Below are 56,877 nucleotides of genomic sequence, written 5' to 3'. Positions count from 1 at the left end.
CGGCTCCGGCGGTACTGGGAAGCGTCACTGCTGATGAACTGGGTGCCTTCGCCCTTGATGGGGTTATCCCGGCGCCGACCAAACCAGGCGAGCACCGTGTCGTCGTGCTGCACGAAGGCCAGGAGGTGGCGTCGGCTCGTGTCGACATTGCCGGTAATGGCAACGGCGGTGGCGGTGGCGGCGATAACAACAGCACGCTGTCGGGACACCTGGCTAGCACCGGCGTCGACAGCGCATTCGTCGGCTGGATGGCCGCACTTGCCCTGCTGGTGGCGGCCGCTGGAGGCGGCCTGTTGATCGCTCGGCGACGACGTCCGCTCCCGCGGCACTAGTCACCCTGCAACGGCGCCCCATTCGACATCATTGGGGCGTCGTTGCAGAGGTGCAGTTGGGTCGCAGCTGAGAATGACTTGCTCGACGCAATCGGCGCCGACTGGGACCGCCGCCACGGCGCGATCAGGGAGATCGCGGAGTGACCTCCAACGGGTCGGCCGTTCGTCATCCGTTAACCCGCGCGCCACCTCACGCTGGCAGGGTAAAACCACCCCCGCTCGGGGGCCACCAGAATTGAGGAGTCGCAATGACGCTGTCTATCGATCCGGAACGCAAGCTCCTTCCGCTTCTGCCGATGGCGGGTCATACCCTCGGCAAGCGGAGCGCGGTGACCTGTCACCTCAAGTGTGCGGATGCGTGCTTCCACCCTGTGCCGAACACCAGCACGAACGAGTACTTCCGCGACATCGCCGGCGTGGCGCTGAGCCGCCGCAGCCTCCTCATCGGCATGGGCGCCGGCGCGGCCGCACTCCTGATCGGCGCCGACCTGGGCACTCCCGCTCCCGCGACGGCCGCTCCCGCCACCGGCGGCAGCCTTCCCTTCTCCCCCATCGCCCCGGTGCCCGCCGCAATCGATGAGTTCGTCGTGCCGGCCGGCTATGACTGGAGCGCCCTCATCCGCTGGGGCGACCCGATCTTCTCCGCCGTCGACCACTTCGACCCGGCCCATCAGAGCGCCGACCTGCAGTCGCGCCAGTTCGGCTATAACAACGACTACATCGACATCATCGAACGCAACCGCTCCGGGAAGAGCGCCTTCCTGGTCGCCAACCACGAGTACACCAACGAAGGCATCATGTTCCCGCCCGCCCTCACCGACGAGGAGGCGGATGAGCAGCGCCGCATCGCCATGATGGCGCACGGCATGTCGGTCGTGGAACTTCGTCGCCACCGTCGCGGTCAGCCGTGGGAGTACAGGGTGGGCGCGCCGCGGAACCGGCGTGTCACGGCATCCACGCCGTTCACTTTCACCGGCCCGGCCGCCGGGAGCCCGTCATTGCAGACGATTGACGACCCCACCGGCACCACGGCGCTCGGCACGCTCGGCAACTGCGCCGGCGGCACCACCCCGTGGGGCACCGTACTCTCTGGGGAAGAGAACTTCAACGGCTACTTCCGCACCGCCGGCACCAGTGCGGCAGACCTGCGGTACGGTCTGGTGAACAATCCGACCGGGCGAAAGTGGGAGGCCATCGACCCACGCTTCGACGCGACGACGCTCGGGTATGAGAATGAGCCGAATCGATTCGGCTGGATCGTGGAGATCGACCCAGAGGCGCCAGACGAGCCGCCCGTCAAACACACCGCACTCGGCCGTTTCAAGCACGAGGGCGCGAACGTCATCGTCGGCAAGACGGGGCACGTGGCCGCGTACATGGGCGACGACGAACGATTCGACTACCTCTACAAGTTCGTGTCGTTGGACACCTTCGACGGCGGCAACGGCGCAAAGTCCCGCAGGCACAACAAGACCCTCCTCACCCGCGGCAGCTTGTACGTCGCCCGCTTCGTCGGCGATTCACCGGCGGCCGAGATCACCGGAAGCGGTGCGCTCCCCGCTGACGGACTCTTCGACGGCACCGGCGAATGGATCCCGCTGGTCATCGACGGCGTCTGCCAGGTGCCGGGGTTCACCACGGAGCAGGCGCTCGTCACGACGCGCATCATCGCGGATGCCGTCGGCGCCACCAAGATGGACCGTTGCGAAGATGTCGAACCCAACCCGCTCACCGGCAAGGTCTACGTCGCCTGCACCAACAACACCGATCGCGGGAAGGTCGGCAAGGAAGGGGCGACCGAGTCGAACCCTCGCGTCACCAACCGCGACGGCCACATCGTGGAGATCATCGAAGACGGCGATGACGCCGCCGCGACAACCTTCACCTGGAACATTCTGCTCGTTTGCGGCGACCCCGCCACGAACAACTCGACCTACTTCGCCGGCTTCCCGCCGGAGCAGGTGTCGCCGATCTCGTGCCCGGACAACGTCGCCTTCGACTCAGAGGGCAACCTGTGGATCTCGACCGACGGTGCTGCCGGTGTCATCGGTTACGGGGACGGTCTGTTCAAGGTGCCGCTGGTCGGCGCTGAGCGAGGCCGGGCGCAGCAGTTCCTCTCGGTGCCGCGCGAGGCGGAGACCTGCGGCCCCATCATCCGCGACCAGGAGTCGATGGTCTTCGTCGCCGTGCAGCATCCGGGCGAGGACGGCTCGTGGGATGCCCAGCATTCGCTCTTCCCCGACTATCTTCCGGCCGGTGCGACCGCCCTGGGCGCATGGGCAGGGCCGCGGCCGTCGGTGGCACAGGTCTGGAAGGCCTGATCCGGCTACGGCATCAATCCCGCCGAGGTAACCCTGACCCGACTTCGGTTGTCCTATTATCGAACACGGGACTCACATGGTGTGACGCTTGCTGTGCGACTGGGATCAGAAGGCTGGGCGAAGGATGGAACAACCCACTGGCACGCAAGCCGGCTCGCAAACGTTGAGCCGCGGCATCCGTTTATTGGAGATTCTCGCCAGCGCCGACCGCAACCTGTCTATTGCCGACCTCGCGAATGCCTTGGGGGTGCATCGCTCTGTCGCGTATCGACTGCTCCGCACCCTCGAGCACCATGACCTCGTCACGAGAGACCACGCCGGCCAGTTTGCACTGGGCGCGGGGCTTGCCGCGCTCACGTCAGGCGTCGCACGCAACCTGCAGCAAGCCGCGCTCCCTGTGCTCAACGAAATTGCCAATGATCTTGGTATGACCTGCCTGCTCGCTGTTCTCCAGGGCAGCGGCGACGTCGTCACGCTGGTGAGCGCGGCACCACGCCAGTCCGTTGCGGTGTCGTATCGTCCTGGCCACCGGCATCCGATCAGCAGCGGAGGACCGGGAAAGGCAATACTGCTCGGGATGCCGGAGAGTGCCTGGCCCGCCGACCTGAGCGATGAGGTGCGTGCCGAGCTCGTCGAAACGCGGGTGCGGGGTTACGCCCACAGCCACGATGAGGTGGTCCCTTCGCTGCGCTCCGTCGCCGTGCCGTTGATCCTTTCCGGGCAGCCACCCGCATCGATCGCCGTCATCCACGTTTCCTTCGATCGCACAGAGGCCGAGATCGCCGAGCGCCTGAAACTCGGCGCTCAGAGCGTCGCACGCGCGTACGGGGCGTGAGTCTCAGGAATATCTCTGCCTATTCGCGCGGAACCCGGTTGCACAGCAGGTTCGAGCGGAAGAACTCCGACAGCTCTTTCGTCGCCGTCAACGGCAGAACGTTCGCCACGTACTGGTCTGGGCGCACCACTACAACGGCGCCGCCGCGGTCGATCTGGTGGAGGTCGAAGATGTCATGCTCCGGCTGAGCGGAGTACACCTTCTCGTAATCGATGAGGTCGAACGGGCCGGTTCTGGGGAGAAACACCTCTGGGACACGGCCGATGTCAACACCCGTGTGGGCCTGCTGGTAGATGGCCTTGACGTCGAAGATGCTGTCGATGTCGATGTCGGTGCCGGCCGGAGTGTGCACGAGCAGCGGTGATTCGGGCGAGTTTTGCAGCCATTCCGCCCAATCAGTGAGCATCGAGGCCTCACCGGCGGCAGCGGCATCCGCGAACGCATACAGACGCCATCGACCATCGGCGCGATGGTGGTGCCCCAGTTGCACTGGATTGGTGTCCGCGACGCGAACGACCGCGGCGGACTTGAAGCGTTTGCCGATGGGGAACCCCGCGGCGAGTGCCTGATGAGTCGACTCGCCGATCAGCATCGACGGTGGATACTGCGTCATGAAGCCGGCCGGGAACTCGGCGGTCCTGGTGTAGAAGTCCTCGAGTTCTGATGGGTCTTTGAGGTCTTCCGGCTTCATCGCCATCAGACTTGACCACTCCTTGTCGAAGTCGATGAGGTTCTTGGCGATGACCTGACGCTCGGCGGAGTAGGTGGCGAGCAGGCTCTCTGGGCTGCGACCGTCGAGCACGTGCGCGAGCTTCCAACCCAGGTTGAAGCCGTCTTGCATTGACACGTTCATGCCCTGACCGGCCTTGGCGCTGTGGGTGTGGCAGGCGTCGCCGGTGATGAAGACTCGAGGAGTACGAGTGCCGATCTGGTCTTGAGGCACGTCGTCGAACCGGTCGGTGAGGCGGTGGGCGACCTGGTAGACGCTGTGCCAGGCGACGTTCTTCACGTCGAGCGTGTATGGATGGAGGATGTCGTTGGCCTTCGCGATGATCTCCTCGATCGTCGTCTTCCGAACGGCTCCGTGACCGTCTGCGGGCACGTCGCCCAGGTCGACGTACATGCGGAACAGGTATCCGCCCTCGCGAGGGATGAGCAGGATGTTTCCGCCTGATCCGGACTGGATTGCGCATTTTGTACGGATGTCGGGGAAGTCCGTCACCGCGAGGGTGTCCATCACGCCCCAGGCGTGAAAGGCCTGGTCGCCGGCCATCGTGCAGCCGATCGACTCGCGCACGGCACTGTGGGCCCCGTCGGCGCCGACCACATATTTGGCGTTGACGATGAACTCCTCCCCCGCCCGCTCACCCGTCGTGTGCACCAGCGTCACAGTGACGGGATACTCGCCCTCGTTCGTGTTCTCGAGGGTGCGGAACTCCAGGCCGTAGTCCGGCGTCATCCGTGTCGGCGAGTTGACCATCACTTCGGCGAAGTAGTCGAGCACGCGTGCCTGGTTGACGATGAGGTGGGGGAACTCGCTGATGCCGGTCGGGTCGTCGACGGCACGGGCGGTGCGGATGATGCGTGACGGGTCGTCGGGGTCTGGCTTCCAGAACGCCATTTCGGTGATGCGGTAGGCCTCGGCGATGATGCGCTCGGCGAAGCCGAACGCCTGGAAGGTCTCGACGCTGCGGGCCTGGATGCCGTCTGCCTGACCGATTGCGAGACGGTCATCCCGTCGCTCGACGATGCGGGTGGTGATGCCGGGGAACTGGGACAGCTGGGCTGCGGTGATCATTCCGGCGGGGCCAGAGCCGACGATGAGGACGTCAACGCGCTCTGGCAGTTCCTTCGGACGATCGATGCCGGCGCCCCTGGCCGCTTGGATGCGCGGATCGGTGGACACGTACCCGTGGTGGTGGAACTGCACGGCTTTCCTCACTTCAATGTGGGTGGATCGGACGTCGCCATCAGAATGTTCTATTATCGAACATCCGATTCGTATATCGCTCGAGGTGATGATACAACCGCTGTCAGTGCTCGACAAGCCACTCGGATTCAAACCACGTACCCTCGAAGGGGTGGCGCGACCGGTTCGCACCAAAAGTATGGAGGATGCTGCAGGTGCAGACGGTCGAGGGCAACAAGACGGGCCTGCGCACAGAAGCGCTGACGGAGCGAATCAAACGCCGGGACGTGCGCAAATTCTTCCGCGCATTCTCCGAAGCGAATCCGGGTGTGGGGAGCTTCCTCGCACCCGCGCAGCGGGTCGCACTGGGTTTTGTGCTCTTCACGTGCCTCATCGGCCTGCTCGCCATGGCCGTCGGAATTTCTCAGGAGATCGAGGAGGCCGCACCGGATATGGCCGGCCAACTGGTCGGCATGTCCACTATCACCGGACTCTTCCTCTTCGGCGGCATCATGCTCACCTGGGTGTTCATTCGAAGGTCAGCACGTCGAGGCACCCCGAAACGGCACTACCGATTCGCCAAGTTCGCTTATGAGAACGGCATGACCTATCTGCCCGGACCGTATGAGGGAACCCATGTGACACCGTGGGCAGACCGAGGCCAGCTCACGGTGAGCCGAGTGATCCATCCGGTTTCGCAGCGATCGATCGAGTTTGCCAACTATGAGCTGAAGTCCGGACCGGCGGGGAGCCAGAGCACGCAGTTCGGCGGCTACGGCGCAATGCGCCTGTCCACACATCTGCCCCACATCGTCTTGCACGCGAAAGGCGGATCTCCAGCGGTGGTGTCAGCGGCGGTTCTGCCGGCGCGCGCTCAGAGGCTCTCCCTCGAGGGCGATTTCGACGAGTACTTCTCGTTGTACTGCCCTGAGGAGTACGAACGTGATGCCCTCTACCTGTTCACTCCCGACGTGATGGTGCGCCTCATCGACGGGGTGCGCGGGTTTGATATCGAGATCATCGACGATTGGCTCTTCTTCGTTCGCAGCCGCGACGTCGTCACCCTCGATCCGGCGGATTGGAAAGGCCTGCGGGACGCCATATTTGCGCTTGGCGAGAAAATCACCCGTTGGGAGCGCTGGCGCGACGACCGCATAGAGCAGAGACCCCGAATGGATGCGACGGACCCACACCGCATTGGACGTCCCCCTGTCGAGGCGGCCGGGGAACCCGACGCTGCGACGGGCGGATTGGTGGCGAAACCCGGTCGACGACTTCGTCTGGCATTCGGCCGCACCGTGCTCATCTGGGTACTTCCCCCTGCCGTTCTGATTGCTGCGGCCATCGTCGCGAACGTTCTCGACTGACACTTCTAGCGCACACTCGTTCCGCTGATTTGGTTTTGCTTGTGGAGCCGACGGACCCTTCAACCGCGCCGATTCGGTATCCCCGGTGCGGTCGGTCGCGCCTATCGCGCCGCAGACAATCTCGCAGTAGACAACCTCGCCGGGGAGCACCTCCAACGGGGCGAGCGTACCTGGCAGGAGTTCCTGGCCGAGCTCAACGCGAAGTCCCATCACCGCGAAGAACCGGGCCATGATCGCGCGAACACCTGATCCCTCCAGCAACGGTCTTCACGCGATGGTTCTATTCGGCCGACGGACGCTGTCGCTGCCTCTTGGTTTCAGAGCGCTGTTCTTTTGCAGCGAGACGTCGCCGATCTGAGCCGCGCGTGGGTTTCGTAGAACGCCGACTTGGCCCATCGGGAGCAAGACCCGCACTCACGAGGTCGGCAAGTTTGCTCAGTGCGATCTCGCGATTGCGCAGCTGGGAGCGCCGCTCCGAGGCGGTAACGGTGACGGTTCCGCCAACGAGGCGACGCCCCAGTCGCGTGTGCAACGTCTGTCGCTGGGCATCGGAGAGCGTTGTCGAATCTGCGACGCTCCAGGAGAGCTCAACGCGACTGTCCGAGGTGTTGACGTGCTGACCGCCTGGGCCGGACGAACGTGAGAAGCGCCAACTGAGCTCAGACGCCGGAATCGTGAGCGTCGGTGACACCTCCAGATCCATAAGATAAGCGTTGCACAAAAGCATTTGTTCAGTCCTCGTGCGCCGAATCTAGCGGTAGCCTTTTCGTTGCCGAGGAAGGGCTGGGCGTTCCCCTTCCGATCCGCGAGTAGACCTTTTCGATTCCCTTCCACCAGTGGCCGACGCGCGAACGCGCGTCATCATCACGAAAGACGCACGCATGCCCTCCCAGAGCTTGACCACCTCCCCGATCACCGCGAGCCTCGTGCGAGGTGCTGCCGAGCTCGAGCAGACCGAGCGCGGCATCCTGCCGCATCGACTCCCCACCTGGGCGCGCAAGCAGTGCGCTGACCCGCAACTCGCATCAGTGGAGGCACAGCCGTCCGGCGTGCGGATCGTCTTCCGCACGCGCGCGACGGTGATTGAGCTCGATGTCTTGCGCTCGAGGTTCGCCTACGTCGGCGTTCCCCCTCGCCCTGACGGACGCGTTGATCTCGTCGTTGATGGCGACGTCGTTGCCCAAGCTGCGACATCGGGTGGCACGACGATCACGGTCGATATGGCTACCGGCGCCGCCGAGCAGGAGGCCGGTCCGGCGAGCACGATCCGTTTCGCTGACCTCCCCGATGCGTTGAAGTCCGTGGAGATGTGGCTGCCTCACAACGAGAAGATCGAGATTCTCGAGCTGCGCACGAACGCTCCTGTGGAACCGGCGCCGGCGTCTGAGCTGCCGGTGTGGCTTCATCACGGCAGTTCGATCAGTCATGGGTCGGATGCCGCGAGCCCGACCGGCATCTGGCCGGCGGTCGCTGCACGGCTGGGTGGAACCGAGTTGGTCAATCTCGGGTTGGGCGGAAGCGCCCTGCTCGACCCGTTCACCGCCCGCACCATCCGCGACACCCCTGCCGACCTCATCAGTCTGAAGCTCGGCATCAACGTCGTAAATGCCGACACCATGCGCCTGCGAGCCTTCGGGCCGGCCGTCCACGGGTTCCTCGACACGATCCGCGAGGGAAACCCGACCACTCCCATCTTGGTCGTCTCCCCGATCTACTGCGGGATTCATGAGGAGACCCCTGGGCCCGTCTCGTTCGACGCGGACGCCCTGGCCGCCGGCGAGCGCAGGTTCCGCGCAACGGGTGACCCAGCCGAGAGCGCTTTCGGGAAGTTGACCTTGACAGTCATTCGTGGCGAACTGGAGCGCATCGTGCGGGAGCGCCAGGCCGCAGACCCCAACCTCTACTTCCTCGATGGACTCCGGTTATATGGAGAGAACGACTCAGTCGAACTCCCGCTGCCGGATGCCCTCCATCCCGACGCTGCAACGCACCAGTTGATGGGCGAACGGTTCGCGCGGCTCGCCTTCAGCGAAGGCGGCCCGCTGTCGATTTCAGGTCGCTGACGCGCGGCGATGCCATACCGGTGCGCGACTCGGCGGCTGCCGATGGCCATCACCCTCGATCGGCAGCCCTGATCCTATCCAACCGGATCTCATAGCGCGGGTCGCCGAGGCGCCACCGCGCGGCGGGGGCGCCGCAGGCCGAGCATGTATGGCAGGCCAAGGCCCGCCGCCGCGAATGTCCTCCCGAGGCGACCACGCCAGGAGGGCGCGGGCAGCGGCGGGAGCGATCGATCGAGGTCCCCGACGTCGACGAAGTACGCGCGGACGGTTCCGATCCCCTCGAGCTCCGGCGAGATCTCGTGTGCGGAATCGCGTATGGATGTCTCACCAGTGCTGTAGAGCTCCTCGGAAAGCAGGACGTACTCGGGTATGGGCACGGGATTTTTCAGAAGTCGATGGACAAGAATGACGTCGATCCCGACAAGCTTGTGTCGCTGCCGGATGGTCTGGGCCGCTACGTCGCCGATGTGCGCCACGAACTTCAGCTTCAGATTGTCCGCCTCCTTGCAGCCCGCGCACGGGCAGAGGTTCGTCGCGACGTTCTGGCGCTCGAGATGGAAAGCCCGGTGCATGGCGACGGCAACGCGGAGAATCTCCGTGACGGTCGTGTCGGGTTCGCGTGCGTCGGCCTGACGTGAGAGGAATGCTGCGTCGCCCTCGATCTCGATGAGATCGTAGCCTGGAGCGGCATCGATCATCTTCTCGAGCATCCGTGCGGTATTGACCTCGGCGTGCGCCAGACTCATCCGGTGGGTGCTCATGTAGTCGGTATACCCACCGATGTCCGCGATCAGCAGGACCGCACGCCCAGATTCCATATCCTTAGAATCCCACCAGGGCCCGGGTTACTCAACCCTCAAAGCTCTCACGATGTCGCCGGCAGATCCTCGAAGGGATCCTTCGGCTCGTAGCGGTCGAGCCTGTCGTCGACGACCACCGCCGCCTGTCGAGCGCTTGGTGTGTACCCGAGGACGACGGGGAGGAACCGGTCAGAGTCGAGCGTCTGCAGCCTCAGCTCGCTCCTGGCCACCACGGTGGCCGTTCGGCGCGTACTGCGGAGCAATGCGATCTCTCCGAAGCCCTCCCCAGGCCCGAGAGTCGCGATAACCCGTCCGTCGCCCACCACGTCAACCTCGCCCGACTCGATCAAGTAGTACCGGTCGCCGATGTCTCCCTGCGTGAACACCACCTGGCCTTCGGCCATAGTGACTGGTTCCAGGCCGCGGGCGAGTTGCTCGACGGTCGGCAGCGGAAGCGTGCGGAACATGGGCACCCGCCGAAGCAGCCCGATATCCAGGTCGAGGTCGTCGACGGACCGGTCGAGGCCTCGCAATCGCCGCCATGCAGCCGCCGCGAGGACCGGGCATACCAGCCCGATCGTCACCAGCGCGGTCTGTACACCGAACCACTCCACCATCAACGACGCAACGATGGCCCCGAACCCGATGAACACGGTGACCAAGCCCTCCAGCACACCGAAGACGCGTGCCAGGACTTCGTCGGGAGCCATCCTGCCAATCAGCGTGAATCCCGCAACATCGATGAGGGCATTGCCGACTCCGACAAATGCCAGCAGGCCCAGTGCTGCCGACTCCTGAGGTATGAGGCCGATGAGCGTGATCGGCAGTCCCCACAGGCCGACCCCGACGGCGAACCATGCGCCCAGTCGACCGGTTCGGACAAGGAGCGAGGCCGCGAGCGACCCGAGAACCGCGCCTACACCGACGGCGGCCATCAAGGCACCGACGCCGGGCTCGCCGGTGCCCAACAACTCGATCGCGACCACCACAGAGAGCACAGTGAGCGCACCCCGGGTGATGGCCTGTGCCGCTGCGAGAGCGAGGATGAGCGACAGGTCACGATTCTGCGTCACCGCCCGAATACCGTCGACCGCCTCCCTGAACAGGTTGGGGTGCCTCGGTGCCGGAGGGCGCGGAGGCGCCTCGTACCGGAGCCGCGCCAGCAAGGCAGCAGCCCAGAAAGAGGAGGCCGCTGCGACCGCAAACACAACGGCCACACCGGTGAACTGGAGCAGCAGCGCCGCCAACAACGGACCAACGAGTGTGGCTACGGAGTCGAGAAAACCCCGGACTACGTTGGCGCTGGCGAGCTCGTACCCGGTACGGCAGAGCGAAGGCAGGAGAGCGGAGTGCGCCGGGCGGTAGAGGGTGGCAGCGATCGTCGACAGTATTGCGAGGCCGTAGATGACCATCGGCGGACCCGCCACCACGGCGACAACGGCAGCGGCGGCGGTCGCGACGCCACGCACAATGGACACCAGGATGAGGACTCTCTCTCGGCGTCCGCGGTCTGCGATAGGGGACAGCAGCGGGGCGAGTAGTGCAGACGGCACCATCCGAAGCAGACCCACCAGGCCAAGGGCGATCGCCCCTCCATCTCGGTAGGCGATGATTCCGAGCGCCACGGTGAAGGCCCACTCGGCGGTCCAGGCGCCGAGGAAGCTGAGCTGGGCCCGACGGAGGTTGGGGTTGCGCGCGTTGCTCGTGAAGGCAGCGGCAGCTTCGCCGAGCCTGCTCCGGCTCCCATCGACTCCCATACCGGGATTCTAGGCTGCGCGGCCGTCCAGACTCGCGGCCGAGGAGCCCACATTCGGCGCCGAGCCGGACGTCGCCGCATTCAGTCAGCAGCGGCGACTGTCGCTCCGATGCTCACCCCCAGGCACAGAAAGTAGACAACGCCGGCGAAGCAAGCGTGGAACAAGACACGCGGTGGCATTCGCCCCCGGAGAACTGCCCCGATCGCGGATCCGTAAGAGGCTGTGGCGCCTGCCGTCCGGCGGTGTCGCCGAACCAACATGACATCGCCGAAGCTGTTCCCCACGGTGATGACCGCGAACGCCAGCCACGCGGGCAACAGTGCTCCGGTGATGACGAAACCGATCCACAGCGCGAGTCCGATGATCGCGGATCCTACATGGGTGATCACCGTGGGCGCACCATGGTGGCCGTGCCGCAACCAGCCTATGAAGAGGCTCACTCCAACGGCGGACTGGATGATCCAGGCTGCCAAAACAATGTATGGCATGCCCACAGAATACTACGCTTATAGTGCCATGTCACTACTTTTATAGTGGACTGTTTTCGCATAGCGTTGGTGTCCATGAGCAGCACACGAGACCGTGCCATCGCCGCCGCCGTCCACCTCGTCGGAGCCCGTGGAGTGCGCGAACTCACGCACGCGCGCGTCGACGCCGAAGCGGCACTTCCGAAGGGGTCGACGTCAAACCACTTCCGCACTCGTGCCGCGCTCGTCTCCGGCGTGATCGAGTGGATAGCCGAGCAGGAACGCGCAGACCTTGCCGCCGCTGAGAGACCGACCGGATCCGTCGACGAGGTCATCGATGCGGTCTGCGGAGTCCTGGACGAACTCACCGGTCGCCACGCAGAGCGAACCAGAGCGCGATACGCACTATTCTTCGAGATGACGTCGGAGCCCGAGATTCAGGCCCCACTCCGCGCCCAGCGCGCGAGATTCGCCGAATGGACCCGCGAGCTGCTGATCGGACTGGGTGCGCCAGATCCGGATGCCGCGACCCGAGCGCTCCTCGCCTTCGGAAGCGGACTCATCGTCCACCGCCTCACGGTCGACCCAATGTTCCCGGTGCGCCCGGTCGTCGCCGTCGCCGTGCGGGGTTGCCTCCTGGCCTGACGCGACAAATCCCGGAAGAGGCACATATGTCCGAACCCATCTCCGGAATCCACCTACGCCACCAACGCGTGATCTGGTTTCGAATACCTTCCTGTATTTCGGGCGGGCACGCGACGAGTGAATTGCCGCGTCTCTAACAGGGCGAGCGTACCTGGCGAGAGTTCCTGGCCAACCTCAATTCGCGCAGCGTGAGAGCCTAGTTGCAGGGCACCGACGAGGGAGCACGGCCCGGTTGAGCCACCCAGTTGAAGCGACAAGCGGAGGCAAGGAATGAAGGCCGTTGTCTGCACGAGTTACGGATCCCCTGACGTTCTGCAGATCCGAGAGATCGAGAAGCCTGAACCCGGAGACAAGGAAGTCCTGATCAAAGTCTTCGCGACGACGGCGCACTTCGGGGACACTCGGATCCGAAGAGCCGATCCGTTCCTGGTGAGACTGGTCTATGGGGCATTCACGCCAAAAAAGGATCTGGTCCTCGGCCTGGAGGTCTCTGGAGTCGTGGAGTCCATCGGCAACGCTGTGACGAACTTTAAGGAAGGTGACGAAGTGTTCGCGTTCACCGGCTTCGGGCTGGGTGGGAACGCTGAGTATCGCTGCCTTCCGGCAGGAGTGGGAACACCACACCGGAAGGGCCTGGTGGCCCCGAGGCCCGAGAACGTGACCCACGAGGAGTCGGCCGCCGTTCCGGCGGGAGGACTCACTGCGTTGAAGAACCTGCAGAAGGCAGGGATCCGCGAAGGCCAGCGGATTCTGATCAACGGGGCATCGGGAAGTCTGGGAACGTACGCCATCCAGCTAGCCAAACACTACGGCGCGGAGGTGACTGCTGTGTGCAGCACGAGGAATCTGGATCTCGTGAAATCACTCGGCGCAGACAAGGTGATCGACTACTCGAAGGAGGAATTCACGCAGACGCACGACGAATACGACGTGGTGTACGACGCTGTGATGAAGTCAAGCGCTTCACTGTGCAGGGGAATCCTCAAGCAGCGTGGCGTCTACCTCAACAACACCCGCATTTCGGGGCCGGAGCACGCCGACCTGCTACTGCTGAAGGACTTGGTAGAACAAGGCCGGCTGAAGCCCGTCCTGGATGGAACCTACTCCATCGACGACATCGCCGACGCCCACCGGTACGTGGACTCAGGGCGCAAACGAGGGAACGTGGCACTGACGGTATCCGCATAGCCGCGGCGGCGCCACGGTCTCCGATAGCTAGGGCTGGTCAGGCATCCGGTTGGTCTGATGCGCCCAGATTGCAATCTCGACCCGATTGCGAGCGTCGAGTTTCGTCATGAGGCTGGCGATGTGGGTCTTAACAGTGCTGACGGTGATGTAGAGCTCGCTAGCGATCTCGCTGTTGCTCAGCCCGACCGCGACCTTGACGAGCACCTGCTCCTCACGTTCGGTCAACGGTTCGATCGGTTGAAGGAGCGGTGCCGCTGGTGCCGAACTGGCGAAGGCTTCAAGCAGACGCACCGTCACATTGGGGGCAATGAGAGCGTCTCCGCTGGCAGCGGCAAACACCGCCTGAGCCAGTAGCGCTGCCCCTGCATCCTTCAGCAGAAAGCCCCTGGCCCCTGCCCGAAGCGCGGAATAGACGTACTCGTCGAGATCGAAAGTCGTAATGATGACCACCGCCATCGGGTTCAGAACACCGGGCCCGGCGATGGCGCGAGTCGCTTCGATTCCGTCGATGCCGGGCATACGGATGTCGAACAGGCAGACATCGGGGCGCAGACTGCGGGCAAGCGCAACGGCTTCGTTCCCGTCGACGGCTACCCCAACGACTTCGATGCCGGGTTACGCGTCGAGAATCATGCTGAGGCCAGTGCGCACCAGCTCCTGGTCGTCGGCGATCAGCACGCGAATCGTCATGTGGTCCATCCGACCCGAGGGAGCACCGCGGACACGACCCACCCGCCGCCGGGCGCACGCCCAGATTGGCAGGTGCCGCCGAGCAGTGAGGCGCGCTCCATCATTCCGGTGATGCCGTAGCCCGGCGTAGCCGCCGCTGCCACCTCGCCGTCATTGGTCACTGTCAGCCGCACCCCACCCTTGTCCGCTTCGACGACCACGTCGATGATGGAGGCGCCCCGGGCGTGGCGGCGCGCGTTCGTCACCGACTCCTGCGCCAGCCGGTAGACGGCAGCGGCCACGGTCCGCGGGATGCTGTCAGCGTCGCCGCTGACCTGCACGACAACGCGCGGCCCGCCCTGCTCGTCACTCGCCAACTCCGAAATGTCTGGGAGGGTGCGACCCGGAGCCAGCTCCGGTGCGTCGCCCTGGCGCAGCACCCGAACCATCGAACGCATCTCGGCCAGAGTCTTGGACGCCTCCGCCTCGATCACGCGGAGGGCATCCGTCGCAGCATCCGGGTGCAGCTCGGCCACGGCCAACCCGGCCTGGGCGCGGATGGCTATCGCCGAGACATGGTGGGCGACAGTGTCGTGCAGGTCGCGGGCGAGCGTCTCGCGCTCCATCAGCTTGGCGCTGTCCAGCTCGCGCATGCGGGCACGGGCCCGGAAGCGCAGGGCGAGGGCGAGGGTGACCACGATGGTGAAGAACGCGGTCCCACCGATGAGGTCGCCCAGAAGTGTGCCCGTCAGCGCGGACACCGCCAGGTTGGTGGCCACGATGCCGCACCCGGCCACCAGCGCACGACCGTTGCCCCAGCGAAACAGCGCGTAGAGCGTGAAGATGGCGTACCCGCTGGTGAAGAGCTGGGAGTCGCCCAGCAGCAGGGTCGCGATACCGGTGACACCGAAGGAAATCACCAGCATCAGCAGCGGCCGGGTGCGCCTCCACAGCAAGGTTGGTGCCGCCACAAGCACGATGGCCAGGGCCACCAGCGGCTGGGTGAGCGGCTGGGTGCCCGGTTCGGGGAACTGTGTGCGGACCAGGGTCTCGAGCACAGCCAACACGACGACGAACGCCAGCAGGGCCCAGTCCCGCCACACGCGCCGCGGCGGTGGTGGGGCTGCGCCTGGCGCATTCCACGCGGTGCGCAGCAGACCGGTCATGCCCTCATGATACGAGCGCATCAGCGTGCGGCTGCGGATGCCCGTGTCGGCCGGCCGCGTCGCAGGATGAGCAACTCGGCCACCACACTGTTTATCACGAAGCCCGTGGCAACAAGCAGGGTCTCGCCGAACGCGTCGACCTCACCGACGATGAAGAACCCCACGCTGAAGACGAGCGCCTGGGTTCCGCCGGAGACGGCGATCGCGTAGGCACGGGTCATCCATGCTCCATGCGCAGCGAAGTCGCGACGCTTGATCGCAATCGAACCCAGAACGAGGAATACCGTCATTGGGACGGCGAAGACGAGACGGACCATCGCGAGGGACAACTCATCAGCGGGGCCACCGAAGAAGACCGCCAACCAGACGCTCGATAGCGCCGCGATGAACCCGGCAGGGATCAGCACGCGGCCGGCGGCACGGTGCCAACCGCGCCGAACTCGGAGTGCGGGAGAGAACTGGAACGCGCCGAGAAGGCAGTACACCGTCATCGCCACGATATGCGCAACTATCGGCACGGCGGAGCCATAGCCCGATGTGTTTTCAGCGGCGCTCACCTCGTTCAGACGAAGTGCACCTCCTACCACCGGGAGTGCACTGAGCAGCAGGAGGCCGGTTATCGCGAGCCATCCGCTCTTCAGTCGTCGCTGCTGCTTCTTCACAATCGGGCGGGTGGCCGTTGTCTGTTGGGTCATGTCTCGATGCTGTCTTGAGCGCGGGCGCCGGGCATCGGCGCTGAGTACGAGATCTGAGCCGTACTTTCGGCTGAACTGATTCAGGCCGATCTGCCGATGTTCGGCGCCCGCATGACGGCGAATATCGAGTCATGACAACAAACACCACCATGACAGCTGCGGTGTACCGCAGGTTTGGCGCACCCGAAGTCGTCCAGGTCGATCAGGTCCGGAAGCCCACCCCCAAGGCCGGCGAAGTGCTCATCAGAGTGCACGCGAGCACAGTGAGCGTTGCCGACCATCGGGTCAGAAGCCGCGACATTCCTCGCGGGCTGGGGTTGCTCTCCGCCGTCGGGCTCGGCGTACTCCGGCCAAAGCGTCCCATCCTCGGGATGGATGCCGCAGGGGTCGTCGAAGCGGTCGCCGCAGACGTGACAGCATTCGCACCCGGCGATGAGGTGATCGCCATGACCGGCGCCAAATTCGGCGGGCACGCCGAGTACGCCTGTATCCCGCAGGACGGCGCCATCACCGCGAAGCCCCGCAACCTGTCGTTCGAGCAGTCCGTGACCTTCGTCTTCGGCGGTATCACCGCCCACGGCTTCTTCAAGAAGGTCACCATCCGGCCGGGCACCACAGTTCTCGTCAACGGGGCGTCTGGCGCTGTCGGCACCGCCGCCATTCAACTCGCGAAGCAGCTCGGCGGCCACGTCACAGCAGTGACCAGCGGGGCGAACACCGAACTGGTCACCTCGCTCGGCGCCGACGAGGTAATCGATTACACGAAGCAGGACTTCACAACCGGGAGCGACCGGTACGACGTGATCGTCGAATGCGTCGGCAATGCCCCCTTCGAGAGGGTCGCAGAATCCCTCAACCCGGGGGGAGCACTCCTCCTGGTCATCGCAGACCTCCAGGGGATGCTGCGAAGCCGAGGGCAGAGCCGCCGGTCCGGAAAACTCGTCACCTCCGACCAGGGCAAGCACAGCGCTGACGACCTCGCATACCTCGTCAGCCTCGCGGAATCCGGCCGCTACCGGGCGGTCATCGACCGCACTTACGACCTCGCCGACATCGTCGAAGCGCATCGCTACGTTGACACCGGCCGCAAGAGGGGCAACGTCGTGTTGCGCCTCACCACCCCAACCACCCCACGAAACCAAGGACTCTAACCATGACAACCACCGAGACAGCACAACCGCAGCGCCTGAAAATGAGTGGGCTGCACATGGCGGCGCTCATCACCGGCGTGCTCGCGACCGCGGGGGCGAATCACCTCTGGAATGATCTCGACCTTGCCTGGTGGGGATTTGCCGCACTCGCGGCGAGCGTCACCCTCATCCTGGTCGGCGCTGTCGGCCTCGGCCGGAGCATCCGCTCCACCCCGCTCGCGCAGGAGGGCTACCCGACGCAGCTCGAAGGCCGGCTCGACCCGGCGCTGTCCCGCGGCATGTGGCTGGTGAAGTGGCTGCTCGCCATCCCGCACTACATTGTGTTGGCATTCCTCTGGGCTGCGTTTCCGGTCGTTGCGCTGGCATCCGGCGTGATGATCCTGTTCACCGGCCGCTACCCGGTGGCCCTGTTCGAGTTCGTCGTCGGCGTGCTCCGCTGGAACTGGCGCGTCGTCTTCTACGCTACGGGAGTGCTGGCCACCGACAAGTACCCGCCGTTCACGCTGACCCGCACCGACTTTCCTGCCACGTTCGACGTCGCCTACCCCGACCGGTTGTCCCGCTGGAAGGTGCTGGTCAAGTCCTGGCTGCTCGCCCTCCCGCACCTGATCATCGTCGGGATCCTGGCCGGCCTGTTCTGGTTCTTCTCGGACGGACCGGGCGTTGGCGGACTCGTCGGGCTGCTGGTGTTCATCGCCGCGCTCGGACTGCTCTTCACCGGCGCGTACAACCGGGGGCTGTTCGACCTGGTCATGGGCATCCACCGGTGGATTTACCGGGTCTACGCCTACACCTCGCTGTTGCGCGACGACTACCCGCCGTTCCGACTCGACCAGGGTCCACTCGAACCCTCGCACAGCCTCCACCCAGAAGAAATCCATTGACCGTGCTCGCGCCCTGGGCGCCGGGAGCCCCGGCGGTGGCGTGAACAGACGAGCGCGTGCTTGGGAGACTTCAATGATCTCGAACGCACGCCAGGTGGGGTGTCCGCCATCGGCGCGACCGACACCCCGCCGTCGTTTTAGGCCGCGGCCTGTTCCTCTCCGCTGTCACGAACGTCGCTGAGCGCCTCTGACCACGACTCGACCTGGTCGAAGAGCGCAGCGACGGAGGCCTCGTGATACGCGGCCGGCCGGAACGTGCTCATGTTCTCGAAGTCCGTCATCAGATTGAAAGTTGCCGCTGCGCTGACGGTCGCCACCTGGAGCTGGGAGAACACCAAGCGCAGGTGCTCGATTGCCCGCACCCCTCCATAGACGCCATATCCGACGAAACCGGCGACCTTGTTGTGCCACTCGTTTCCCAGGAAGTCGATGGCGTTCTTCAGAGCGCCAGAGGTGGAGTGGTTGTACTCGGGGGTCACCAGGATGTAGCCGTCGAAACGTGCGATGGTCTGGGCCCAATTCTTGGTGTGGTCGTGGGCGTACTGTCCCATTGCCGCCGGGAGCGCTTCGTCCAGGTGAGGAAGAGCGAAGTCCGCGAGGTCGATGAGCTCATACTCCGCACTGGTCCGCTGCTGGGCTCTCTCAAATACCCATTGGGCCACTGCCTCTCCGTTGCGTCCAGGGCGAGTGCTTCCGATGATGATGCCGATTCTTGCCATAGCTGTACGTGCTGCCCTTCAGGATGGGTACGAGAGACCAGTGCGGTCCCACCCCACGCCCAACATGCATGCGAACGCAAGTATTCCGTGTTGTTTTTATGCCCAGCCCAATTCCTGCAGCCGCTTGTCGTCAAGGCCGAAATAGTGTCCGATCTCGTGCACGAGAGTGATGCGCACCCTGGTGCGCAACTGGTCGAGATCGTTGCTGTGCTCCTGCATGTTGTTCTTGTACAACGTGATGCGGTCTGGCAGCTCCCCGAAGCCGTACATCCCACGCTTGGTCAGCGGATGACCACTGTAGAGTCCAAAAAGCCGCGGACGCTCGCCGGGAGGTTGATTCGACACCAGGATCGCCTCGTTCTCGAGTTCGCCCAACATCGTGTCGGGTATCGCGTCGTACGCTTCGGTAACCATCTTCTCGAAATCCTCATCTGAAATCTCGACCATGATGCCATCCTGCCACCGGCATCACGAAGCGGGCGGCGGCATCGCGGGCATCCGTCGCCGCATTGAGGCGTTCGAGGGAACGCTGCTGCTGACCAGCCCGGTCGGCAACATCTTTGCGAACCTCGGGCTGTAGCCCAGCGATAGCGGCCATCGTCGCGTTCTCGCCGTGCTCGCGTACTTGCGTACTTGCGAACTTGCGAACTTGCGAACTTGATGGACAGTATTCCTTGCGAGATGCTCGACGTTGAGTCCCATGGGCGCAGCAATCGACGAAACGCTCCGGAGAAGCCCGGAGCGTTTCGCTTTGTACACGGCCGCCTGGACGACTAAGACACGTTCATCCACGCCAGTAATTGTTCGCTGCAGCGACTGTCTGGAATTCGATGGCGATGACCTGTGACGCAGCGATCAGGCTGTCGGGGTTGGCCGAATAGATCGGCCGCCCCGCCACCAGGATGTCGAGGTCGGGCTGAATATTGTGGACGCTGTGCCTAGCCATCATGGCCGCCAGCGCGCGACCCTCCTCTGGGGTGGCAGTAATGAGCGTTCCGCCCGGAACCCACACCAGTCCCTCATCGGGCACTCTGTTCATTGTCTTCCTCTTTCTTCTTGGGTGTTGCTAGGCGGGAGCCTGGACCGTTTGGTCCGGCGGGCAGCGATCCTCGATGGCCGCATGATCTGACCCCTCGGCGTCGCGCGGGACGCAGCTCGGATTGCGCCCGGCGCGGGCACGCAGTCTCGTGGCCATGCCGTCGCCCCACGCTGAGGGTCAGGAGGATCCGGATCGCGGGGCGGGAGACGGTGCTCTCGTTCGCCACACTACGCCGCAGGGCGAGCTTCGGCCATCACGCGAACTGGGGTCGACGCCTGGCTGGAGGAAAATCGGATGGGCCGCGGAGCCGACCCCGGAGTGTTAGCCGATCGACAGCACGTCGACGGCAAGCGCCCGGTGATCCGACAGACCGTCCTCCGAGAGTTTTATCGATCCCAACTCATACTCTTTAGGAACAAGGAAGTAGTCGTTGGCCTGGCGGGAACGGGCAAACGAAACGTAGTGCTCGATCTCCGTAGTGAGGACGTAGTCATCGCGCCACAGATTCGCATGTCGCTCGAGGTGATTCATGTTGAAGTCGCCGCCGATGATTCTCTTCTCACCTCGGGACTTCAGGATCCCGAGCACCTCTTCCAGATGGTGCAGCGCGTACTCATCACGCACGGACAAATGCACGTTCGCGAACTTCCAGACAGCACCGTCTGAGATATCGAAGAACTGCACGAGCCGATTGTGCGGGTCATCCTCCTCGTGCAGGAGTACCAAAGTCTCTGCCCCCGTCACCGGGAAGCGACTCAGAACGCCGAGGCCCTCTCGGTATGGACCGAGGTTCTCACCGCGCTGCAGCCGGCTGATGGACGAGTGCCGATGCGGAAAACCCGCAGCCTGATTCAACAGGTCGAGTTGGGTGAATGGCGACACCTCCGGCAGGTAGACAACCTCCTGCAACAGGACCAGCTCCGGCTGCTCGCGTTTGAGGTATCGCAGAATGCGCGGCAACCGCTCTTCCCAATCGAAGAACCCACGCAGATTCAAGCTCACGATCTTCATGGATCACGGCCTCGCGGTCGCGCACAGAGAACGGCTGCATGAGTTCGTGTCGGAGCCAACATCAGTCTGTCCGCTTTCGCCAATTGCCCATCCAAGGTTCGTGCTTCCAGTCTCCCCGTACCAGGTGAAGTTCATCCATGCCCACCAGATGCGGAAGAACGCCACCAAGAAGGAGGTGAGTCCGTCCAACACATGGTCTTCGACCAAGGCGTGGTGTAATTGCACCGCCGCCTGTCCGACCGCGACAACGAAGACCAGATCGAAGAACAGCCCGAGCGGCATGGCCGCACGAGTCGGCTGATCGGGATCGCGCGGACGCATTGGCACAAGACGCGCAACTGATCGTATTTGCAACGGCATCGCGCTCATGTTGTCTTCCTCCATCAAACCCGTCGGGATTCGGGATTCGGTGGATCTCCCGATTCAATGGCCATCTGGACTTCCGGATCCTGCTCGGCCACACCCTGCGTCGTCGTATCGTGGCTGGCGACCGTTGCCGGTGTGCCGATCATGATATGCGCAAGCCGCTCGACAATGTCTTGCGGCGCTGCATCGCCACACCTGTGACGTGCTTCGGTCAGATGGCCAACCCCGCGCCACCGGACACGAGAATCTCTTGCCCGGTTATGTAGGCTGCATCGCCCGAGGCCAGGAAGGCGACGGTCCCAGCGATGTCTTCCGGTGTGGCAAGGCGGCCGAAGGGATTCTGTTCGGCCATCGCCATCAGGTTTCCTGCGACGTCATCGGTTGACGTCCTGATCGAGGATCTGGTCATTGGTGTGTCGGTCATGCCTGGGCTGACTGCGTTGATGCGGATCCGGCGTGGTGCGAGTTCGAGGGCCAGTGTCGGGATCATGGACAGCATCGCACCGTGGGATCCGGCCGCGACGCTGCTGCCAGTGAGGGCACGCGTTGCCCCGATTCCCACGGTCACAATGACCGAAGCGCCGTCGGACAGCAGCGGCAGGGCCTTAACGAGGGTGAAGAACACCCCTTTGGTGTTGGCGGCGAACACCTCGTCGTAACCGGCCTCGTCCCAGGTCTCCAGCGTCATCGGACGGTTGACGCCAGCGTTGAGGAACAGTGTGGTCAGGCTTCCGAACTGTTCTCCGACTTCGGACACGAGTTCGTCGATGGCAGCCAGCGACCGTACGTCGGATTGCAACACAAGGACGTCGTCGGGCAGCTCTTCCCGCGCTCGAGCGACGCTTTCGGGACGCTGTCCGGTGACAGCAACGCGGTACCCGCGATCGTGCAAGGTCCGTGCGGTTGCCATCCCGATTCCGCTGGTGCCACCCGTAATCAGGGCCGTACGTGCCGTCATCACAATCTCCATCTTCGCTTTTGGCTGGGCTGAACAGTCCCACGGCAACGTGCCGCTGCAATCGGTCTGGTTGGCCTGTCCAGAGTGTCGAGTCTACTGGACTATTTCGTCCTGATTTGAAATGCTGGTGGCGTGACCGTGACGCGCGCCGGGAGTAGTGCGACCGAGGAACAGATATCAGCTGCTGAGCACTTGAGCTCACTCAATGACGCCCTCGCCCGGTGGGTGCAATCGGTCGGGCCGATCGATGCCGACGACGCACACCTGCCCGTCACCGCGAGCGGTCCGCTCGAATGGATTTCGTTCGCCGTCACCTCGCGACAGCTCAGCAGAGCATCCAGTCTGGCGATCTACCATCGATTGGTCGCACAACTCGGCGGCACCATCACTGCCGAGCGCGTCATCTCGACCGACGAGCAGACGTTGCGCGAGGCACTCACCGCGCTCGATCGACGGGACGGCCTGATCACGCCGAAGGACGCAGAGCAGCGGAGCATGCCGTGGCATCCGTACCGCTCCTACGCCACGGCGTACCTCTGGGGCCACGTATGGGAGCACCACCTTGCCGCCGCGGAGCGCACGTCGCACTGATCCGCCGCGTCAGCAGCCATCGATGGCGTCATGAAGGGAAAGAACCTCAGATTCGGGGTTGAGCCTTTGTCGGCCAGATGGCCCAGAGCAGCGGGCATCAGTGGATCATTCGGCGAACGTTCGCAGGTGGTCGACGGCGGCATAGAGCGCATCCCGTAGCGGTGCGATGTCGCGAGCGATCTGGGCGAGAAGCATGCCGCCTTGGTAGGCGGCGATGAACATATGGGCCAGCCTCACCGGGTCGACTGACGCGTCGATGCGACCGAGCTGCTGCATTCGCTCAAGCCCGTCGCGGAAGATGTCTCGCCACTGCTCGAAGACGAGCGCGAGGTGGTCGTGAATGTCGAGATCAGTCTTGATGATCTCGCTCGCGAGGGAGCCAATGCCGCAGCCGTCTTCAAATGGGCGACCGGAGAGGATGTAGAAGTCGGCCCAGTCCTGAAAGGCGTCGATGCTGTCGAAGCCGGCAAACCGATCATCACGATGGAACCCGAGGACGCTGTCAGCCTGCCAGTCGATGACCCCGAGGATCAGGCTTTCCTTATTCGGAAAGTAATGGGTGAGCTGGGACCCGCTCACACCAGCGGCATTGCGGAGAAATTCGTTGTTCGTTGCGTGCACGCCGTTCGCGTAGATCAGGTCGGCCGCGTTCTTCACGATGTGAGCGCGTGTCGCCTGTCCCCGGTCTGTCAGCCTCTGTGGCCGCTGAGAGCCCACGCTTTTCTCCATGTCGTGACTCTAGCAAAAAACTGGGCTTGACAACCCACTTTCCAATGGTGTTCACTCAACAAGCGGACGAACTAGTCCAAAATTACATCTGGAGGTTCACCTGCCATGTCCCGATTGACTGCTCCTCAAGACGTCTCAGATGGGACGCAGAGCGTCCTGGACGGAATCCGGAAACAGTTCGGCTTCGCACCGGGCATGTTCGACACTCTCGCGGCGAATCCAGCCGTTCTGGAGATCGTGATGGGCCTGCAGAAGAGCATCGGTCGTCTTCTCGACGCGAAGACACGGCACACGATCGCACTGGCGGTCTCGCAGTCCAACGGCTGCGGCTACTGCCAGGAACTGCACACATACGTGTCGTCGGAGCTCGGCGGGATGTCGTCCGATGACATCGAGCTGGCGCGCAGAGGAAGCTCGATCGATCCTCGTCGCGCAGCCGTGGCGCGGTTCGTGCAGCGTGTGGTCGAGACCCGTGGGCAAGTCGACGACGCCGACATCGCCGCCGTGCGCGGGGCCGGGTACAGCGACGCGGAGATCCTCGCGACCGTCACCGTCGCCGTGGTATTCCTTCTCACCAATTACCTCAACAATGTCAACCAGACAGTCGTAGACATTCCCACTGTCGGAATCTCGGCTGTTGACGGAGAGTCGGCCTGACATGAGTTCCGAGATCTACGAGAGGTTCATGGACCTACATACCCGCGAGGGCGGTCTCGTTATGCCGAACGCGTGGGACGGCCTCTCGGCGCAGCTCCTCGCCGATGCTGGCTTCGAAGCGATCGGAACGTCATCGTTCGCTCTCGCCGCGTCGCTGGGCCGGGCGGATGGGCGCCACCAGGTCACTCGCGACGAGCACCTCGCACACGCCGGGCTGCTCGCCCGCCTCACAGATCTGCCCGTGAACGGCGACTTCGAAGACGGCTATGCGCATACACCCGAAGACATCGCCACGACAGTGAACGCCGCGATCGAGCATGGGCTGACCGGCATCGGCATTGAAGACGCATCTGGTGATCCCGACCGGCCCATCCGCGACTTCGACGATGCGGTCGCCCGTGTACGTGCTGCGGTGGCGGCGGCCAAGGGTCGCATTGTGGTCACCGGTCGTACGGACAACTATCTGCAGGGCCGACCCGATCTCGACGATACGATCCGCCGCCTCACCGCCTTTGCCGAGGTCGGGGCCGACGTGGTCTACGCGCCGTACCCGCCCGACCTCGACGCGCTCCGTGCGATCGTCGCCTCGGTCGCACCGACGCCGGTCAACGTCCTCATCTCCCCCGCAGACGCGGTGTTGACCGTCGCCGAGCTTCGCGCGGCCGGAGTCAAGCGGATCAGCCTCGGACCAGCGCTCTACGCCCACGCCATGCGTGCCGTCGAAGAGGCAGTGGGCGCACTCGTGCAAGGCGACCTCGCGACCGCGACGACAGCAGGCATGGACTTCGAACGGATGGGCACCCTACTCGCCCGCACCATGCATTGATCCCCCTCCTTCTTCACTCCACATCGACCACTCTCATCACGAAAAGAAAGACCACTCATGGATCTCGACAAGCTCATGAACAAGCACCTCAGCCGCTACTTCGACGGTAGTAAGACCATCCCGGAAGAAACTCTTCAGCAGCTGTTGAAGTTCCTGCGCTCGGCTCCTACATCGACGAATATTCAGCCCAACCACTTCTACGTTCTGTCCACGCGAGAGGGGAAGGAGAAGCTGGCCGCCAACCTCGGCGAACGGTTCGCCGATAACGGGGAGAAGATCCTCAACGCCTCGCACACGATCATCATGACCACGCGGGCGGACGTACCCGAGCACCACCTCGAATCGGTGTTCGCGAAAGAGCGAGTTGACGGCCGGTTCCCGGAACTCGCCAAGCAGGAGCGGTGGGAGTACATGACCCGCGACTTCGTGAATCTGCGTAACTACACCTACAAAGACACCTACCACTGGATGGAGAAGCAGACCTACATGGTGATGGGGCTGACGATGATGGCCGCCGCGGAGCTCGGCGTCGAGGCCATGCCACTCGAAGGCTTCGACCCCGTCACCGTCGACAAAGCCTTCAACATCCGCGAGACGGGACACACCACCACCGTGCTCCTGGCACTGGGCTACCCCGACGCGGCGAAGCAGTACAAGACTCCGGTCTCCCGCTTCGAACCCGACCAGCTGTTCACTTTCGCCTGAGCAGTCCGGCCGAAACGAACCGATCGAGAGGAACTGATCAACAATGGATGCACGGGAACTGCAGAAGGTCGCGAATGACTTCGCGACAGAACTGCCAGACGTCACCTTCGAGCACCGTGTCAGCCCGAACTGGGAAACCTATAAGGTGCACGGCAAGGTGTTCATGCTCATGACCGACATGCCGGGACACCCCGTCGTGATCATGAAAGCCGATCCGGACGAGGCCCTCGCGCTGCGCGAGCAATACGAAGAGATCACGGTCGGCTATCACACGGACAAGAAGCACTGGATCACGGCAGCAAGCGGGCCAAACCTCGACGAGGACCTGGTGAAGAAACTCGTCACCGACTCGTACCAGCTCGTCGTCGCCAAACTCCCGAAATCTGCGCGGCCGGCGAACCCGAGCCTCTGAACCCGAAACACCAACTGACCTCGTCAGCACAGAAGGAGAAAACCATGATTGGACTTGGTGTTCGCGCCGCAAATGGCGCCCTCGAGCTCCTCGATCTTCCAGACCCGCGAACCGGAACCTGGTGAGCTCGTCCTGGACGTCGTCGCGGCAGGCATCGGCCCGTGGGACGCACTGCTTCACACAGGCGGATGGGACGTCGGTCTCGTACCGCCCGCAGCGTTGGGTGTCGAAGCCGTCGGCCGCGTCGCCGCGACCGGTCCAGGCGTGACCGAATTCCGCATTGGCGACCTCGTGCTCGTCCACGAAGTACCTCTTCCGGGTGGAAGTGGCACGTGGGCGGAGCAGGTTCTGGTCAGTTCCGCGAACGTCGCACGGCTGCCCGAGAACCTAACGCCGACGATCGGCGCTGCGCTGCCCGTCGCGGGACTCACCGCCCGACAGGCTCTCGATGAGCTCCAGGTCGGTGCCGACACCCGCCTGCTCGTCGTCGGGGCCTCCGGTCCCACTGCTTCGCTCGCTGTCCAGCTGGCGCGCCTCCGCGGCGCTGACGTCGTCGCCGGGGCGGGGGCCGCCCACGCCGACAACCTACGCGCACTCGGCGTCAGCGAAGTGATCGATACCCACGTCAAGGACTGAGCCGATAAGACCGACCTGCGCTTCGATGCCGTCCTCATCGCCGCAACGAGCACCTCTGAAGACGCGAAGGGGCTTCTTGTCGACGGCGGCCGCCTCTGCTCCATCACGTCGGATGCCCCCGCCCCCGTCGGGGGAATCACCACCACGGATCTGTATGTGGAGGCCGACGGACACACTCTTGGTGACCTGGCTGCGCTTGCTCCCACAGGCGAGATCAGAATCGACGTGCAGACGACGCCAATCAGAGATGGGATCGCGGTCGCAGACCTCGTCGCGGCAGGCCGCTCCGGTGGGATCAAACACGTCCTCGAGTTCTGACGACCACGACCACGACCAACCAGAAACGACCAATGGAACGAGTTGACTCTCGCCGTGGCCAGTCCGATCAGACCGACCCCAACGGGAAGAGCGCAGCACGCGCGAATTACGCCTGGGGTTGGGAGGCGAACATCGCCGTCCGTGTCGACTCCGAAGCCCCCGGACAATCCCGCTTTCCGGCACCGGCCATCGCTGCGACTCTCAGCTTGCCCAATGTGGGCGTTGCCGAGGAAGCCGTCTCATGATGAAAGCGGCCAAAGCCACCGGCCTCGCCCCGGGCGTTGGTGACGCGGACAAGCAGTACTGGGCGAACTCCCTCGTTGAGCGCCTGCACGACCCTGCCTTCGACGAGGGTTTCACCCCCTCGACCGACTACCGCTTTGACAAACTTGGTGCGCAAGGCGGCGACCACGGCGCAAAGTACATTGAAGGCGCCGCGTACTGCCCTGGAGCACCCGAGCCTCTGCGCAATGCCACAAAAACCTGCAGAGTGGGCTCCTCGACAGACCTACTGGGTTCGCATCAAGGAACGCAAAGCGTTCCAACTGCATCAGAAAGAGAAGCCTGACGCGCGCGGACGGACCGTGCTCCGATGCCCCCCGCGCTCGGACCAAGTCCCACCGTGACATGCCCGCTTCGCGAACTCCTGAAAACGAAGACAGTGGTGGACAAGGAACGCCCTTCGGTCGACCAGGAGGACGTCCCCGACTTTCTCGACAAGATTTGCCGCCAACACTCGGTGTCGTTCGAAGAAGCCAACATTCGTCGCCAGAAGCAAGCCTTCGACTACGGCACCAAAGAGTGGGACGAATTCCACACTCACGCCCGCAACTCGATTGAATCGCTCAACGCCCAGGTCAAAGCCGGTGGAACAGAAGACATTGAATCAGCTGGCCGACGTCGCGTGCGTGGATTCGGCGCCGCCCAAATCATCGTCACCATGCTGCTCACGAACTTCAACATGCGCAAAATCGCGCATTCATAAGCGACAAAATCAAGGAAGACGCGAAACAGAACACCCTTGGCGAACCCGCTGCCGCCATCATGCGACGCCGAGACCGGGAATGGCGAAATCCCTATACCGACACGTATCCGCCCGGCGTCAAGCGACCAGACGCCGTGAAACCCGGTGCACCGACCGATGAGACCGGCGGGCCACCCCTCCGAACCTAACCGCTGAGCGGTTCACCGACACCGCCCGAGAGGGCAAAACCCAGGCGCACCGAAGACATCGGTGCGCTTGAAAGTCGTTAACGAGGAGGAAAACGCTCCGCGAAACCGCCCCGAAGACGAAGCCAAGCCTCACAACCGACGAAACCGCTCTACAAAACAAAAATCGCTCCTGATTCTCATCAGGAGCGATTTCCTTTGGGAAGTTCTGCGAAGAGTTTCGAGAACGGCCCGCCTGTCGGGCTGACAGGATTTGAACCTGCGACCCCCTGACCCCCAGGCGTCCAAACCGCCCGAATCGGGCCAAGAACCGCGTAGTTGTGCGGATCAGATCATGCAGGACACGTCATGCAATGCATGCATCGCATAATTCTGGTCCCCTTCTGGTCCCCCTCGGCACCGATCATCCCGACGGTTTCGTCTGGGAGCGATGTGCAGTCAAAACCAGCCCGGCCTTGTCCAGTGCCAGAACCTGATCGGCGCGGATGCCTCCGGACGGAGCGAGGAAGAGGCCGTTCGGTTCAAGATCTGACAGCGACTTGTGCCTGCTCAGTAGCACGCCTTCGAGTGTCTTCAACTCATCATGAACAATCGCTTGCACGACTCTGTGGAGTCCACTGAGGCTCAAGGTGTCGATGTTGAACGGCCACTGTTCGAGCACTTCATCAATGCCGTCCCAGTTGAAGATGGCGAAATCCTCGGTCCTGATCCCGTCGATCGCTGCGTTCGACCCAACAACAAAGTCTTGCGCAGTGCTGGCAAGCACGCGATTGATGTCATCCGATGAGACGAGGCTTTTGCCGTAGGAGATATCCGGGACCCAGCGGTCTGGCGATCTCTTCAGAATACGGCGCTGTGGGCATGGAGTCAGGGTAAGTAAATGTCGGCGTCCGATCGGGTAGAGCATCATCATGACGTCGGGATACTCGTTGATGAGGTCGAATCCGTAGCCCAAGTCAGGGAGAATGAGGTCGCCGTCAACTTCGATAACCTCCCACATGCTGGCCAGCGCGCGTGCGGCGAATCGTTCCATCTCCATCACACGGTTGAGCGCGATGTTCGTGTCATCGAGGATGAATTCGGTTATGTCGAAATCGGCAATTTGGGAACCGCCAGAAGCGTGTCTAACCAAACGACCTGCCACGCGTTCCTTGTATCCACGATCCCGTCCGAAGGGAGCCGCAACGAACGGCAACAGAGTATCGACCCACTCCGTGGCGGTCACGCTTCCGTCGATCAGTCGATCCAGTACACGGGAGATTTGAGGCTCGTAGGAACCCCAGACGTCGTCGACCGCGCGATGCCCGCGCGTGGGGAACATGTCCTGATCAACGTCGTAGAGGCCGTTCGCGTATCCCACGGACTCGGCCCGAACTTTTGCCCGACTGCCGTTGCTCCGCGCGACCCAGACCTTTCGTCTCCGCACCTCACCATCGGTCTCTTCGGAGAACCGCGCGATCAGGCTCGCCGGGATGAAGTGGTCCTTCGCCATGTTCCTCCTTCGGCCAAGCTCAGGTCTACTCCACCGTATCGACTACGGCGGGACGGGTCGGTCCGAGCAGTCCCTCGGCGCTGCGTACGGAGGCTAAATTGAGAGGTGTTCTGCAATGCAGAAACGACTACGCCTAGTCGTTCGGCGGTAGTCAGCTCAGAGCTGGTCCCGTTACCGGCTACTTGATGTCGATAGCGCAAACGCCACGCGCTCGTAGCCGATGTACTCCTGCTCGAGCCGCAAGGATTCACCCAACTCACCCTGGAGTAGCGCTTGATAGAGAAGTTGCTCGCTTTCGGTGAGGTGAATCAGTGCCCCTGCACGCTGACGACCTTCACGACCCCAGTACGGCTTGTGTGCTTCGAGGGTATCCAAATCCATAAGCACGCTCCGCACGTGAGGCGCGTGCGAGCGGACAGCGTCGAGGATGTGAAGCCCATGCGTGTCAAGGTCACCCCAGTAGGTCACGGCTACCCGATCGCGCCACTCCAGCGCGTGGAGGAGTTGATCTGCTCCATAGCCTGCGCCCCACAGGATGAGTCGGCCTGGCTGGTGAGGCGTGGTGAGGAAGGAGATCTTGTTCTCCACGATGACGAGTTCACGCACTCCGACTGCGGGCGCGTCTAGGGCGGCCAGGGCCGTGACAGGCCAAGTGACGTCACCAAGCGAGTCGTCGGTGAGAAGAACGCCAAGTGTCGGATGTACCAGAGCAGGTCGGGCGGCCGGCGCAGCATTGGATTCTAGGTGCGACGTCGGCTCGGCTCCTTGTAGAGGCAGACCCAGCACAGCGCGGTCTCCTCGAATCCGCACCGATCGTGCTTCGTCGATGAAGCCGAACCGGTGGGCGAAATCTGAATGTTCGGGCGCGATGTCCGTTGCGGCCAGCACAGTATCGAGAAGCCTCGTCAGTATTGGTCTATGTTGCTCGATGACCTTCGTGTGGAGACCGGGCACCGGTACCTGGCGCACGTAGATACCGGGCCGGGGGTTCTCGAGAAGCCACTGAGCGACCTTCACCAAGATGGGCCAGTCGTCACCAGCCGCGAGGACGTCAAACGGGCGTCGAAGTGCAACTTCTCGCGCGAGGTAATCGAGTACTTCAATGGCAGCGAGTAGCTCGCGATATGTACTGGCGTCAGCGGTTTGCGCGCGGCCGAGTAGGTTGAGTGCGACCGTCGGCGTGGAGATGATCGCAGCCGTGGGAATCGTCTGCATCCCGAGGACGCCAGCGCGGATACGTTTGGTCAACAGATCCCAATCGGCGTTTGCAGCGCTGTCGTTGAGAGCTCGTGACCAGGCTTGGGCTTCGGCACGGTGTTCGACGAGGTCAGCTGCGAACGGCCCTGAAAGGCGTACGCGGTGCGGAAAAGACATCCATTCCTCGGGCGGCAGGTTAAGTTCGCGCAAAATGGCGCCACGGTCCCATAGTTTGCGTGCGGCCAAGGTGACGGTAGCCGAAGTCGACCAGCCTCGGGGGCCCGTGGTTGAGGTGCTGCGAGCGAGTCGTGTGGATGTCATGACGCCCCCTCGTCCGGGCGGTGATGGTTGCTGTCGTTTTCAGCGGGAAGGTAGGGGTCGTTCTCTGATGTCTGAATGCCATGCCTTCTGCGCTTGGCGCGGTATTCCTCGATTGGCATGCTGATCAGTTGACTGCGAGGTTCTATGGGTCTTACGTAGGCGAGAGCGTCCACGTAGTTCTCGATCACCTGGATTTTCTGTAGCGGGGTGACGGTGAGTAGTTGCAGTCCGAGGCGGCTGAACAGTTCGAGTCCGAACTTGGTAGATTCCTCGGACCCTCGGCCGAACGCTTCGTCGATCATCACGAACCTGAATGCGTTGGCTTGGCCGCCGGCAAGCCCGTATTGGTAGGACAGGGAGGCGGCGAGGACCGTGTAGGCGAGCTTCTCTTTTTGCCCACCGGATTTACCACCCGAGTCCTCGTAGTGTTCTATCTCAGCGTCGTCAAGGCGGGCTCGTTCGGAGCCGGAGAAAATGAACCAGTTGCGGACGTCAGTAACCTTGGCGGTCCAGGACTGGTCGGCGGTCGTGAAGCCTTCGCGTCCTGCGAAACGGTTGAGGAGTTCTTTGACTCGCAGGAATCGGATTTCGGCGTAGGTTTCGTCATCACCGAGCATTGTGTCGCCGGTGATCGCTTCGAGCTGGTTGCGGAAGTCACGAACCATGGCGTCGGTTGTGGGGTCGGCGACGAGCTTGATGTAGGTGCCCGGTCGATAGTTGATGTCGTGCAGCGCGTTGTTGATCACGTCGATGCGTTCGGCGATCTTGCGAGATTCCTGCTCGAGTCCGACGCTGAACCGTGCCAGATGGTGGATGGCGTTAGTTTCGAGTTCAGTCCGGAAGTTGTCTTCGTAGCGGGGTAGGTCGTCGAGTTCGAGTCGATCGCGCATGCTTAGAAAGTCGAGGCGCGAGGATGGATCAGTCGTGATGATCTCACCGACTGCGAGAGGCCACTCCTTCGCGAAATCTTTCATATGGCCTACAAGGCGCTGACCGGCGCGTTCACGAGTGTTCTGCGCCGATTCGGCGCGGTTGCTGAGGTGAGTGCTGACCTCTCGCTGCCAGCTCCCAATCTGGTCGAGGCTACCGGGGCTAGGTACTTCCGCGATTGCTTCGGTGAGCGCCTCGGTCGCGTTGTCATCGAGACTGGGTTGAGAGAGCTGTTCAAGGCGGGCTCGGACGCTGGTGACGGCGGCGACGTGCTCGGTTTTGGTCTGTTCGGCGGCACCGACTGCCTTCTCCGCCCGTGACCGGCGCTCGTCGAGATCCTTCATCTGGCTTTCAAGTCGCGCCTTGACCTCCAGAAAGTGCGCGAGGTCGGCGTCGGACGCGAACGAGGTGACCATCTCCTCGGACTGCTTTACTCGATCGTGTGCTGCACCGACGTCAACGGCAGTGAGATCAGAGAACCGTTCACGGATCTGGCGCACCGCGTGGATTCGCTCACCGTGCTGATTCTGCCGAATGGCTGCGGCGTCGGCGACCCTCTTGGCATCAGTGACAGCTTGTTCAAGGCCCGGTATGGCGGTCGCAATTGCCTCGCGACGGACTGCCGTGTCCCAGCCAAGCACGTAGTTGCTTCGACCGACGAGATGGCGCCGGTCGTCCTTCACATGCCGCGATCCATCCTTCGTTTGCCCTGCTCTAGTGACTGCACGGCGGTGTCCGCGCATGTCGGGGGCGGCATCGACGCGGACGTGGTCATAGCGGCGTGCGATCTCTGAGGTTAGCCAGGCTGTCGCGAAAGTGTCCGGTCGCACCTCAATGCAGGAGGCCATTGTGCGCGTGTCTACCGAGGCGGGAACCGGCGCACCGGCCGGCACAGGGTGGTATTCAAGGCGCCCTCGCAAGTCATTCGCATCGACCCAGGTGGCGACGCGCTCGTAGTGCTGCGGTGGGACAAGCAGCGCCAGGGCAAAGGGCCGGAGAAGCCGCTCAGCAGCCAGTTCCCATTCCTGGGCGTCGGCACCCACCGTTAGTAGCTCAGCCGCGTACGGCAAATCAGCGGCAGGGAGGGAAAGTTCGGCACAAATGCGATCACGCATCTGCCGCTGGTCTTGAGGAACGTTGCTGGCGGCCAGGCCTGCGGCCTTGTAGTCCTCATGTGCACGCCTAAGGACTGAGCCTGCTTCACGGAAGGCTCTCTCCGTCTCGAACACCTGGTCGCGCATAGCGGACTCCCCACCGGTGAGCGCGATCGTCGCGTTGTCCACGTCAGAGGTGAAGCGAGGATAGTCGGCAATTCCTGCCAAGGGTGCGACGTCGAGAGTGGCGGCTAACCGCTGCAGGTCGGCTGCCGCTGACGCTACGTTTTGCAGGTTCTCTTGAGCCAGCTCAAGTTCACGCTCGGCCTCTCGGAGGACTGCGCCGCCGTTCGTGGCAATGGCAACTTCGTTCTGTGTGAACCGGGCGGCCGCCTGCCTGACCTGCTCCGCGAGCTGATCGCGGTTGGCACGCAGACCAGGCAGATTGCTCTCTACATGGGCGAGTGCTTCTTTTAGCATGGTGGCGCGTAGTTGCTCGGCCCGGTGCTGGACAGCATGTTCGGCATCGCGGGAGGACTCAATGCGTGTGATGGCGCGCTCGTAGGCGTCAGCGTCGCGTCGCAGCGCTTCGAGCTTTTCGAGTTGCCGTCGGGCTTCCTGCACGAGTTCGTGTGCGCGAAGCAGATCAGCGTAGTGGTCGAGGATCTTGGCGATCTCCGCGGGAGCAGTAGTTTCGTCGAGCATGTGTTCACGGACGAACCCAGTCAGGTTCCCGACCTGTTTCATCGAGATGGTTTGTACGAGGAGCTTGAGCGCGTTGGAGGACAAGTTGAGCTGTCGACAAAGGCTGCGTTGATAGCTGCGGTAGTTGTTTTCGAATAGCTCTGCGCCGGCGTCGCGGAGTGCGGTACGGACCGCCCTGTGATCTCGATGGCCAATCAGATTTTCGGCAATGTCGAGGTGGCTGGGGCAGGTGAAGTAGAGCTTGTTCGGGTTGAGACTGTTCTCAGGGAACCAGAACACGACACCAGCAGTCAGCTGACCCGTCTGCGTCGGCGTGCCCAAGTCCGCGGCCACTGTGTCGCTTGTTGCACGCGAAGGGAGGCCGGTGAAGCGTGCCAGCAAGACGCTGTAAGCGGTCTTGGCTGTTCGCAGGGTCTCAGCTTTATTGGTTCCCGTATCTTCGTCACGCGTGCGTCCGTATGTTCCAAGAACGTAGGTGGCGAGGTTGCGTTCTCGTCGATCCGCGCCGGCAGCAAGATTGAAGGTCACGCGGCTGGTGTCAGCGAAGAGCGTAGTGAGACCGTCGACGACGGTGGACTTACCCGCTCCGATCTGACCCGTGAGGAGGGTGCTTCCGGAGAACATCTTCAGCCGCTGCACGGAACGGTCGAACGTACCCCAGTTGAGCATCTGAAATTGCTCGAGCCGGATGCCATCGCGCGGTTGTGTCGCGGCGACCCCGGTGTCAGCATCCCCCATGGTCGGCCCCGTGGACCCGCCCGAAGGCTCTTCGTTTGAAGCGGCGGAGGCGTTGAGCCTCGCCTGGCCGCGAATTTCGGAGGGTTGCTCGTTGAACGCGTCAACGCGCCGCTCAGTCGTCGTCATCGCTCCCCCGGATTGTCAGATTCGGAGTGTCCGGGCCTGGGATCTCGTCGGGGTTCGTGGCCGGGTCACCGCCCGACGCATGTACTAAGAGTCGATTACCATATGCGGCTATCCAGTCGGACGTGACTATCGCTTTGACGATGCGGCGGATTTCGTAGGTGTCATCGTGCCCACGCAAACGGCGCAGGTAGCCGAGGCGCTCAACACCGAGAATGTCGCCGGAGATCCTCTCCGTGGTCGTGCCGTCAGGGTGGTAGAGCTGGAGCCACTCGACCATCTCAGCGGTGGTGACAACAATCCGAGATGCTGTGGCGTCCGACTCCGCAGTAGTCAGGTGTCGTCTCAGCAGGATCAACAGAATGGTGGCGCCAAACGTGAGCCTGTGACGACGAAACAGGCGCGGCATGCCTTCAGGCAGCTCATCGATGGTGCGTAGGTAGGCGTAGCTCTCGACATCATCGATGAGAAGGCGCAGCCCGAAAGGGGCGAGGTGGTCACGCAACTGTGCGGTCTTGGTGGTTACAGTCGCCCACACGGCGGGCTGGTCTTCCGCGTATAAGACCCCGCCAAGCAGGTGGGCAAGCGCGACGGAAACTTCGGCGTTTTCCGTCATGGCCTGTTCATCTCTTCAGGTATCTCATCTGACGAGTCAGCTGGGCGGTCGGTGAGGCCAAACAGGACAAGCGGGACTCGAGCCTCACGGTGCCGCCCACTCTGATCGATCCAGTCGACAAGCTCGTCACGGTCTGTGATGACGCGGGCATCAGTATCGGCGATCTGCAGGTACCCGACGAGCTCAGCAAGGCCATCGTCGAGAGGATGGTCCTTGATCACTTGCCGCAGCGTAGCGGTCCCGCCGTGGCCCTCGCGTACCGATGAGATGTGCGCCCGGAGCGCTTCCATATCGATCCAAGAGAGATCGAGGAGATCGGCCAACTCGCCGAGATCGTCGGAGTCCAATTCGATATTGTCGGTGGTGGAATCAATGGCAACCGCTTCACGCAACGTGTACAACGGACGTTCGGTCGGCATCGAAATGTCAGGACGAAGTTCCACAACAGCATGGCCAGGGCGAGTGGAGTCATCGCGCAGATCAAGTGCCAAGGAGAGGCTCGTGCGGATGGCCTCGTTGATTCTTCGCCCCTCGCTCCAGGTCTGCTCATCGAGGAAACGGCGCAACTGCGCCGACAGAGAAGCGACGGTGGACTGGGTGGAATCAGCAGCGACCATTATGTCGATGCGAAGGAGGTCGTCGAGCTGCCCGGGACGAAAAACGTCATCTCCCGTCAGCGCGTCAATCGTGGGCAACAGAGCAAGCAGTTCGCGCAGTTCCGCTTGCTGTCGCGCAGAGAGCAGATGCTCCCAAAACGCCTTCCACGATCGGCCCTGATCGGACGCGCCGATCTCGGAAGTGGAACCAAAGACAGTGGCGAGGAACTCTCCCCGTGGCCCGTCCCAGGTTGTTGCGCGGCGGCGAACATCGCGATCGAGGATGCGGAAGTTCTCTTCAACTTCACGGAGGTCTGTGAGTAGCTCACGGGCAGTCCCAACGGCTTGGGCGTACCGTTCCCTGATCGCCGTGGGGTCCAGACTCGGCGCACTACCAGCGTCAATATCAGCAATCTGCGCGTCTATCTCCGCACGTTGCCGGTGCAGCGCGGCGAGTCGAACTTCAGGGTCTGTAGCGGCACCGGCGGCGATCTGACGGAGCAGATCACGCACCGTAAGAAGGCGACTAGCGGTGCCGAGAAATTCTCGTCGGCCGAGGCTGCGCAGAAACTCCGACGCAGTTTCGACAGCGGAGGTCGGCTCATAGTGCGGGATGTCGGTGTCCGCAGCATCGCGGGCGCTCCCCGTCCCGCGGGTTGGATACGTCCGGCGCAGCCACCCTGTTTGCGGATCGGCCCACTCGGCGAGATAAGCCTCGGGAGCGCGCGGGTAGGTGGTGGCCCCGTCGCCGTCGAGCTTGCGGAGTTCATGAAGGTGGTCATCCAGCTTCTCGAAGAGAATAGGTCCGGGAAGTTGACGAACGTTTGGTTCGAGGAACACCTGATCGCAGAAACCAAGGACGAGACCGGCGTTGTCTGCGGCCAGCAGCCGCCATGCGGGATGGTTGCGGCGCAGATTGAGGAGTTCATCGTGACGTTGCTGGATGGTCACTGGTGCCCCTTCGTCATCCGGTGGCGATCAGACGCGCCCAGGTTCGAGGTCCAGTCTGCTATAGGGCACCGACAATTCGGCCCAAGAATGGACCTCAAGGACGGGGTGTCACAGTTTCGCTTGACTGTGGCACGTAGCGATTGAGATACAACCGCGGAGAGCGCTCGCCTACTTCAGCCTCCTCGCGTCCACCGCAACGCAGAGATGCCGTCGTTCAACACCGTCGCCAGACAGGCGGGCGCGGCGTGCGCAGCACCCCGCATCGACACCTGGCAAAAGGCAGGCGAGACCCTGAACGACTGACGTCCACCGCTCAGCGCTTGGCTTGAATGTCGGCGAGCTTCTTGCGGGCGTCGGCAGCCGCCTTCTCCGCCTTCTTCAGTTCACGCTCCGCACGCGCAATCTTGTCGTCGCGCCTGCGGTTCGCCTTAGCCATCCGTTCGGCAGCCTCGGCAACCTTCTCCGATGTCACGACGCCGCGGGTGATCTGGCACTCCGGGCACCACTGTGTCGAAAGGCTCGGTTCTCGGTTGGTGTGGTGGACGCGCTGCTCGACCCGATGCCCACATGTCAGGGTTCGAGCCCAGATTTCGAGTTCTTCCTCCCGGCGCTCGGAGACTGTGGCAAGGATGCGGTGGATACTCTCGGCCTGCTCGCGCGAGATCGGGATCGGCGGACAGCAGTAGCCACAATGCGTCGCACGTGAGCCGGCCATGCTCCAGCGGTGCGCATCACAGTTCGGATGCATCTCGCGGTAGCGCTCCTGGTCCGCGTCGTACATGACGCGCTGTTCGTCTGTGAGGTACATCGTCCCGGGCCAGCTGCCGAGGTTGTCGATGACCGGTAGTCCGCAGCCACGACATAGGTCACCCGCCGCCGCCTGCTCGCGGGTGAGGTACATCCCCTTCTCGCGCCATTCCTGTCGCCTCGCCTCGTCCCGATGCGCGCGTGCCTCTTCCTTGAGGGCGTTGGTCATACGGCGCTTCTGCGTTCGTTCAGCCTTCTGTTCCTCGGTGAGCGGCATACTAAATCCTTCAGTCGCAGTGTCTGAGGCGTGATGGAGAATGCCAACATGCCTCAGCTCTACACAAAGAATGGCCGTCCATTGCAACGAGACGGTAACCGGTTGTTTTCCGGATCGGGAACCTACTTGGGAACGATCCAAGGCCTGTACGTCTTCGACACCTCCGGTCAATACGCGGGAACGATCGACGGCGACCGAGTGGTGTACCGAGCCATTGATTCTGCCCGCATCTCGAGTCCGACTATCGCCGCACACCGCGTCGGGCTCGCCGTCGTGAACACGGTACCTGCCGCGATCCTGGGCGATGAACCATCATTTCCCTACTAATATGCCCCAGGAGTGCCTTCCGCGAGTAGGTGTGGATCAATAGCTGCGTCATGCTTATCCGGTTAGATCAGGTCGTGATTGCGCGCCCGAACCGGTCGCGACTATCTGGCGGTAGGTGGTGGGCTGCTGCTGGGACTGCAAGCCCAGGAGAGTCTGGAAGGCGGCCATCGGGGTGCGGCGGCGCCCGAACCGGAACGTGTACTCGTCGAGGTAGACCTGCAGGTGCTCGCCGGAGACGCCGCGGTGGGTGCCTTGCAGCCAGCTTTTGAGGTTGGAGATCGTCCGGTGCACGCGGGGCAGGATCTCATCCGGATCCTCGCCTCGACGACGTGCGGCGCTCTGGTTGCGCGGGTGGTGGTCGTAGCCGAGCGTGCTCAGCGACCGGTAGCTGTTCCACCCGTCGGTGTGCACGATGGCCCCAGCCGTGACGTTCTTGCGCACGAAGGCGGTGAGCGTGACGGCGCTCGCGTCGTCGATGACGGTCATGCGGACTCGACCACTGCCGGCGCCGCGGACCTCAACTCCCACTGCTACAAGGGCTTTCTCGCCTCTCGCACGCCCACCGCGCAGGCCAGCTTCGTGGCCGCCCACGAAACACTCATCGACTTCTACCTCCTCGGTCAGATGCTCACGTTCTGGGTTGACCATCGCCCGACGCAGCTTGTGCAGCATCGTCCACGCCGTCTCGTACCGACTCAGCCCGAGCTGACGCTGCAACTGCAGCGCCGAAACCCCCGGCGTCGGCGTGCTCATCAGATACGCCGCCCAGAACCACACGTGCAACGGTGTGTGCGTCTTATGCAGCACCGTGCCCGCCGTCACCGAGGTCTGCCGGTGGCAGGCCGCGCACTCCCACACCACCCGACGCTTGGCCACCGGCCACGCCTGGCCACGGCCACAGCGCGGACAGACGAACCCCTCAGGCCAGCGCGACTGGAACAGATACTCCGTACATGCATGATCATCAGGGACGCGCTGCTGGAACTCCACGATCGTGCGCGGAAAGTCGGGACGCGGCATTTGCCCATGTTACCTGACGTAACCGGATAAGCATGAGCTGCGAAACACCAAATGAACGCGCCCTTGAGATGGGGTCCACCGCCTAGAAGCACGGCTGACTAGTCTCGCCCGCGGAGATACCGCTTCCCCGCAACGATGTATGCATGGATCTGCTGCACTGAAGCCGTGATCGACCCCTCGCCGCGCCGCCGGACGATGCTCAAGAACGCACCTTCAACCTTCTCCTCGACGATCGCTCCGTGCATCAAGTAGGGCTGCATCTCCGGGGGCTTTCGCGGCAGTAGATTGCCAGAACATTGACGGTCGGATAGTTTTTGCGGCAGGCGCGACCCGAGGGGAATCGATGACTACGACAGGATGCTGAAATGGCGATCGGTGAGCCGCGAGCCATGCAGATGGAAGCAGCTGGGTCGACGCGAAGACCTGCCAAGCGTTTTAGCTGACCGCGTCATCCGGAATGATGCCTGTGTCTCTGCCACACCCCCATACTGAGAGAATGTACCGTCGCCGTGAGACCAAGATGACCCCTTCGGATCCGTTCGCGGCGGCCATGGATCATGCGTGGAACTGGTTCACCTTGCATGCTGACCAGCGCATCAGGACTATGAACATGTACTTCGTCATCTTTGCTCTGCTCACCGCCGGGTACGGCACTTTCCTCGGGCTGAAGAGCCACTGGATCGCGGCGGCTCTCGCCGGGATCGGAGCAATCGCTTCTGTTGCGTTCTTCTTGCTCGAAGAACGCAACAGAACGCTCGTGAAGCTGGCTGAACTCCCGCTACGCAAACTTCAGTCGACGCTTGCCGAGACAGCTTCGTTGCCATCGCTCCTGATGCTCGATGCCGCGGATGCAGCACACGGTTGGAAGCGAATGGCAAAATACTCATGGGTCTTTCGCGCCATAACCATTTCTGGGCTCATCCTGATGATCGCTGGGATCGCGACGGCTGTGTCCATGTCGATGACCTGACGGAGGCCTCTGACTCCGCCAGGTCATCGCGAGGCTGGGTGCCCCATCCACGTATCGGCATGCCCGGAGGATCCTTGCTCCACACGCCGTGGGCCCGAAATCCCACTCAACCTGCCACGATCCAGGCCACTCGACCACAGACCTAGGCAGAGTCTTGTCCTCAGGTCCGCTGTCCGAGTTTGACGGAACCTACGGTTGAGGCGATAAGACGATGAACGACCGACCTTCACCACTAACGGTCAATCACGACTCTCTGTCAAGGACTACGCGATTGCGATGTCGATCACCGGTCCGAAAGGTGGAACGGCCTTCTCTGCCACACCGAGTTTTTGCTCTAGATCCTCCAGCCGCGGGTAAACCCACGAGAGCGCTTCGGCCGGGCTATGAATTTCGACGGTGGGCAATGTATCTCCCGTCGGGGGATACTGGTTCGCGAGGACGCTGAAGAGGACGTCTTTGATCTGTGCTAGGACGACCGCGCCGCTGTAGCCAAACGTGGGCCCTTCCGGGCGAAGTCCGTATTCTTCGCGATGAGATTTGGACATAGCCCAGTACCGAGCATGGGCCGCGGCAACTCTTCCGGGCAGAGCACTGACCTGTTCCATAACTATCTCTCCAGAAGCTATCTCCTTGAGATCGATGATAGATGTGACATGCACGTTGCTCTTATGAGTAACCGCCAGGGCGCCACGCTGCGCTCCAGACTCGGAGAGCAAGATGCCCCGGTCTGCACCAGCGTCCTCCACGATCGATCTCAAAGTCAGCACATGAGATTTATCAACGGGTCGCTTCCAGTGCTTGCACTCGATGATCCAGTTCACGACTAGTCCAGCACGTTCGAAACTCACGAATACATCGACGTCATGGCTGCCGCGCGCCCCAGAGATACGCAGATCGGTCTGCACATCAAACCCGAGTTCTCGGAACAGAGTCGCTGCCTGTTCTTGATACTCGCGCCAAGCCGTCAAGTCAGTCCACCAACTGCGAAAGTAGGCGCACAGTGGCACGCGCGATGTCGGCTGGCCTGTGGCTGATTGTGAGGAGTCGTAGAAGCTCCTCGTCAGGGGCACGCTTCACGTCAGTACTTACGTAGGCGTCGCGCACCGCCTCCAAGGCAGCTAAAACCTCCGCGTTCTGAGCATGAACCGGATACCCTTCGGGCGCCCAACCGACGAAATACTGCGGATGCAGTCGCTGGGCGACTGCCGCTGCAGCTCCGCCGTACCCTCCTGCGACGAGGAGGAGGCGCTCGGCCTGAATCGTCAGACGGGCCTCCTCGATCACGCCGGGTTCGGTGCCGGTGTAGTCTACGAGCCGGCCCCCGACGACGAGACGAGCCGTCGTTTCGCACGCGACGTACTCACGCATCGCTGTCAACGCGTGGCCGGGATCCTGGGTCCAAACACCCTCCAGGGCAGCTGATATGGGCACCGTGTCACCAGACTCCGACACCAACGTCAATCTACCGAAGTCCCCGAGACCTCTATCCGCTGTAATCAGCTCGTCTTCAGTGAGCTTGCGGTACTCGGATTCGGCGAGTGTGATCTCCAACGAGGGTCGTCCGCCGCTGAAGCGTTGGGCTTCTTCGATCAGAATCTCGGTGTACCCGCCGGGATTGAGGTTGCCGCCGTACACGACGGTGCCTCCCGCGAGCATGACCGCTCTGCCGACCTCCGCGACAACGAGTCGGCAGTGCTGTTCATTGAGGCCGAGCCGGGCGAGATCGGCGCTCTCGGAGACCGATAAGGCGATTTTCCGGCCAGAGAGCGCATCTCGCGAGATGAGGGTAGGTTCGTTCATTTCCTGAGCGCTCCGCCGCGCGCAGCGAATGTCCGAGGCGTCAAGATGTCGACATCGACGTCGTAGCCAGCCACCGCGCACAGCTGAAGCAGCACGCGGCGCTCTGCGGATCCAAGCGGTGGGTCGGGGTGGATTACCCAGAGATGCTTGTCGTCTGGCTGCTTCTCTCGGTGTGAGGCCAGCCAGGGAGCGAGCGTGGTCGGCTCCGGCGATTGCGCGGGAAGCCAATCGAACCCGTCCCCGGAGAGGTAGGACGTCTGGGCAAGCCAGAGAGTGTTCTTGAGCGTCTCATCTACGAGCCTATTGAGGGCGAGCTTGACTCCCGGATCGGGGTCCGCAAGATCGCAGACCACGGAGGGGACGTGGTCCATGAGGAAGGAACCGCGCTCCTCGCCTGCGGTGAGTGCATACATGCAGACGACGGGCATGCCGCTGCGCTTCGCGGCGTGAACCTCACGTTGCGTCCACTCTCGGGCTGCGTAAACATCGGTACGGATCATCAGCAGCGCACTGCTGGCGGCGCTGTCCTCAAGCGTCTTCTCCCAATCGCCGCCGGGTTGGATGTCGTGCGCGTCAAAGAACGCCGACAGGTGCGACTGCTGGATGTGATTGCGCACGCGCTCGAACATCGCGGGCCCGGAACGTGCGGCTTCCTCCGAAGACCGGTGTTTCGTGTGACTCACGAACACCGTAAGCCGCGCGGGACGTTTCGCCTCCTGCTGAATGTGCTGAGTGATCGCCTGCGCCAACTCACGCCCGAACAAACCACGATCCGTGTTCACATTAGATGGCAGGGTCTGGATATCGCCGAGAATCTGATTGACGACGCTGCTACCCCATTGCAGACCTTCTGCCACCACAGGGTAGACACCCACGCCAGATTTTTGGTTAAGGGCAGCGATCTCGCGGAGATACCTGCTCCACAGGCTGGATGGGTCGGCCGCCGCACGGAGCAAGTTCGTGTCGATGACGGGAATGATCGCGTTGAACTGCGCGGCCGGGAGCCCCTCGCCGAGCGGCGTTTCGATACCTAGGGGCCGTGGTGCTGCACCGTCGTCCCAGGGCTCGCTACGCGCGTACACCTCGACGGCACCGCCGGCCAACCCTGAGAAGGCCGGGCTATGGAAGTGTTCGTGAAGGTCCGCGAATCGCTCGGCGCCGCTCATGTCATCGGGGTGCCAGACAACGAACACGTCGAGGATCGGCGGGATCGGCACGCGTACTCCTCTCGAAACACCACCTCATCGGGGCGATGTCGGTGGTCAAAACTAGACTATCTCTGAAGGAGGAATCCGAGATGAGCGATCAGCACAATATCTTCATCAGCCACCGTCACGAGGATGACGCACTGGTCGGGGATCTCAAGAAGATGCTCTCAGGCAGCGGTGCTGAGATCAGAGATTCTTCGATCACGAGCGAGACCCCGAACAACGCGAAGAGCCCCGACTACATCAGACAGATCCTTGCCGACCAGATCCGGTGGGCGGGCAAGATCATCGTCGTCATCTCCCCCGATACCAAGAACCACGAGTGGGTCGACTGGGAGATCGAGTATGCCCGGAAGTTCCCGGACAAGCGGATCGTCGGGGTCTGGGCGCCGGGCACCACGCACGACGACATGCCCGAGCCGCTCGAGGACTACGCGAACGCGATCGTCAATTGGGATGCTCAAGCGATCATCGACGCGCTTGACGGTAAAGACAACTGGACAGAACCCGGCGGTGCGCCTGCTCCTGTGCAGTCGATCCCTCGAGCTGCCTGCTGATAAGGGGGTAGGGGCGTGAGGGTGTTCAGCTACATCGTGCGCTACGACGTCGGCTTCGCGCCCAATCCCTTTCATGGCGTCTGCTCTCTCGCCACTTGCAAGCAGGACATCCGTCGGGTCGCCCAAGTCGATGATTGGATAGTGGGAACCGGCTCCCGCCCGAATGGCAAGGCAGGGAACCTCGTCTACGCGATGCGCATCTCAGAAATTGTGAGCTTCCAGGAGTACTGGCACGATGACCGCTTCGCCGAGAAGCGGCCGAACCTTCGGGGCAGCCGCATGCAGCATTTCGGCGACAACATCTACCACCGCGATCCAGACGGTGAATGGATCCAGGAAAATTCTCGCCACAGTAAGGATGACGGCTCCCTAGAGGCGCGACACATGCTGCGCGATACAAAAAGCGAGCGGGTGCTGCTGGGCGATGAGTTCGTCTACTTCGGTGGCGCGGGGCCTGTCATCCCCGAATCGCTACGCAACGACTACGGCTTCGACCTTGTGCACGCTGGGCCTGCTTATCGCAGCAATTTCACTGACGTGCATGTCGCGGCGACCGTCGAATGGGTGCGGTCGCTTGAGCCTGGCGTGCAGGGTCGCCCGCATGACTGGCTTCGCCGCCTGCAGCCAGCAGCAGACGTAGCGTGAGCGTCAGCGACTCGACCTAGAACATGGGCTCCAGAACGCCTACATGGGCAAGCTCGTCCCCCAGTACCTCTTCCTGAGGAAGAAGACCGTTGATTCCCCACTTGGGCGGGAAGAAGAGCGTTATCGGCTCAGGCGTGGAGGCGTAACGCGACTTGATCCGGCTCCGCGCGCTGGCGAGCTCCGGCACCGCCTCACGACAGTACTTATCGGTCTCGCAGAAGAGGTTCTGGGCATCGATCGCCTGGATGGGCCGACCCCAAAGACCGTTGAACTCAAGTCCTAGGCGTGCAAACTCGGCCTCTTGGTTGTCGACCATCCACATGATCACTTCTTGTGGTGTGAGTCCGCCGAGGTCGGAGAATACTTTTTTGATGCCGCGCAGGGCACCCGGGCCAGGTTTGGTGAAGTCGTTCTCGGAGAAGTTCAGGTGCTCGGAGTAGTTCAGGTCGATCGCCATCTGGTAAGACATGAAGTCCCCCATCAGAGGGAAGATATGGAGAAGGTCGTAGACCTCCTCCAGCGACTCGGCCTCAAGGATCCGCTCGGCCAGACGAGACCGCACGAACATGTCCCGGAACAGCTCCACATGGTTCAGGTGTTTGGTCTTGCGACCGTAGGCGTTTGTGGCGCAGAGTATGAACGCCCCCGTGTAGAGGCCGCCGTTGCGTTCCCTCGCCTCGGTGAGTGCGGATTCGAACGCCCCGGACTCCAGGTCTGCAATGCGAGGCGAACGCCCTAGGGTTCCGGTGACGGTCTCCCACGTGCCTATATTGCTGAAGTTTCGGAACGCGACGATCTGGAAGAGACGGTCGGCTGGACTTGAGTCGTCGTCACGGTATGCGACATCACGAATGAGGTACTGGCTGACGCGGTCAGCCGCACGGTAGACGTTGCAGAACTTGTACTCCTGGAGAATCCGGTCCTGCGTCCACGGCCGGGGGGCTCCGGCGACACGCGCCTCGAACACTTGCTGTCGCTCAGCGGCGAACTTCCAGTAGAGCTCGTAGACCCCGTCCCGGGGAGTTGGTGCTCTCATATGTCTGCTTCTCCGTTTAGTACTGCCCTTAGTTGCGCGCTTCCCATGCCGGAAATGCAAGCACGATCGCAGTGTCGCTACTGCACTCCATCATCTCCTCCGGATGAGTCGAAGCCCAACAGAACCGCCGTCACGAACGTCCCGAATCCCGCCGAAGCGTGTCGACTCCACGCGGGTCTGACACCCCGACCGCAAGCACGAGGCGCAACGCGATCTCGGTCAGGCGCTCAGCCAGCGCGAGCTTCTCCAGCCACTCGCCCTGCGGGTGCAGCTGCAGGAAGGCGTCCAGCTCGTCGAACGCCGTCGAGGCATTTGCCGCTTCCGCATGAACAGTCCCGACCTCGCCGGCGACATCGCGCACCCGCATGAGATCCTCGAAACCGTCCGGGCCGTCGCTGAACCGCTCGCCGCCGTTCGCGAAGATCCTCCCGGCGACCTCTGCGGACTGATCCGCGAGGAAGGTCTCATACTTGACCGCATATACCAGGAGATCGACGGCGGTATCCAGGAGGGTCTCTCGCCCCGCTGCGGCACCGTCGACGACCTGATCGATGCGGTCGATCTTGCGAGCAAGGTTGGCGGCGATACTGATCAACTCACCACGCTTCTTCCACGAGTTGCCGTAGGCAGCATCTTTGGACCGATGGAGCGCGATGACGGACTCGCGCAGGTCGACCCAGTTCAGTGCAGATGCGGGCGGGGAGAGAAGTTGTGGGGAGTCTCGAAAGAGTTGCTCGTGGAGCGCGAAGGCAATGTCGCTGTGACCAAGCTCGTCGACGAGTTCGCGTTGCCGAGCCTCGTCCGCGCCCGCAGTGATAGCCCACTTGATCGCGAGCGCTTGAAGGAACTGACGAAGCAACGGGTCAGGGAAGCCAGTGATTTCCGCGTGGCAGTCCTCCCCGGACGCCAGACGGGCTTCGAGATCGAACCAGCGGTCAAGCAAAGCGGTGAAGTCCTGCCACGGAGTCTCAAACCGAGCCCCAACCCACGCCTCCTCGTAGCCCGTCGCGCCGGCGTATCCGGCGTATCCGGCGAGGGCGCGATCGGCCTGCTCATTCCGCTCGTCATAGAGATGAAGCGATGAAATGAAGAACGCCGTGTTCCCAACCGGCGCGCCAACCCAGAACGCCATCATCTCGTGCAGCACGCTCCACTCGAACGTGTTGATTCCGGAGAACCCCCAGAGAATGTCGTTAGAGCGCACGGTCACGTTCAGATCGACACGGCCGTCCCTGACGAGAAAGTGGAGCCAGTTGTTACAGGGCACATCCAGCGTCTCGACAAAGTCGCGCGCCGGGTCGAACAGCACGGCGACCGCCCGCCGGGACTCAGGGTCCGAGCGGAGGAGTTTGCGGATCTCATTCACCTGATCAACGCCGTCCCAGTTGCGCAGCCGCGGGCCGTAGCCGCCACGCCACGTCGCCTGATCATCCGAGAACTGCAGCGCACGGCCCAAGTAGCGAGCGAGGTACTCCATGTCGTTGCGTCCAGCGAGTACCCACATTGTCTCGGCGATCGTGGCAAACGCATCATTGCGACGGCCAGGGACCGTGATGAAACGCTCCATTGGGTTTTCCAACGTCACTGTTCGAGCAAGAAGCTCGTGAGTCCGCATCCCACGAACCCTCACCGCATGCCCGGTTGAACGAATCTCGGCAAGCTCCGCGACAAAGGCACGCGCGGCATTGCGATAGATCATGAGAGCCTCCTGCCTACTTCGCGCTGATACTGAGTATTGCTTGCGCCACGCGAGAATCCAACGTCCAGAGGGCGAGATCAATTCGTGTCGTCACCGGGCGAGTCGCTCGAGGACATTCGCTACTCCCGACGCGCGACTGGCATCAGCTGGCGGTCGATTTGCAAACAGCTACAAGCCTGGCGCGGGCGTGGTTTCGTCGGTGAATGTAACTGGAACGATGTTTGAGTCGCCAACCCAGTTTGTCAAAGTCGCCAGCGCACCCTGCTCAAGCTTCTGAGTGAAGACAAGAACAAGGTTGTGTTTCGCGCGCGAAGCTGCAACGTAGAACAGGTTTCGTGACCGTTCGAAGCTTTTTCGTTCGCTGTCGTTGAGTTGGTCTCTCCTTGGATAGTTCTCGAGCATCTTGGCAAAGTCGTAGGCCGACCAGCCGCGTCCGAGCACGACGACTACGTTGTCGAACTCGGCACCTTTGACGTTGTGCTTCGTTGAGAACACGGTCTTGTCATCCACGTACGCTGCTAAAGCTCGAATTTCCGCGTATGACACGCTTCTCAGCCTCTGATATTCAAGAAGGCGGGGCTCGGATAGTTCCGTGCCCGATTCAAGCTCGGTGAGTGCTTCCTCAAGGCGGGTCTGGCGATGTTGTACTTTGCTCGGGATCGAGAACAGCTTCTGCCCATTGAGGTGGTCGAGCACATCGCCCACAGTTCCGTTTGCGCGCAGGGCATTGAGGTTCTCGAAGAACTTGGTCCATCGAGTTTTGTCACGAGGAGACCGGATGTGTGGCTGGGAACGGCCAAGAACATCGAAGAGGTCGCCGTACTTATGTGCCTGGAATGCAACGGCTGCTGGCTCGACGACATCAAGCAAGTATGCGAGGACAGGATCCTGTTTACGAATGAACGCATCGTTGTATTTAAAGATGGTAGGTAGTGATTCGTACCCGAGCTCGTTGGCGATTGAAGTGTGAGTGAGCATGAGATTCTTGACATCACTTGTTGCGTCAGTCCAGCGGTGTTCTCGAGCGTCTGCGGTAGCCCATTCCAACGTCTGGTGACTCGCCGCGTGTGAGATTTGCCCCTTCCAGTTGCTCCCGAGGCGCACGCCAGGCCACTCGTTGGTGTGGTAAATCGTGATCGTCCCTACTGCCGCATCCTCGGCCGCAGCCTGCTGCAGCTCTGGCCGAAGCTGATTGAGAAAGTTAACGATTGTTGTGCCAGAACGGAAGTTGGCATTTTTGGGGATTGCGGTTATAGCTGGATGGTCGATTGATCCACACGTTTTGTCGTAGATCTGCTGCCAATGGTCTCCGAAGATTCCGTAGATAGATGTCAGGGGGTCTTCTTTGTGACCGATGAGCATCGCCTCCACCAGCCCTTGGGGTGTGTCCTGATACTCGTCGATGAAGATGATTGGAAATCTGTCCGCGATAAGTGCACGAAACTTGGCGTTCTTGAACAGCTCCATAGCAAGACCGGGGACATCGTCGTGGTGGAGGGTTGCGACGTGATCACCGATTCCGCGGATGCCAAGGTCGTAGTCGATCTCCAACCCGTCGAGTGTTGTACGCCCTTCGAGCGTTTCCTGCCATTTCTCGGCCACGAGAATGGCTTGTGCCAAAGCCTTTTGATACGGCCGTATCATTTCCCAAAGAAACCCGTGCAGGGTGTCGGCGAACACGAAAGGGCTCGAATCCGTTCGGTTGACAATCTCATCGCGAGCTACGTTGGTGTAGGTCAGGCAAGCGATTTGCTGGTCTGCTCTTGGGAGGTATTTAGAGCGTTCTGAGAGTATGTGTTGCAGGGCCCGAATGAGAGAGTATGTCTTTCCGGCACCTGCGCCTGCTTCAAGTTTGAAATTCTCCCGAGCCTCCAATGCAGCGAAGACGGATCGTAACGCAGAGTCGCTTTCTTGCTCTGCTGTCCGTAAAGGTTCCACTCGCAATTCGCTCACTTCACAACCACCGGTCCCCCAGCCTCGGTTGTGACTTCAGCGTTCTCCGGATGGCTGAAACCCAGGAGCCAGTCGAGTCCCCGCTGGATGTAGCGAGGCGTCACCCAGTCGGTGTCGTTAATGGCGAACCTTAACGCGAAATCGCTCTTCTTGTGCGCCTCTGCTTCCGCCTGCGCCGCCTCTTCATCGGCCACCGCATCTCCAGTCAGAGCGAGCTCGAAAAGTGTGGGATTTGCCAGAATAAAGGCATCTTCAAAGGACCTACCGCATGCTTCAACTTCTGCTTCAGGAACTTGGTAGGCGATGTATCGATTACCGCGCCTGATGGCATCCGTCTCTGCGTCTCTAAGTAGCTCCGTGGGAGTTACGTCTTTGTTGGAGAACCAGTGTTTGATAGTCGCATTGCTTGTTCGGTCACCGGAGTGCACGCGGGCTGCCGTGCGATTCGTGCCACCTGCTTGAATAGCGACAGCGTCAATGTCAGTGATAGTCAGGCTTGGCAGACCAAGGAAGTCGAATAGAGGGAAGAATATGTGCGCGTATGCACCGCCAACTTCCAGCAACGTCACATACTGGCTCGAGAGCTTCGCCGCGCTCTTTTCAATCGCTTTTGGAACGATCAGACGCTCGCTGGTTCCTTCGACGAGTATTGCCTTGTCCGCGAAGAACAGATCCGATCGTGTCAGCGTCAGGTATTGGTGGAGGAACTTTTCGTCGATGTTTTCGGCGCGGCTGAGATCGAGAACTTCCGCGTGGTGGCCTTGCTGACCTGTCACGGCACGAGCCAGGCGGAAGTATCGAATCGCCGAGAACGGTGCCTTGTTGGCGACATGCGAAGAATGGGTGGACACCAAGAATTGGGCCGACCAATCCTGACTGGTCTTATCGATGCCAGGGAACAGTTTCGCGAGACTGCTCAGTTGATCGATGAAAACTTCCTGCATCTGCGGATGTAAATGAGCTTCGGGCTCTTCCACAAAAACGAGATGAACACCTGGGGTGTTGCCCCTGGCCGCGTACTCCCTGTAATAGCTCAGGAGAGTCAGGAGAATCAAGATGAGATTCCGTGAGCCGAGTCCGCTGTACGACTCTGGGAGTGAAACTCCTGCTACCCCGCGATAGTGGACGCTCGTGTAATTCGAGAGCAATCGTTCAATGTCAAGTTTGGTCTTCGTCTCAAGTTCCTGGTCATGCAAACCGGGATATCCGAATCGTTCGAGCGTCGGAATGACGCCAGCAACCATGCGCCCTACCTGAGCGCCAAGTTGCGTCTCAATTCCCTCCACGGCTTTTGCAAGATCGTCGGCGGTCCGGCGCTGGGCGGTATCGTCTTCTGCGTTTGATGCAGCGGTAAAGAGTGACTGAAAGATCTGCCCGATTAAGTCCTTTGGGCGCTCTTTTTCGTCGTCCAGTCCACGCTGTGCTTGCAAGAAATCAACTGTGATGAGTTTGCGAACTGCATCGAGCGTAACTTCTCTCGTGTTCGACGAGTCGTTCGGGTCAACTGCTGCGATCGTTCGTTTGAAAAGTTTGGGAATTCGGTCGCCTACAGCGTCAAGCACTGTCACGGTACTTGGTAATGCGCCAGTTGTCGGGTCCAGGGAGATCCCTTCAAAGAACTCCTTCAAGCGCCCCCCTTCGAGCGCATAGTCGAATTGGACTCTAGCCTCATTGCAGCTCAAATCGAGATCGACGATGAGAGCAGACAACGGTCCGTACTCAGGAAGTTTCGGGTCGTACGCGATGTTGATCGTCAATGTGATCGTCGGTAACGCATCTCTGGCCGCGTCTTCGTTGTGATCGAGATACAACTCGCAGGCACGACGAAACTGGTCATACGTCTCGGACGAGAAGTCAGCAAGAGCCAGCTTGAAGCTCGTCTTTTGGAAGAACCGCGACATGACCTCCGCCAATGAGGTCTTCCCTGTGTTGTTGCGCCCCACCAGTACCGTTGCACTATCGCTGAGAGCGACGTCCACCTTATGCAGAAGCCTGAAGTTCCTCACGCTGATGTTGCTGACGCGCAGCGGCGCTGGAGTTGCAGGAGCTTCCGGCCGAGACGCATCGATTGATGGCGCGATGTCCGGGGGCATTCGTGGTCCTAACTGGAGGACCGCTTCGTCTTGCGCCCCTACGGAATCGGAAGATACCTGATTGCCCAAGCATGCCCGACGAATGGGCGTCTGTCGATCAGGACATACCTGGACCGCTAAAGCGGCCCTTTCAACCCGGTCAGGCGTCCATCCATCTCGAAACGACCTTCATTTCCTTTGCGTCGTTCGCGTTTGACCTGGCGGGCCCATCCTGGTCAGGAAGCGCACGTACATCAGGTGGCGGGCCCGATCAGCCGTGACATTCAATGGGCCTGGCTCGTGGACACGCAGGCACCTCCTCGTTGGAGTGTCACATAGCCGCAATCCTATGAGACAACGCTCTTCGCCGAGGAATCACAGCCCGCGGGTCGCAGCCGCCAAATCGCGCAGATAATTTGCCGAGCGCTCTACGAAGCCGCGGCGGTGGAATTCACGGTGTGTCCCATGGCCCGACGTTCAGCATGCTTGATCCGCATTATCAACACCGCTGAGACCGGCCCGATCACGAAAAACTTGAGCGCGTTCCAGATGCAGACAAGTGCAACGACGTAGAGCCAGCGGGACGCTCCCCCGTCGATGAGAGCCGTGCAGATGCTCGCGGCGAAGAGATACGGGATGGCGAGAAGCATCGCGGGCACGCCCCACTTGAGCCCGCGGCGGGCGCGAATCGCGTCGAGCAGGATGTTGGTCGGCATGTACCTGCGCATGAAGTTGCGGAGGTGGATGCTGATAACCCAGATGATTCGAAACATGACAACGGTCCTCTCATGGCTCGGCAACGTTGAACCTTGAAGGACTGCCCTGGGGCCGTCATGCCATCGCGCGGGCGATGGCGAACATTGAGTGTGTCGCCTGGTTTCAAGGGTACGCCGGACCAACGACATACGGAAGGGCGGCTCTGTGCACCTTCACGGTAATGACTGCTGTGAAGGAGCCCGATGATGACTTCCCTCTCTTCCCTCGGACACGACGAGCGGAGCGCGCGTACCGTTCTCTCGCTCGTGGCTCCACCGAACGATCCGTCGACCGGTCGTCTCGTTGGCCGAGTCGGCGCTGTAGAACTGCTCCGCCTCGCTGATGCTGACGGCGCGGTGCCCGGCCTCGACCAAATCGCAGCGGCAGTATGGCGCGAACGCTTACACACTGTGAGCAGCGCCGACACCTTGGCCACACAGATGGCAGCCTTCGAGCGACAAGGTCTCCGGGTCCTGATTCCGGGTGAGGAGGATTGGCCAGTCGCCCTCAACGATCTCGGAGCCCGCACACCATATGCACTTTGGACGCGTGGCGAGACTGCGCTGCTGGCCCAGCCTCTAGCCGACCGCATCACGTTGACCGGTGCGCGCGCCTCCACAGCGTATGGAGACCACATGGCGATTGAGCTCGCCAGTGACCTCGCGCTCAGTGGCCGTGTCGTTGTCGCTGGTGGTGCTTACGGCATCGAAGCAGTCGCACACCAGTCGGCGTTGGCGACCGGTGGAAGAACGATTGCAGTCCTCGCGGGTGGGGTCGATCGCGCATACCCTGCCGGACACGCGGATCTGTTTGCGCGTATTGAGCAACAAGGTCTCCTCGTTTCTGAGGTTGCACCGGGTGTTGCGCCAACACGGCAGCGCTTTCTCGATCGTGGCCGGATTATGGCCGCGCTCTCCTCGACGACGGTGATCGTTGAGGCGGGGGCGCGGTCAGGATCGCTGCGTGTCGCCAACGAAGCAGTGGAGCTTGGTCGCTCAGTCGGTGCGGTTCCTGGCCCCGTGACGAGTGCCGCCAGCTATGGCTCCAACATCCTTATTCAAGACAGACGCGCCCGTTTGCTCACAGGTTCCGAAGACGTTCTTCGACTCGCCGACGAGGACAAGAGCAACGACCCCAACACGGAGCTGTCACGAGCATTTCGCATCGCTGCAGCTTGTGATCGTCGCTCACCCGATTCACGCGGCCTGTAATCGCTCATCTTCTTCAGCGCAGTTGACTGGAGAAAAGCGCGTGCACCGGCGCGACTGGGCAGCGGTCAGAGCACCCGCCTCTCCGAAGTCCTCTCAGACGGCTCACGATGGGACTGCACAACCTTGGCCGCGGCGTTCATACGGCGGATCTCGGTGAGTGCTGCTTCGGCCCTCGCGTGATCGATTCGCTGCGCCGTGGCCTCGGGTCGGAGCCCAAGCGGGCTCGGCGTCGTGACGGCGTATCGGTCGCGATACGCGGCGATCGTCCGCGCTGCCAGCTGCCAACTCTCACGCCCCGATGCGGCAGCGGGAGCTTCACCGAGTGACGCGATCCATTGCGCATCATCGACGATGGCTTTGTCGCGCACTGCGTCGGCTCGCTGCGTGATGAGGTGACGACGTTCATCGAGCGCCTGACGCATGTCACCAGCAACCGGTCCCATCGTTTCGGGTACGAGCCCGGCGATGAGCCTGGGCACCTTGCGTGTGCGGCCTGATCCAGCTGGTCGCGCGGTGGCGTCGATAACTCGGTGTCGGATGACGGCAGCGATGTCGTCCGCATCGCCAAAGCCACGCGCACGGACGAGACGTGGGAGCAAGTTGGCCAGGTCATGATGGTTTGCTTCAGCTCGGCGCAGCTCTGCAGTCAAGGGGTCGAACGCATCCGAGCTAATGACCTCCTCGGCTTCTTCTGTACTGAGGCCGGACGCTCGCACCAGGGATGCCCACCGGTCGCGCTGCGCGGCCGAGGCGATCGTCTCGTATTCTGCGGCAAGCTGCGCGATCGATCCCCAGGACTCTTGTTCAACGGCGATCGTTTCATGCGCGGAAAGTTCGGCACCGACGTGCTGGAGCACTCCGGTGAGAACGCTGCGGCCGGTGACTTCATCGTTCTCACCAGGATGTGGACCATCGTGGGATGGGTCGGGCTTGTCGACTGCGACGTAGGCGACGTTGGCATCACGACCCCGTGTCATCGCCACGTAGAAGTTCTCCCGGGACATCGTCGAGTCGACGAGCACGTGTACAGTATCGGTGGTGAGGCCTTGCGCGCGGAAGGATGTCACGGCGTAGCCGAGTTCGACGTGCTCAGCTACATAATCGGCTGGCAGAAGAACGCTGGTCCCCCAGGAACTTCCAGCCCGTCGAACAAGCATCGATCCATCGCGTCGAACATCGACGACGTTCCAGCGATCTCCGTTGCGCACCCAGCCTCGCCCTGCCAGTAGGCGGCGGTCATTGCGGCGCGTGATGACGATATCTCCGGATGCCGCATGGGTTCCATCGTGCAGCTCAGACTCACGTGACCCGCGAACGGCGCCATCGAGAATCAGATCGGTGCGCGCTCGGTTGTTGAGTGCGGTCACCGATTCATTGGAGTCTGAGACGAGAACCGTTGCACGCCCCGCGACGAGATCGCTGCGCCAGGCGGTATACGCTGAATCGATCATTTCCTCGGTGTCCCCGTCAACGATGCGTTGGTGCTCGTCGTAGGTGTCGATGACGTCGGTGTGGCCATGGCGAAGATCGAGGGACGCACGCTTTTCCCAGTCGTGCGTGAAGCGGTGAACGTCGATAAGTTCGGGCACGTCATAACGATCATGCGTGAGCATCCCAAAGGCGCCGCCCGCGTCGACAGCCTGGAGCTGCGCGTAGTCTCCGACGAGCAACACTTTTGCCCCAGCATCAGCAGCAAGCTGGGTGATTCGGTCCAGGGAAAGCGTTCCCGCGAGTGACGCTTCATCAACGATGACGAGCTGGCCCGACTGAAAGGTCTCACCTTCTCGCAGGTGATTCTGCCACCACTTCGCCGTGTTCTCAGTTGTGATCCCGAGATCCTCGGCAAGCACTTGTGCCGCACTCGAAGAGGGGGCCAGCCCGACGACGGATCGTTGACCGTGTTCCTTTTCCCATGCCCGGCGTAGTGCGTTCATGGCGGTCGTTTTCCCGGCGCCAGCCGGGCCGACGAGCAGATCAACGACACGACCGGAGACAGCGATCTTCGTCAGCGCAGACGCTTGGTCTTCCCCGAGCACCAACCCCTCACGGTCGGGCTTCCGCACGATGCGTTCGACCGTCTCCAGCGAGACGGTCGGGCCCGTTGTTGTGTGAGCGAGTTGAAGCAGGCGCTCCTCGGCGTCGAGCAGCTCACCCGACGAGAACACCGTGGAGTTCTTCGGCCGGAACACCGACGATTCATCGCTCCTGCGAAAGATGGCAGGGCTGGATGCCAGTTCGGGCGGCGTGAGCCGAATCGACACGGCCTCGGCAGCATCGACAACCATGCCGATGATCGCTTCGCGATCGCGTGTGCTGGCGAAACGGTACCTCATCGTTTGCCGGGCAGCTTCGGCGGTGAGATTCCAGCGGCGCCAAGTGGAACGCTTTTCCCCGACTGCGGCCACGACGCTCTGTCCCAGCCCACGAACTACGTCAAGCGGCACATCATCAGCGCGCAGGAGCAACGGCGCCTCATTCGCCGTGACCTCGCGTGCCCAGCGAGTGGCATCGACACCAAGGATCGTGCCCGCCCGATGCCTCCATTCAGTGGTGAGTTCGGCGAGGGAATGGATCTCTTTCTCCGGTCGTGTGGCGAGTGCCGCCTGGGCACGCAGCTTGATGATCGTCGTGCGGGAGGGTTGTCTGCCGTGCTTCTCCACGTACGCGGCGATGAGCCGATCCTTCTCCTCGTTGATATGCCGCGAGCGCGACGAAAACTCGGACACGAGTTGTTCTGGGACCTTCGCTATGGCCCATGCCGCGTTGCGGTCTCGTCCGCGATCACGTGTTTCCCACTCCACACCGAAGAGCCGCGTGAGGTGATCCGCGAACACCGCTTCGTGGAACTCGGAGAGCGCCACCGTTGCAGCGTGGAGGGGGCGCCCGTCCAGGCTTCGCCACTTGTTGTCGAGCACGGTCTGCACCTTGTTGCTGATCACGACGTGCGTATGCAGGTGGGGGTCACCCGCGCGCGAGTCGTAGTGGTCATAGGCTGTCGCGATCAGCCCGCGTACCTCGACCTGCGCAACGGCACCATCCCCAGGGGTTGCACCGGCGCGAGTGGCTGCAACCTCGCGCTCCATGAACGCAACCACTTCTGCAACCGCCGCGTGATGTGCGTTGACGATGAGTGATTGCGTTCCTGCGTCAGCGACTGCCCACAGCACGGAGGCGGATTTCGGGATGGAGAAGGTGAAGTCGTATCCGGCCACTGCTCGTCGTGTGCCACGCTCGGATTCCGCGGCCTCGATCGCCGCGACTGCTCGGCCCCGAGCGGTCGGCCCCAGCTTGGGATCGAGCGTTCCGACTCGCTCCTCAACGCGTTGAGTCACGGACTTGTAAGCCGGGTACGCCCGCCCCAGCGGGGCACCTGTGAGAGGGTCACGCCCCATTCCGATCAACAGTTGGAGCTGCGCCTCGGTAACTTCATCACTGTCGCGGAGTTGCCCG

Annotated in this window: 55 protein-coding genes and 2 pseudogenes (2 of these 57 cut by a window edge); 24 read left to right on the top strand and 33 right to left on the bottom strand. The window is 62.2% G+C overall.

The window, feature by feature from the left end; translation table 11 throughout:
• The 3 genes from K323_RS28700 to K323_RS0102705 form a co-directional block, all read left to right on the top strand.
• A protein-coding gene (locus tag K323_RS28700; protein WP_022883751.1) for a metallophosphoesterase crosses the window boundary here: on the top strand, positions 1-332 show its final stretch. It extends 6,934 nt beyond the left edge of the window; 332 of the gene's 7,266 nt are visible here — the last part of the coding sequence; its start codon lies beyond the left edge, outside the window; its stop codon occupies positions 330-332.
• Between the two features lie 248 nt (positions 333-580).
• The gene (locus K323_RS0102710; protein ID WP_022883749.1) at positions 581-2,653 is read left to right on the top strand and encodes a PhoX family protein; all 2,073 of its coding nucleotides are present in this window, start codon (positions 581-583) and stop codon (positions 2,651-2,653) included.
• Positions 2,654-2,777: 124 nt separating this feature from the next.
• Complete coding sequence (locus K323_RS0102705) at positions 2,778-3,488, top strand: IclR family transcriptional regulator (RefSeq protein ID WP_022883748.1); 711 nt, start codon at positions 2,778-2,780, stop codon at positions 3,486-3,488.
• Between the two features lie 19 nt (positions 3,489-3,507).
• Here K323_RS0102705 and K323_RS0102700 read toward each other — a convergent pair whose 3' ends face one another.
• Complete coding sequence (locus K323_RS0102700; RefSeq protein ID WP_022883747.1) at positions 3,508-5,418, bottom strand: FAD-binding monooxygenase; 1,911 nt, start codon at positions 5,416-5,418, stop codon at positions 3,508-3,510.
• A gap of 194 nt (positions 5,419-5,612) precedes the next feature.
• Here K323_RS0102700 and K323_RS0102695 point away from each other — a divergent pair, with 194 nt between their 5' ends.
• Positions 5,613-6,764, top strand: a complete 1,152-nt coding sequence (locus K323_RS0102695) for a hypothetical protein (RefSeq protein ID WP_026851144.1) — start codon at positions 5,613-5,615, stop codon at positions 6,762-6,764.
• A 280-nt stretch (positions 6,765-7,044) separates the two neighbouring features.
• On the opposite strand, the gene arfB is transcribed toward K323_RS0102695, so the two are convergent.
• Positions 7,045-7,467 (bottom strand): alternative ribosome rescue aminoacyl-tRNA hydrolase ArfB, encoded by a 423-nt coding sequence (gene arfB / locus K323_RS0102685; protein ID WP_022883744.1) that lies wholly within the window; start codon positions 7,465-7,467, stop codon positions 7,045-7,047.
• 178 nt (positions 7,468-7,645) lie between these two features.
• Between arfB and K323_RS0102680 the strand changes: the two genes are divergently transcribed.
• Positions 7,646-8,827 carry a GDSL-type esterase/lipase family protein gene (locus tag K323_RS0102680; protein WP_026851143.1) on the top strand — a complete coding sequence of 394 codons (1,182 nt, stop codon included), beginning with the start codon at positions 7,646-7,648 and terminating at the stop codon, positions 8,825-8,827.
• Between the two features lie 89 nt (positions 8,828-8,916).
• Here K323_RS0102680 and K323_RS0102675 read toward each other — a convergent pair whose 3' ends face one another.
• The 3 genes from K323_RS0102675 to K323_RS0102665 all read right to left on the bottom strand — a co-directional run bounded on the left by K323_RS0102675 (position 8,917) and on the right by K323_RS0102665 (position 11,872).
• Positions 8,917-9,645 (bottom strand): DUF2652 domain-containing protein, encoded by a 729-nt coding sequence (locus tag K323_RS0102675; protein ID WP_022883743.1) that lies wholly within the window; start codon positions 9,643-9,645, stop codon positions 8,917-8,919.
• A gap of 47 nt (positions 9,646-9,692) precedes the next feature.
• Complete coding sequence (locus K323_RS0102670) at positions 9,693-11,384, bottom strand: MFS transporter (RefSeq protein ID WP_022883742.1); 1,692 nt, start codon at positions 11,382-11,384, stop codon at positions 9,693-9,695.
• 80 nt (positions 11,385-11,464) lie between these two features.
• Positions 11,465-11,872, bottom strand: a complete 408-nt coding sequence (locus K323_RS0102665; protein ID WP_022883741.1) for a hypothetical protein — start codon at positions 11,870-11,872, stop codon at positions 11,465-11,467.
• A 75-nt stretch (positions 11,873-11,947) separates the two neighbouring features.
• On the opposite strand from K323_RS0102665, the gene K323_RS0102660 reads away from it, so the two are divergent.
• Both K323_RS0102660 and K323_RS0102655 read left to right on the top strand, forming a co-directional pair.
• Entirely contained in the window at positions 11,948-12,496 is a 549-nt protein-coding gene (locus K323_RS0102660) for a TetR/AcrR family transcriptional regulator (protein ID WP_022883740.1), read from the top strand.
• A gap of 270 nt (positions 12,497-12,766) precedes the next feature.
• Positions 12,767-13,684 carry an NAD(P)-dependent alcohol dehydrogenase gene (locus tag K323_RS0102655; RefSeq protein ID WP_022883739.1) on the top strand — a complete coding sequence of 306 codons (918 nt, stop codon included), beginning with the start codon at positions 12,767-12,769 and terminating at the stop codon, positions 13,682-13,684.
• 27 nt (positions 13,685-13,711) lie between these two features.
• Here K323_RS0102655 and K323_RS28355 read toward each other — a convergent pair.
• From K323_RS28355 to K323_RS0102640, 3 genes and pseudogenes are all read right to left on the bottom strand, one after another.
• Positions 13,712-14,374 (bottom strand): annotated as a pseudogene (locus tag K323_RS28355) (response regulator).
• The gene (locus tag K323_RS0102645; RefSeq protein WP_026851142.1) at positions 14,371-15,519 is read right to left on the bottom strand and encodes a sensor histidine kinase; all 1,149 of its coding nucleotides are present in this window, start codon (positions 15,517-15,519) and stop codon (positions 14,371-14,373) included. The pseudogene K323_RS28355 and the gene K323_RS0102645 overlap by 4 nt, the downstream one beginning before the upstream one ends.
• 20 nt (positions 15,520-15,539) lie before the next feature.
• Entirely contained in the window at positions 15,540-16,214 is a 675-nt protein-coding gene (locus K323_RS0102640) for a DUF2306 domain-containing protein (protein WP_022883737.1), read from the bottom strand.
• A gap of 131 nt (positions 16,215-16,345) precedes the next feature.
• On the opposite strand from K323_RS0102640, the gene K323_RS23900 reads away from it, so the two are divergent.
• Both K323_RS23900 and K323_RS23895 read left to right on the top strand, forming a co-directional pair.
• Entirely contained in the window at positions 16,346-17,365 is a 1,020-nt protein-coding gene (locus K323_RS23900) for an NAD(P)-dependent alcohol dehydrogenase (RefSeq protein ID WP_022883736.1), read from the top strand.
• Between the two features lie 230 nt (positions 17,366-17,595).
• Positions 17,596-18,249: pseudogene (locus K323_RS23895) on the top strand (DUF4389 domain-containing protein); the annotation flags it as partial.
• Between the two features lie 137 nt (positions 18,250-18,386).
• Here K323_RS23895 and K323_RS0102625 read toward each other — a convergent pair.
• Both K323_RS0102625 and K323_RS0102620 read right to left on the bottom strand, forming a co-directional pair.
• Positions 18,387-18,968, bottom strand: coding sequence for an NADPH-dependent FMN reductase (locus K323_RS0102625; protein WP_022883734.1), 582 nt, complete (start codon positions 18,966-18,968; stop codon positions 18,387-18,389).
• 96 nt (positions 18,969-19,064) lie between these two features.
• On the bottom strand, positions 19,065-19,415 hold the full coding sequence (locus tag K323_RS0102620; protein ID WP_022883733.1) for a metallopeptidase family protein: 351 nt from the start codon (positions 19,413-19,415) through the stop codon (positions 19,065-19,067).
• On the opposite strand from K323_RS0102620, the gene K323_RS30630 reads away from it, so the two are divergent.
• Positions 19,414-19,548, top strand: coding sequence for a hypothetical protein (locus K323_RS30630; protein ID WP_022883732.1), 135 nt, complete (start codon positions 19,414-19,416; stop codon positions 19,546-19,548). The two genes, K323_RS0102620 and K323_RS30630, sit on opposite strands and share 2 nt — an antisense overlap.
• Before the next feature lie 204 nt (positions 19,549-19,752).
• Here the strand turns inward: K323_RS30630 and K323_RS0102610 are convergent, their stop codons facing one another.
• From K323_RS0102610 to K323_RS0102590, 4 genes are all read right to left on the bottom strand, one after another.
• Positions 19,753-20,007, bottom strand: a complete 255-nt coding sequence (locus K323_RS0102610; RefSeq protein WP_022883731.1) for a hexameric tyrosine-coordinated heme protein — start codon at positions 20,005-20,007, stop codon at positions 19,753-19,755.
• A gap of 321 nt (positions 20,008-20,328) precedes the next feature.
• A complete protein-coding gene (locus K323_RS0102605; protein ID WP_022883730.1) occupies positions 20,329-21,018 on the bottom strand; it encodes an endonuclease/exonuclease/phosphatase family protein in 690 nt (229 codons plus the stop codon).
• Between the two features lie 3 nt (positions 21,019-21,021).
• Positions 21,022-21,387, bottom strand: a complete 366-nt coding sequence (locus tag K323_RS0102600) for a low temperature requirement protein A (RefSeq protein ID WP_245570906.1) — start codon at positions 21,385-21,387, stop codon at positions 21,022-21,024.
• Positions 21,388-21,595: 208 nt separating this feature from the next.
• Complete coding sequence (locus tag K323_RS0102590) at positions 21,596-22,342, bottom strand: SDR family oxidoreductase (RefSeq protein WP_022883727.1); 747 nt, start codon at positions 22,340-22,342, stop codon at positions 21,596-21,598.
• A gap of 132 nt (positions 22,343-22,474) precedes the next feature.
• Here K323_RS0102590 and K323_RS0102585 point away from each other — a divergent pair, with 132 nt between their 5' ends.
• Positions 22,475-22,933 (top strand): HhH-GDP family DNA glycosylase, encoded by a 459-nt coding sequence (locus K323_RS0102585; RefSeq protein WP_022883726.1) that lies wholly within the window; start codon positions 22,475-22,477, stop codon positions 22,931-22,933.
• A 105-nt stretch (positions 22,934-23,038) separates the two neighbouring features.
• On the opposite strand, the gene K323_RS0102580 is transcribed toward K323_RS0102585, so the two are convergent.
• Positions 23,039-23,662: a TetR/AcrR family transcriptional regulator gene (locus K323_RS0102580; protein ID WP_026851139.1), complete on the bottom strand. Its 624-nt coding sequence runs from the start codon at positions 23,660-23,662 to the stop codon at positions 23,039-23,041.
• A 105-nt stretch (positions 23,663-23,767) separates the two neighbouring features.
• On the opposite strand from K323_RS0102580, the gene K323_RS0102575 reads away from it, so the two are divergent.
• The 5 genes from K323_RS0102575 to K323_RS28350 are packed head-to-tail and all read left to right on the top strand — an operon-like array spanning position 23,768 to position 26,898.
• Positions 23,768-24,319, top strand: coding sequence for a carboxymuconolactone decarboxylase family protein (locus tag K323_RS0102575; protein ID WP_022883724.1), 552 nt, complete (start codon positions 23,768-23,770; stop codon positions 24,317-24,319).
• Between the two features lies 1 nt (position 24,320).
• Positions 24,321-25,145 carry an isocitrate lyase/PEP mutase family protein gene (locus tag K323_RS0102570; RefSeq protein WP_022883723.1) on the top strand — a complete coding sequence of 275 codons (825 nt, stop codon included), beginning with the start codon at positions 24,321-24,323 and terminating at the stop codon, positions 25,143-25,145.
• 57 nt (positions 25,146-25,202) lie between these two features.
• Positions 25,203-25,850: a nitroreductase family protein gene (locus tag K323_RS0102565; RefSeq protein WP_022883722.1), complete on the top strand. Its 648-nt coding sequence runs from the start codon at positions 25,203-25,205 to the stop codon at positions 25,848-25,850.
• Between the two features lie 43 nt (positions 25,851-25,893).
• Positions 25,894-26,262 (top strand): MmcQ/YjbR family DNA-binding protein, encoded by a 369-nt coding sequence (locus K323_RS0102560; protein ID WP_022883721.1) that lies wholly within the window; start codon positions 25,894-25,896, stop codon positions 26,260-26,262.
• A 57-nt stretch (positions 26,263-26,319) separates the two neighbouring features.
• On the top strand, positions 26,320-26,898 hold the full coding sequence (locus tag K323_RS28350; protein WP_157509321.1) for an alcohol dehydrogenase catalytic domain-containing protein: 579 nt from the start codon (positions 26,320-26,322) through the stop codon (positions 26,896-26,898).
• On the opposite strand, the gene K323_RS30180 is transcribed toward K323_RS28350, so the two are convergent.
• Entirely contained in the window at positions 26,848-27,201 is a 354-nt protein-coding gene (locus tag K323_RS30180) for a hypothetical protein (protein WP_157509320.1), read from the bottom strand. The two genes, K323_RS28350 and K323_RS30180, sit on opposite strands and share 51 nt — an antisense overlap.
• A 47-nt stretch (positions 27,202-27,248) precedes the next feature.
• Here K323_RS30180 and K323_RS0102550 point away from each other — a divergent pair, with 47 nt between their 5' ends.
• The 3 genes from K323_RS0102550 (at position 27,249) to K323_RS0102540 (ending at position 28,201) form a co-directional block, all read left to right on the top strand.
• Positions 27,249-27,461, top strand: coding sequence for a hypothetical protein (locus K323_RS0102550; protein ID WP_022883720.1), 213 nt, complete (start codon positions 27,249-27,251; stop codon positions 27,459-27,461).
• A complete protein-coding gene (locus tag K323_RS0102545; RefSeq protein WP_022883719.1) occupies positions 27,458-27,784 on the top strand; it encodes a hypothetical protein in 327 nt (108 codons plus the stop codon). Before K323_RS0102550 ends, K323_RS0102545 begins: the two co-directional genes overlap by 4 nt.
• A 96-nt stretch (positions 27,785-27,880) precedes the next feature.
• Entirely contained in the window at positions 27,881-28,201 is a 321-nt protein-coding gene (locus K323_RS0102540) for a hypothetical protein (protein ID WP_157509319.1), read from the top strand.
• Positions 28,202-28,789: 588 nt separating this feature from the next.
• Here the strand turns inward: K323_RS0102540 and K323_RS0102535 are convergent.
• The 6 genes from K323_RS0102535 to K323_RS0102510 all read right to left on the bottom strand — a co-directional run bounded on the left by K323_RS0102535 (position 28,790) and on the right by K323_RS0102510 (position 38,173).
• The gene (locus tag K323_RS0102535; RefSeq protein ID WP_169515599.1) at positions 28,790-29,746 is read right to left on the bottom strand and encodes a hypothetical protein; all 957 of its coding nucleotides are present in this window, start codon (positions 29,744-29,746) and stop codon (positions 28,790-28,792) included.
• Between the two features lie 303 nt (positions 29,747-30,049).
• A complete protein-coding gene (locus tag K323_RS0102530; RefSeq protein ID WP_084696989.1) occupies positions 30,050-31,396 on the bottom strand; it encodes a Wadjet anti-phage system protein JetD domain-containing protein in 1,347 nt (448 codons plus the stop codon).
• Positions 31,393-34,863, bottom strand: coding sequence for an ATP-binding protein (locus K323_RS0102525; protein WP_281170153.1), 3,471 nt, complete (start codon positions 34,861-34,863; stop codon positions 31,393-31,395). The genes K323_RS0102530 and K323_RS0102525 overlap by 4 nt, the downstream gene beginning before the upstream one ends.
• A 112-nt stretch (positions 34,864-34,975) precedes the next feature.
• Complete coding sequence (locus K323_RS0102520; protein ID WP_022883714.1) at positions 34,976-35,602, bottom strand: DUF4194 domain-containing protein; 627 nt, start codon at positions 35,600-35,602, stop codon at positions 34,976-34,978.
• On the bottom strand, positions 35,599-37,149 hold the full coding sequence (locus K323_RS23885) for a DUF3375 domain-containing protein (protein ID WP_022883713.1): 1,551 nt from the start codon (positions 37,147-37,149) through the stop codon (positions 35,599-35,601). The genes K323_RS0102520 and K323_RS23885 overlap by 4 nt, the downstream gene beginning before the upstream one ends.
• Positions 37,150-37,462: 313 nt before the next feature.
• Entirely contained in the window at positions 37,463-38,173 is a 711-nt protein-coding gene (locus K323_RS0102510; RefSeq protein WP_026851138.1) for a hypothetical protein, read from the bottom strand.
• A 48-nt stretch (positions 38,174-38,221) separates the two neighbouring features.
• Between K323_RS0102510 and K323_RS0102505 the strand changes: the two genes are divergently transcribed.
• On the top strand, positions 38,222-38,500 hold the full coding sequence (locus K323_RS0102505) for a hypothetical protein (protein WP_026851137.1): 279 nt from the start codon (positions 38,222-38,224) through the stop codon (positions 38,498-38,500).
• A gap of 54 nt (positions 38,501-38,554) precedes the next feature.
• Here K323_RS0102505 and K323_RS0102500 read toward each other — a convergent pair whose 3' ends face one another.
• Together K323_RS0102500 and K323_RS30175 are read right to left on the bottom strand one after the other, a co-directional pair.
• A complete protein-coding gene (locus K323_RS0102500) occupies positions 38,555-39,520 on the bottom strand; it encodes an IS1595 family transposase (protein ID WP_022883711.1) in 966 nt (321 codons plus the stop codon).
• 98 nt (positions 39,521-39,618) lie between these two features.
• The gene (locus K323_RS30175) at positions 39,619-39,780 is read right to left on the bottom strand and encodes a hypothetical protein (protein ID WP_022883710.1); all 162 of its coding nucleotides are present in this window, start codon (positions 39,778-39,780) and stop codon (positions 39,619-39,621) included.
• Positions 39,781-40,040: 260 nt separating this feature from the next.
• Here K323_RS30175 and K323_RS0102490 point away from each other — a divergent pair, with 260 nt between their 5' ends.
• Entirely contained in the window at positions 40,041-40,490 is a 450-nt protein-coding gene (locus tag K323_RS0102490) for a hypothetical protein (RefSeq protein WP_022883709.1), read from the top strand.
• A gap of 263 nt (positions 40,491-40,753) precedes the next feature.
• On the opposite strand, the gene K323_RS23880 is transcribed toward K323_RS0102490, so the two are convergent.
• Genes K323_RS23880 through K323_RS0102475 form a run of 3 tightly spaced genes read right to left on the bottom strand, consistent with a single transcriptional unit; the run spans position 40,754 to position 43,507 of the window.
• Positions 40,754-41,458, bottom strand: a complete 705-nt coding sequence (locus tag K323_RS23880; RefSeq protein WP_022883708.1) for a restriction endonuclease — start codon at positions 41,456-41,458, stop codon at positions 40,754-40,756.
• Between the two features lies 1 nt (position 41,459).
• Positions 41,460-42,290 carry a hypothetical protein gene (locus K323_RS0102480; protein WP_022883707.1) on the bottom strand — a complete coding sequence of 277 codons (831 nt, stop codon included), beginning with the start codon at positions 42,288-42,290 and terminating at the stop codon, positions 41,460-41,462.
• Positions 42,287-43,507 (bottom strand): toll/interleukin-1 receptor domain-containing protein, encoded by a 1,221-nt coding sequence (locus K323_RS0102475; protein ID WP_022883706.1) that lies wholly within the window; start codon positions 43,505-43,507, stop codon positions 42,287-42,289. Before K323_RS0102475 ends, K323_RS0102480 begins: the two co-directional genes overlap by 4 nt.
• A gap of 80 nt (positions 43,508-43,587) precedes the next feature.
• On the opposite strand from K323_RS0102475, the gene K323_RS0102470 reads away from it, so the two are divergent.
• Together K323_RS0102470 and K323_RS0102465 are read left to right on the top strand one after the other, a co-directional pair.
• A complete protein-coding gene (locus K323_RS0102470; protein WP_022883705.1) occupies positions 43,588-44,055 on the top strand; it encodes a TIR domain-containing protein in 468 nt (155 codons plus the stop codon).
• A 21-nt stretch (positions 44,056-44,076) separates the two neighbouring features.
• Positions 44,077-44,700: an Nmad2 family putative nucleotide modification protein gene (locus K323_RS0102465; protein ID WP_211219811.1), complete on the top strand. Its 624-nt coding sequence runs from the start codon at positions 44,077-44,079 to the stop codon at positions 44,698-44,700.
• 16 nt (positions 44,701-44,716) lie between these two features.
• Here K323_RS0102465 and K323_RS23875 read toward each other — a convergent pair whose 3' ends face one another.
• The 5 genes from K323_RS23875 to K323_RS23850 all read right to left on the bottom strand — a co-directional run bounded on the left by K323_RS23875 (position 44,717) and on the right by K323_RS23850 (position 52,233).
• Positions 44,717-45,736, bottom strand: a complete 1,020-nt coding sequence (locus tag K323_RS23875; RefSeq protein ID WP_022883703.1) for a nucleotide kinase domain-containing protein — start codon at positions 45,734-45,736, stop codon at positions 44,717-44,719.
• A gap of 130 nt (positions 45,737-45,866) precedes the next feature.
• A complete protein-coding gene (locus tag K323_RS28695; protein WP_022883702.1) occupies positions 45,867-47,435 on the bottom strand; it encodes a thymidylate synthase in 1,569 nt (522 codons plus the stop codon).
• A 168-nt stretch (positions 47,436-47,603) separates the two neighbouring features.
• Positions 47,604-49,388: a UvrD-helicase domain-containing protein gene (locus K323_RS23860; RefSeq protein ID WP_033372343.1), complete on the bottom strand. Its 1,785-nt coding sequence runs from the start codon at positions 49,386-49,388 to the stop codon at positions 47,604-47,606.
• On the bottom strand, positions 49,385-51,481 hold the full coding sequence (locus K323_RS23855) for an ATP-dependent nuclease (RefSeq protein WP_022883700.1): 2,097 nt from the start codon (positions 51,479-51,481) through the stop codon (positions 49,385-49,387). Before K323_RS23855 ends, K323_RS23860 begins: the two co-directional genes overlap by 4 nt.
• A 407-nt stretch (positions 51,482-51,888) precedes the next feature.
• Entirely contained in the window at positions 51,889-52,233 is a 345-nt protein-coding gene (locus tag K323_RS23850) for a hypothetical protein (protein ID WP_022883699.1), read from the bottom strand.
• A gap of 189 nt (positions 52,234-52,422) precedes the next feature.
• Between K323_RS23850 and K323_RS23845 the strand changes: the two genes are divergently transcribed.
• The gene (locus K323_RS23845; RefSeq protein WP_051147186.1) at positions 52,423-53,427 is read left to right on the top strand and encodes a DNA-processing protein DprA; all 1,005 of its coding nucleotides are present in this window, start codon (positions 52,423-52,425) and stop codon (positions 53,425-53,427) included.
• Positions 53,428-53,492: 65 nt separating this feature from the next.
• Here K323_RS23845 and mobF read toward each other — a convergent pair whose 3' ends face one another.
• Positions 53,493-56,877 carry the 3' portion of a MobF family relaxase gene (gene mobF, locus K323_RS0102425; protein WP_022883697.1) on the bottom strand. The gene runs 173 nt beyond the window's last position, so 3,385 of the gene's 3,558 nt are visible here — the last part of the coding sequence; its start codon lies beyond the right edge, outside the window; it ends in the stop codon at positions 53,493-53,495.

The sequence above is a fragment of the Glaciibacter superstes DSM 21135 genome (assembly GCF_000421145.1).
Lineage (GTDB): Bacteria > Actinomycetota > Actinomycetes > Actinomycetales > Microbacteriaceae > Cryobacterium > Cryobacterium superstes.
The sequence above is the reverse complement of the archived record's forward strand: the minus strand, read 5'-3'. Positions and strand labels throughout refer to the sequence as shown.

Bases quoted from the DNA above. Each gene is read 5' to 3' on its own strand.
- K323_RS0102550 (WP_022883720.1), top strand. From the start codon at position 27,249: ATGGAACGAGTTGACTCTCGCCGTGGCCAGTCCGATCAGACCGACCCC.
- K323_RS0102675 (WP_022883743.1), bottom strand. From the start codon at position 9,645: ATGGAATCTGGGCGTGCGGTCCTGCTGATCGCGGACATCGGTGGGTAT.
- K323_RS0102575 (WP_022883724.1), top strand. From the start codon at position 23,768: ATGTCCCGATTGACTGCTCCTCAAGACGTCTCAGATGGGACGCAGAGC.
- K323_RS0102565 (WP_022883722.1), top strand. From the start codon at position 25,203: ATGGATCTCGACAAGCTCATGAACAAGCACCTCAGCCGCTACTTCGAC.
- K323_RS0102645 (WP_026851142.1), bottom strand. From the start codon at position 15,519: ATGACCGGTCTGCTGCGCACCGCGTGGAATGCGCCAGGCGCAGCCCCA.
- K323_RS0102705 (WP_022883748.1), top strand. From the start codon at position 2,778: ATGGAACAACCCACTGGCACGCAAGCCGGCTCGCAAACGTTGAGCCGC.
- K323_RS0102505 (WP_026851137.1), top strand. From the start codon at position 38,222: ATGCCTCAGCTCTACACAAAGAATGGCCGTCCATTGCAACGAGACGGT.
- K323_RS23845 (WP_051147186.1), top strand. From the start codon at position 52,423: ATGACTTCCCTCTCTTCCCTCGGACACGACGAGCGGAGCGCGCGTACC.
- K323_RS23900 (WP_022883736.1), top strand. From the start codon at position 16,346: ATGACAACAAACACCACCATGACAGCTGCGGTGTACCGCAGGTTTGGC.
- K323_RS0102490 (WP_022883709.1), top strand. From the start codon at position 40,041: ATGACCCCTTCGGATCCGTTCGCGGCGGCCATGGATCATGCGTGGAAC.
- K323_RS0102510 (WP_026851138.1), bottom strand. From the start codon at position 38,173: ATGCCGCTCACCGAGGAACAGAAGGCTGAACGAACGCAGAAGCGCCGT.
- K323_RS0102605 (WP_022883730.1), bottom strand. From the start codon at position 21,018: ATGAAGATCGTGAGCTTGAATCTGCGTGGGTTCTTCGATTGGGAAGAG.
- K323_RS0102680 (WP_026851143.1), top strand. From the start codon at position 7,646: ATGCCCTCCCAGAGCTTGACCACCTCCCCGATCACCGCGAGCCTCGTG.
- K323_RS23850 (WP_022883699.1), bottom strand. From the start codon at position 52,233: ATGTTTCGAATCATCTGGGTTATCAGCATCCACCTCCGCAACTTCATG.
- K323_RS23875 (WP_022883703.1), bottom strand. From the start codon at position 45,736: ATGAGAGCACCAACTCCCCGGGACGGGGTCTACGAGCTCTACTGGAAG.
- K323_RS0102625 (WP_022883734.1), bottom strand. From the start codon at position 18,968: ATGGCAAGAATCGGCATCATCATCGGAAGCACTCGCCCTGGACGCAAC.
- K323_RS0102660 (WP_022883740.1), top strand. From the start codon at position 11,948: ATGAGCAGCACACGAGACCGTGCCATCGCCGCCGCCGTCCACCTCGTC.
- K323_RS0102710 (WP_022883749.1), top strand. From the start codon at position 581: ATGACGCTGTCTATCGATCCGGAACGCAAGCTCCTTCCGCTTCTGCCG.
- K323_RS0102525 (WP_281170153.1), bottom strand. From the start codon at position 34,863: ATGGGGGATGCTGACACCGGGGTCGCCGCGACACAACCGCGCGATGGC.
- K323_RS0102665 (WP_022883741.1), bottom strand. From the start codon at position 11,872: ATGCCATACATTGTTTTGGCAGCCTGGATCATCCAGTCCGCCGTTGGA.
- K323_RS0102530 (WP_084696989.1), bottom strand. From the start codon at position 31,396: ATGACATCCACACGACTCGCTCGCAGCACCTCAACCACGGGCCCCCGA.
- K323_RS0102610 (WP_022883731.1), bottom strand. From the start codon at position 20,007: ATGAACAGAGTGCCCGATGAGGGACTGGTGTGGGTTCCGGGCGGAACG.
- K323_RS0102545 (WP_022883719.1), top strand. From the start codon at position 27,458: ATGATGAAAGCGGCCAAAGCCACCGGCCTCGCCCCGGGCGTTGGTGAC.
- K323_RS0102600 (WP_245570906.1), bottom strand. From the start codon at position 21,387: ATGAGCGCGATGCCGTTGCAAATACGATCAGTTGCGCGTCTTGTGCCA.
- K323_RS30630 (WP_022883732.1), top strand. From the start codon at position 19,414: ATGATGCCATCCTGCCACCGGCATCACGAAGCGGGCGGCGGCATCGCG.
- K323_RS0102480 (WP_022883707.1), bottom strand. From the start codon at position 42,290: ATGAACGAACCTACCCTCATCTCGCGAGATGCGCTCTCTGGCCGGAAA.
- K323_RS0102670 (WP_022883742.1), bottom strand. From the start codon at position 11,384: ATGGGAGTCGATGGGAGCCGGAGCAGGCTCGGCGAAGCTGCCGCTGCC.
- K323_RS0102560 (WP_022883721.1), top strand. From the start codon at position 25,894: ATGGATGCACGGGAACTGCAGAAGGTCGCGAATGACTTCGCGACAGAA.
- K323_RS0102620 (WP_022883733.1), bottom strand. From the start codon at position 19,415: ATGGTCGAGATTTCAGATGAGGATTTCGAGAAGATGGTTACCGAAGCG.
- K323_RS0102520 (WP_022883714.1), bottom strand. From the start codon at position 35,602: ATGACGGAAAACGCCGAAGTTTCCGTCGCGCTTGCCCACCTGCTTGGC.
- K323_RS0102500 (WP_022883711.1), bottom strand. From the start codon at position 39,520: ATGCCGCGTCCCGACTTTCCGCGCACGATCGTGGAGTTCCAGCAGCGC.
- K323_RS0102655 (WP_022883739.1), top strand. From the start codon at position 12,767: ATGAAGGCCGTTGTCTGCACGAGTTACGGATCCCCTGACGTTCTGCAG.
- K323_RS0102590 (WP_022883727.1), bottom strand. From the start codon at position 22,342: ATGACGGCACGTACGGCCCTGATTACGGGTGGCACCAGCGGAATCGGG.
- K323_RS0102570 (WP_022883723.1), top strand. From the start codon at position 24,321: ATGAGTTCCGAGATCTACGAGAGGTTCATGGACCTACATACCCGCGAG.
- K323_RS0102640 (WP_022883737.1), bottom strand. From the start codon at position 16,214: ATGACCCAACAGACAACGGCCACCCGCCCGATTGTGAAGAAGCAGCAG.
- arfB (WP_022883744.1), bottom strand. From the start codon at position 7,467: ATGGATCTGGAGGTGTCACCGACGCTCACGATTCCGGCGTCTGAGCTC.
- K323_RS0102580 (WP_026851139.1), bottom strand. From the start codon at position 23,662: ATGGAGAAAAGCGTGGGCTCTCAGCGGCCACAGAGGCTGACAGACCGG.
- K323_RS0102470 (WP_022883705.1), top strand. From the start codon at position 43,588: ATGAGCGATCAGCACAATATCTTCATCAGCCACCGTCACGAGGATGAC.
- K323_RS28695 (WP_022883702.1), bottom strand. From the start codon at position 47,435: ATGATCTATCGCAATGCCGCGCGTGCCTTTGTCGCGGAGCTTGCCGAG.
- K323_RS30175 (WP_022883710.1), bottom strand. From the start codon at position 39,780: ATGCAGCCCTACTTGATGCACGGAGCGATCGTCGAGGAGAAGGTTGAA.
- K323_RS23855 (WP_022883700.1), bottom strand. From the start codon at position 51,481: ATGCCCCCGGACATCGCGCCATCAATCGATGCGTCTCGGCCGGAAGCT.